Annotated in this window: 52 protein-coding genes, 5 tRNA genes and 1 riboswitch (1 of these 58 cut by a window edge); of the genes, 20 read left to right on the plus strand and 37 right to left on the minus strand. The window is 63.0% G+C overall.

Features of this window, described 5'->3' with window-relative positions:
• Positions 1-160 precede the first annotated feature (160 nt).
• From pyk to hisI, 11 genes are all read right to left on the minus strand, one after another.
• Complete coding sequence (gene pyk / locus LN996_RS04175; protein ID WP_231338917.1) at positions 161-1,651, minus strand: pyruvate kinase; 1,491 nt, start codon at positions 1,649-1,651, stop codon at positions 161-163.
• A gap of 54 nt (positions 1,652-1,705) precedes the next feature.
• Entirely contained in the window at positions 1,706-3,163 is a 1,458-nt protein-coding gene (locus LN996_RS04180) for a glutamate synthase subunit beta (RefSeq protein WP_231338918.1), read from the minus strand.
• Positions 3,156-7,769: a glutamate synthase large subunit gene (gene gltB / locus LN996_RS04185; RefSeq protein WP_231338919.1), complete on the minus strand. Its 4,614-nt coding sequence runs from the start codon at positions 7,767-7,769 to the stop codon at positions 3,156-3,158. The genes LN996_RS04180 and gltB overlap by 8 nt, the downstream gene beginning before the upstream one ends.
• A 259-nt stretch (positions 7,770-8,028) precedes the next feature.
• On the minus strand, positions 8,029-9,183 hold the full coding sequence (lgt, locus tag LN996_RS04190; protein ID WP_231338920.1) for a prolipoprotein diacylglyceryl transferase: 1,155 nt from the start codon (positions 9,181-9,183) through the stop codon (positions 8,029-8,031).
• A 21-nt stretch (positions 9,184-9,204) separates the two neighbouring features.
• Complete coding sequence (gene trpA, locus LN996_RS04195; RefSeq protein WP_231338921.1) at positions 9,205-10,017, minus strand: tryptophan synthase subunit alpha; 813 nt, start codon at positions 10,015-10,017, stop codon at positions 9,205-9,207.
• Positions 10,017-11,390, minus strand: coding sequence for a tryptophan synthase subunit beta (trpB, locus tag LN996_RS04200; RefSeq protein WP_231338922.1), 1,374 nt, complete (start codon positions 11,388-11,390; stop codon positions 10,017-10,019). Before trpB ends, trpA begins: the two co-directional genes overlap by 1 nt.
• A gap of 114 nt (positions 11,391-11,504) precedes the next feature.
• Positions 11,505-12,323 carry an indole-3-glycerol phosphate synthase TrpC gene (gene trpC / locus LN996_RS04205; RefSeq protein ID WP_231338923.1) on the minus strand — a complete coding sequence of 273 codons (819 nt, stop codon included), beginning with the start codon at positions 12,321-12,323 and terminating at the stop codon, positions 11,505-11,507.
• Between the two features lie 2 nt (positions 12,324-12,325).
• Complete coding sequence (locus LN996_RS04210) at positions 12,326-12,598, minus strand: HGxxPAAW family protein (RefSeq protein ID WP_159706651.1); 273 nt, start codon at positions 12,596-12,598, stop codon at positions 12,326-12,328.
• Positions 12,599-12,730: 132 nt separating this feature from the next.
• Positions 12,731-13,336 (minus strand): Trp biosynthesis-associated membrane protein, encoded by a 606-nt coding sequence (locus tag LN996_RS04215; protein WP_231338924.1) that lies wholly within the window; start codon positions 13,334-13,336, stop codon positions 12,731-12,733.
• A complete protein-coding gene (locus tag LN996_RS04220; RefSeq protein WP_231338925.1) occupies positions 13,333-14,916 on the minus strand; it encodes an anthranilate synthase component I in 1,584 nt (527 codons plus the stop codon). Before LN996_RS04220 ends, LN996_RS04215 begins: the two co-directional genes overlap by 4 nt.
• 58 nt (positions 14,917-14,974) lie before the next feature.
• Entirely contained in the window at positions 14,975-15,391 is a 417-nt protein-coding gene (hisI, locus tag LN996_RS04225) for a phosphoribosyl-AMP cyclohydrolase (protein ID WP_231338926.1), read from the minus strand.
• A gap of 89 nt (positions 15,392-15,480) precedes the next feature.
• On the opposite strand from hisI, the gene LN996_RS04230 reads away from it, so the two are divergent.
• Complete coding sequence (locus LN996_RS04230; protein ID WP_172323894.1) at positions 15,481-16,125, plus strand: TIGR03085 family metal-binding protein; 645 nt, start codon at positions 15,481-15,483, stop codon at positions 16,123-16,125.
• 58 nt (positions 16,126-16,183) lie between these two features.
• On the opposite strand, the gene hisF is transcribed toward LN996_RS04230, so the two are convergent.
• From hisF to LN996_RS04310, 16 genes are all read right to left on the minus strand, one after another.
• Positions 16,184-16,960 (minus strand): imidazole glycerol phosphate synthase subunit HisF, encoded by a 777-nt coding sequence (gene hisF, locus LN996_RS04235; RefSeq protein ID WP_231338927.1) that lies wholly within the window; start codon positions 16,958-16,960, stop codon positions 16,184-16,186.
• A gap of 31 nt (positions 16,961-16,991) precedes the next feature.
• On the minus strand, positions 16,992-17,852 hold the full coding sequence (gene hisG / locus LN996_RS04240) for an ATP phosphoribosyltransferase (RefSeq protein ID WP_231338928.1): 861 nt from the start codon (positions 17,850-17,852) through the stop codon (positions 16,992-16,994).
• An 84-nt stretch (positions 17,853-17,936) separates the two neighbouring features.
• Entirely contained in the window at positions 17,937-18,200 is a 264-nt protein-coding gene (locus LN996_RS04245; RefSeq protein ID WP_018778638.1) for a phosphoribosyl-ATP diphosphatase, read from the minus strand.
• Between the two features lie 114 nt (positions 18,201-18,314).
• Positions 18,315-18,800: a 6,7-dimethyl-8-ribityllumazine synthase gene (ribH, locus tag LN996_RS04250; protein ID WP_231338929.1), complete on the minus strand. Its 486-nt coding sequence runs from the start codon at positions 18,798-18,800 to the stop codon at positions 18,315-18,317.
• Between the two features lie 17 nt (positions 18,801-18,817).
• Positions 18,818-19,522: a GTP cyclohydrolase II gene (gene ribA / locus LN996_RS04255; protein WP_231338930.1), complete on the minus strand. Its 705-nt coding sequence runs from the start codon at positions 19,520-19,522 to the stop codon at positions 18,818-18,820.
• Positions 19,519-20,214 carry a 3,4-dihydroxy-2-butanone-4-phosphate synthase gene (ribB, locus tag LN996_RS04260; protein WP_231338931.1) on the minus strand — a complete coding sequence of 232 codons (696 nt, stop codon included), beginning with the start codon at positions 20,212-20,214 and terminating at the stop codon, positions 19,519-19,521. The genes ribA and ribB overlap by 4 nt, the downstream gene beginning before the upstream one ends.
• On the minus strand, positions 20,211-20,840 hold the full coding sequence (locus LN996_RS04265; RefSeq protein ID WP_231338932.1) for a riboflavin synthase: 630 nt from the start codon (positions 20,838-20,840) through the stop codon (positions 20,211-20,213). The genes ribB and LN996_RS04265 overlap by 4 nt, the downstream gene beginning before the upstream one ends.
• On the minus strand, positions 20,840-21,991 hold the full coding sequence (ribD, locus tag LN996_RS04270; RefSeq protein ID WP_231338933.1) for a bifunctional diaminohydroxyphosphoribosylaminopyrimidine deaminase/5-amino-6-(5-phosphoribosylamino)uracil reductase RibD: 1,152 nt from the start codon (positions 21,989-21,991) through the stop codon (positions 20,840-20,842). Before ribD ends, LN996_RS04265 begins: the two co-directional genes overlap by 1 nt.
• On the minus strand, positions 21,988-22,692 hold the full coding sequence (gene pnuC / locus LN996_RS04275; RefSeq protein ID WP_231338934.1) for a nicotinamide riboside transporter PnuC: 705 nt from the start codon (positions 22,690-22,692) through the stop codon (positions 21,988-21,990). The genes ribD and pnuC overlap by 4 nt, the downstream gene beginning before the upstream one ends.
• An 89-nt stretch (positions 22,693-22,781) precedes the next feature.
• A riboswitch (FMN riboswitch) is annotated at positions 22,782-22,937 on the minus strand.
• Between the two features lie 77 nt (positions 22,938-23,014).
• Complete coding sequence (gene rpe, locus LN996_RS04280) at positions 23,015-23,689, minus strand: ribulose-phosphate 3-epimerase (RefSeq protein ID WP_231338935.1); 675 nt, start codon at positions 23,687-23,689, stop codon at positions 23,015-23,017.
• Positions 23,690-23,735: 46 nt separating this feature from the next.
• Complete coding sequence (locus tag LN996_RS04285) at positions 23,736-25,283, minus strand: RsmB/NOP family class I SAM-dependent RNA methyltransferase (RefSeq protein WP_231338936.1); 1,548 nt, start codon at positions 25,281-25,283, stop codon at positions 23,736-23,738.
• Complete coding sequence (gene fmt, locus LN996_RS04290) at positions 25,280-26,200, minus strand: methionyl-tRNA formyltransferase (RefSeq protein WP_231338937.1); 921 nt, start codon at positions 26,198-26,200, stop codon at positions 25,280-25,282. The genes LN996_RS04285 and fmt overlap by 4 nt, the downstream gene beginning before the upstream one ends.
• Positions 26,197-26,769 carry a peptide deformylase gene (gene def / locus LN996_RS04295; RefSeq protein WP_231338938.1) on the minus strand — a complete coding sequence of 191 codons (573 nt, stop codon included), beginning with the start codon at positions 26,767-26,769 and terminating at the stop codon, positions 26,197-26,199. The genes fmt and def overlap by 4 nt, the downstream gene beginning before the upstream one ends.
• Before the next feature lie 70 nt (positions 26,770-26,839).
• Positions 26,840-27,724, minus strand: a complete 885-nt coding sequence (locus LN996_RS04300; RefSeq protein ID WP_231338939.1) for a cytochrome — start codon at positions 27,722-27,724, stop codon at positions 26,840-26,842.
• Between the two features lie 12 nt (positions 27,725-27,736).
• Complete coding sequence (locus LN996_RS04305; protein WP_231338940.1) at positions 27,737-27,904, minus strand: hypothetical protein; 168 nt, start codon at positions 27,902-27,904, stop codon at positions 27,737-27,739.
• Positions 27,905-28,027: 123 nt separating this feature from the next.
• Positions 28,028-28,102, minus strand: a tRNA-Val gene (locus LN996_RS04310).
• 249 nt (positions 28,103-28,351) lie between these two features.
• On the opposite strand from LN996_RS04310, the gene LN996_RS04315 reads away from it, so the two are divergent.
• The 7 genes from LN996_RS04315 to LN996_RS04345 all read left to right on the plus strand — a co-directional run bounded on the left by LN996_RS04315 (position 28,352) and on the right by LN996_RS04345 (position 32,095).
• Positions 28,352-28,424 (plus strand) — tRNA-Gly (locus LN996_RS04315).
• 46 nt (positions 28,425-28,470) lie between these two features.
• Positions 28,471-28,541 (plus strand) — tRNA-Cys (locus tag LN996_RS04320).
• A 39-nt stretch (positions 28,542-28,580) separates the two neighbouring features.
• Positions 28,581-28,655, plus strand: a tRNA-Val gene (locus LN996_RS04325).
• A gap of 57 nt (positions 28,656-28,712) precedes the next feature.
• Positions 28,713-28,788: transfer RNA gene (locus LN996_RS04330), tRNA-Gly, on the plus strand.
• 178 nt (positions 28,789-28,966) lie between these two features.
• Positions 28,967-30,421, plus strand: a complete 1,455-nt coding sequence (locus LN996_RS04335; protein WP_231338941.1) for an amino acid permease — start codon at positions 28,967-28,969, stop codon at positions 30,419-30,421.
• Positions 30,422-30,516: 95 nt separating this feature from the next.
• Positions 30,517-30,750 (plus strand): antitoxin, encoded by a 234-nt coding sequence (locus LN996_RS04340; RefSeq protein ID WP_231338942.1) that lies wholly within the window; start codon positions 30,517-30,519, stop codon positions 30,748-30,750.
• Between the two features lie 127 nt (positions 30,751-30,877).
• Positions 30,878-32,095, plus strand: coding sequence for a benzoate/H(+) symporter BenE family transporter (locus tag LN996_RS04345; RefSeq protein WP_231338943.1), 1,218 nt, complete (start codon positions 30,878-30,880; stop codon positions 32,093-32,095).
• A gap of 1 nt (position 32,096) precedes the next feature.
• On the opposite strand, the gene zapE is transcribed toward LN996_RS04345, so the two are convergent.
• Positions 32,097-33,137, minus strand: coding sequence for a cell division protein ZapE (gene zapE, locus LN996_RS04350; protein WP_231338944.1), 1,041 nt, complete (start codon positions 33,135-33,137; stop codon positions 32,097-32,099).
• Positions 33,138-33,346: 209 nt separating this feature from the next.
• On the opposite strand from zapE, the gene LN996_RS04355 reads away from it, so the two are divergent.
• From LN996_RS04355 to ybaK, 3 genes are all read left to right on the plus strand, one after another.
• Complete coding sequence (locus LN996_RS04355; RefSeq protein WP_231338945.1) at positions 33,347-34,273, plus strand: sulfurtransferase; 927 nt, start codon at positions 33,347-33,349, stop codon at positions 34,271-34,273.
• Between the two features lie 72 nt (positions 34,274-34,345).
• Positions 34,346-34,804, plus strand: a complete 459-nt coding sequence (locus LN996_RS04360) for a SufE family protein (RefSeq protein ID WP_231338946.1) — start codon at positions 34,346-34,348, stop codon at positions 34,802-34,804.
• Between the two features lie 35 nt (positions 34,805-34,839).
• Positions 34,840-35,346 (plus strand): Cys-tRNA(Pro) deacylase, encoded by a 507-nt coding sequence (gene ybaK, locus LN996_RS04365; protein WP_231338947.1) that lies wholly within the window; start codon positions 34,840-34,842, stop codon positions 35,344-35,346.
• A 14-nt stretch (positions 35,347-35,360) separates the two neighbouring features.
• Here ybaK and LN996_RS04370 read toward each other — a convergent pair whose 3' ends face one another.
• A complete protein-coding gene (locus LN996_RS04370; protein WP_231338948.1) occupies positions 35,361-36,647 on the minus strand; it encodes a S9 family peptidase in 1,287 nt (428 codons plus the stop codon).
• 120 nt (positions 36,648-36,767) lie between these two features.
• On the opposite strand from LN996_RS04370, the gene LN996_RS04375 reads away from it, so the two are divergent.
• The 9 genes from LN996_RS04375 to LN996_RS04415 all read left to right on the plus strand — a co-directional run bounded on the left by LN996_RS04375 (position 36,768) and on the right by LN996_RS04415 (position 46,884).
• Complete coding sequence (locus tag LN996_RS04375; RefSeq protein WP_231338949.1) at positions 36,768-37,259, plus strand: hypothetical protein; 492 nt, start codon at positions 36,768-36,770, stop codon at positions 37,257-37,259.
• Positions 37,260-37,273: 14 nt separating this feature from the next.
• On the plus strand, positions 37,274-37,714 hold the full coding sequence (gene msrB, locus LN996_RS04380) for a peptide-methionine (R)-S-oxide reductase MsrB (protein WP_231338994.1): 441 nt from the start codon (positions 37,274-37,276) through the stop codon (positions 37,712-37,714).
• 202 nt (positions 37,715-37,916) lie between these two features.
• Positions 37,917-39,284, plus strand: a complete 1,368-nt coding sequence (locus LN996_RS04385) for a DUF6421 family protein (protein WP_231338950.1) — start codon at positions 37,917-37,919, stop codon at positions 39,282-39,284.
• The gene (locus LN996_RS04390; RefSeq protein WP_231338951.1) at positions 39,284-40,012 is read left to right on the plus strand and encodes an SDR family NAD(P)-dependent oxidoreductase; all 729 of its coding nucleotides are present in this window, start codon (positions 39,284-39,286) and stop codon (positions 40,010-40,012) included. The genes LN996_RS04385 and LN996_RS04390 overlap by 1 nt, the downstream gene beginning before the upstream one ends.
• 10 nt (positions 40,013-40,022) lie before the next feature.
• Positions 40,023-41,123 (plus strand): low specificity L-threonine aldolase, encoded by a 1,101-nt coding sequence (locus tag LN996_RS04395; protein ID WP_231338952.1) that lies wholly within the window; start codon positions 40,023-40,025, stop codon positions 41,121-41,123.
• A gap of 64 nt (positions 41,124-41,187) precedes the next feature.
• On the plus strand, positions 41,188-41,844 hold the full coding sequence (locus tag LN996_RS04400) for a DUF3000 domain-containing protein (RefSeq protein ID WP_231338953.1): 657 nt from the start codon (positions 41,188-41,190) through the stop codon (positions 41,842-41,844).
• Positions 41,845-41,924: 80 nt separating this feature from the next.
• Entirely contained in the window at positions 41,925-43,286 is a 1,362-nt protein-coding gene (locus LN996_RS04405) for an HRDC domain-containing protein (RefSeq protein ID WP_231338954.1), read from the plus strand.
• Positions 43,287-43,477: 191 nt separating this feature from the next.
• Entirely contained in the window at positions 43,478-44,746 is a 1,269-nt protein-coding gene (locus LN996_RS04410; protein WP_231338955.1) for an acetyl-CoA C-acyltransferase, read from the plus strand.
• Positions 44,743-46,884: a 3-hydroxyacyl-CoA dehydrogenase NAD-binding domain-containing protein gene (locus tag LN996_RS04415; RefSeq protein WP_231338956.1), complete on the plus strand. Its 2,142-nt coding sequence runs from the start codon at positions 44,743-44,745 to the stop codon at positions 46,882-46,884. The genes LN996_RS04410 and LN996_RS04415 overlap by 4 nt, the downstream gene beginning before the upstream one ends.
• Positions 46,885-46,956: 72 nt before the next feature.
• On the opposite strand, the gene LN996_RS04420 is transcribed toward LN996_RS04415, so the two are convergent.
• The 8 genes from LN996_RS04420 to LN996_RS04455 form a co-directional block, all read right to left on the minus strand.
• Positions 46,957-47,934 (minus strand): aldo/keto reductase, encoded by a 978-nt coding sequence (locus tag LN996_RS04420; protein ID WP_231338957.1) that lies wholly within the window; start codon positions 47,932-47,934, stop codon positions 46,957-46,959.
• Between the two features lie 9 nt (positions 47,935-47,943).
• Complete coding sequence (locus LN996_RS04425) at positions 47,944-48,162, minus strand: hypothetical protein (protein WP_231338958.1); 219 nt, start codon at positions 48,160-48,162, stop codon at positions 47,944-47,946.
• Between the two features lie 31 nt (positions 48,163-48,193).
• Positions 48,194-48,754, minus strand: coding sequence for a hypothetical protein (locus LN996_RS04430; RefSeq protein ID WP_231338959.1), 561 nt, complete (start codon positions 48,752-48,754; stop codon positions 48,194-48,196).
• The gene (locus LN996_RS04435; protein WP_231338960.1) at positions 48,751-49,320 is read right to left on the minus strand and encodes a DUF402 domain-containing protein; all 570 of its coding nucleotides are present in this window, start codon (positions 49,318-49,320) and stop codon (positions 48,751-48,753) included. The genes LN996_RS04430 and LN996_RS04435 overlap by 4 nt, the downstream gene beginning before the upstream one ends.
• On the minus strand, positions 49,317-51,290 hold the full coding sequence (gene dxs / locus LN996_RS04440) for a 1-deoxy-D-xylulose-5-phosphate synthase (protein WP_231338961.1): 1,974 nt from the start codon (positions 51,288-51,290) through the stop codon (positions 49,317-49,319). The genes LN996_RS04435 and dxs overlap by 4 nt, the downstream gene beginning before the upstream one ends.
• A 175-nt stretch (positions 51,291-51,465) precedes the next feature.
• Positions 51,466-54,273: an aconitate hydratase AcnA gene (gene acnA, locus LN996_RS04445; protein ID WP_231338962.1), complete on the minus strand. Its 2,808-nt coding sequence runs from the start codon at positions 54,271-54,273 to the stop codon at positions 51,466-51,468.
• Between the two features lie 230 nt (positions 54,274-54,503).
• Positions 54,504-55,877 (minus strand): class I SAM-dependent RNA methyltransferase, encoded by a 1,374-nt coding sequence (locus LN996_RS04450; RefSeq protein ID WP_231338963.1) that lies wholly within the window; start codon positions 55,875-55,877, stop codon positions 54,504-54,506.
• Positions 55,878-57,340, minus strand: the 3' portion of a protein-coding gene (locus LN996_RS04455; RefSeq protein WP_231338964.1) for an APC family permease. 511 nt of this gene lie beyond the right edge of the window; 1,463 of the gene's 1,974 nt are visible here — the last part of the coding sequence; the start codon falls outside the window, past its right edge; its stop codon occupies positions 55,878-55,880.

Here is a 57,340-nt window from a genome sequence, read left to right on the forward strand (position 1 = left end):
CCCCCCCCCCCCCCCCCCCCCCCCCCCCCCCCCCCCCCCCCCCCCCCCCCCCCCCCCCCCCCGCGCGCGCCCCCCCCCCCCCCGGTCGTACGTGCCAGAAAGCAAAAGAAATGCGGACCCCACCACATGGCGGGGCCCGCATTCTCTTAAGACCGGAGGACTAAGCCTTGGCCTTGGACTTCTTTTCAGGCCACGGGCCAACGGGTTCCTTGCGCGATGCGTCAACAGTGGACGTATCGGCGAGGTCGCCTACCTTGTGGACCTTCAGCGAGTTCGTGGAACCGGCCTGTCCTGGAGGGGAACCGGCGGCGATGACCACGAGGTCGCCTTCGTCCACGAGCTTCATGTCCAGGAGGCTGCGGTCAACCTGTGCGGTCATCTCGTCGGTGTGGCCCACGGTGGGGACCAGTACCGGCTGGATGCCCCAGGTGAGGGCGAGCTGGTTCCAGACGTGCTCCACCGGGGTGAAAGCGAAGACAGGCTTGACCGGGCGCAGGCGCGAGAGGCGTCGTGCGGAGTCACCGGACTGGGTGAAAGTACAGATGTACTTTGCGTCCAGCTGGTCGGCGATTTCGACGGCGGCACGCGTGATGGCGCCACCACGGGTCTTGGGCTTGGTTCCCAGCGGGGGGACGCGCTCAAGGCCGTGTACTTCGGTGGACTCGATGATCCGGGCCATGACCTTGACGGTCTCGATGGGGTACTGGCCCACGGAGGTTTCACCGGAGAGCATGACTGCGTCGGCGCCGTCGAGAACTGCGTTGGCGCAGTCGGAAGCCTCGGCGCGCGTCGGGCGCGGGTTATCGATCATGGATTCCAGGACCTGGGTTGCCACGATAACGGGCTTGGCCCAGCGGCGTGCCAGTTCAATGGCACGCTTCTGGACGATCGGCACCTCTTCGAGCGGCAGTTCGACGCCGAGGTCGCCACGGGCAACCATGATGGCGTCGAAGGCGTCGATGATCTCGTGGAGCTGCTCCACTGCCTGCGGCTTTTCGATCTTGGCAATCACCGGCACGCGGCGGCCTTCTTCATCCATGATCTCGTGGACGCGCGTGATGTCTGAGGCATCGCGCACGAACGAGAGTGCAATGAGGTCGGCGCCGCGCTTGAGGGCCCAACGGAGGTCGTCCTCGTCCTTTTCGCTCAGGGCGGGGACGTTGACGGCAACACCGGGCAGGTTGATGCCCTTGTTGTTGGACACCTTGCCGCCAACCGTCACGGTGGTGACAACTTTAACGTCGTCAACCTCGATGGCGCGCAGCGCCACCTTTCCGTCGTCGATCAACAGGGCGTCGCCTACGTTGACGTCCTCGGTGAGGCTCTTGAGCGTCGTGGAGCAGATGTCCTTGGTGCCGGGAACGTCTTCGGTGGTGATGGTGAAGGTATCGCCTACGGCCAGCTCGTGCGGTCCGTCAACAAAACGGCCAAGACGGATCTTGGGTCCCTGGAGGTCGGCCATGATCGCAACAGGCTTGCCCAACTGCGCCGCAGCCTTGCGGACGTTTTCGTACGTGATGTCATGCACGGAGTAGTCGCCGTGGCTCATGTTCATGCGAGCAACGTCGACGCCGGCCTCCAGCACCGCGAGGGTGTTGTCGAAGCTGGAGATAGCCGGGCCGAAAGTTGCCACAATTTTCGCGCGTCTCATATACCTACCCTAAGTAGTTCATGCTGATTGAGTAAAAGATTGTTCCTGCCGGCGCTATAAGACCGCTATCGCCCGGTCGGTGGGGGCGACCGGTGCCGGGAGAATGGTGCTTCCCATCAGGAACTTGTCCACTGCGGCCGCGCACGCACGGCCTTCCGCAATGGCCCACACAATCAGTGACTGGCCACGTCCGGCATCGCCGGCAACAAACACGCCCTCGGTGTTTGTCATGTAGTAGCCGTCGCGGGCAACGTTGCCCCGACCGTCGAACTCTGCACTGACCTGCTCCGTGATTCCTGCCGGTTCAGCACCGGTAAAGCCAAGGCTCAGGAAGACAAGGTCAGCTGGGATGATCCGTTCTGTACCGGCCTTGGGAAGGCGTCGGCCATCCACGAACTCGGTTTCAGCAACTTTGACGCCGGTGAGTTTGCCGTTTTCTCCAACGAACTCAACGGTTGAAGCAAGGTACGTCCGTTCGCCGCCTTCTTCGTGGGCGCTGGCGACCTCGAACAGGGTGGGGAACGTCGGCCACGGCTGGTGGGCGGCACGCTCGGCGGGCGGCTGCTTGCCGATCGCCAGCGTGGTCACCGACGCAGCCTGGTGGCGGTGGGCGGTACCGATGCAGTCCGCACCAGTGTCGCCGCCGCCGAGGATGACAACGTGCTTGCCACGGGCATCGATGTGGTTCTCGGGGTTCTCCCCCGCCACTACGCGGTTCGAAGGAACCAGGTAGTCCATGGCGAAGTGGACACCCTCAAGGTCACGGCCCGGGATGGGCAGGTCGCGCGGCACGGTAGCACCGGTGGCAACAACCACGGCGTCGTAACGGCGGCGCAGCTGTTCCCAGGTCACGTCCGTACCAACTGCGACGCCGGTGCGGAAGCGGGTACCCTCGGCCTTCATCTGCTCGAGGCGGCGGTCAACCTGTTCCTTCTCCATTTTGAAGTCGGGGATGCCGTAGCGGAGCAGGCCGCCGATCTTGTCGTCGCGTTCGTAGACAGCAACGGTGTGGCCCACACGGGTCAGCTGCTGTGCCACGGCAAGGCCGGCGGGACCGGATCCTACGACCGCCACGGTCTTGCCCGTGAGGCGCGTCGGCGGCAGGGGCTGGACCCAGTCGTTATCGAAGGCCTGGTCGATGATGGAGACCTCAACCTGCTTGATGGTCACGGCGGGCTGGTTGATACCCAGCACGCAGGACGCTTCACAGGGGGCAGGGCACAAGCGTCCAGTGAACTCCGGGAAGTTGTTCGTAGCGTGGAGCCGCTCGATGGCTTCTTCACCCTTATCCCGCCACACGAGGTCGTTCCACTCGGGAATCAGGTTGCCCAGCGGGCAGCCCTGGTGGCAGAACGGAACGCCGCAGTCCATGCAGCGGCCGGCCTGGCTCTTCAGGACGCCCTTTTCCTGTGCTTCGTACACTTCTTTCCAGTCCATGATGCGGACGGGAACAGGACGGCGTGGCTGCGTCTCGCGCTGCCGGACTTTCAGAAATCCGCGTGGATCAGCCACCGGTTACCTCCAGGATTCGAGACCATACTTCTTCGCCATCGGGGTCAAGGCCCTCTTCGATGGCGTCGAGACGGGTTTGCAGGACTGCGGCGTAGTCGCGCGGCAGTACTTTGGTGATGCGGGCGGCGGTGTCGTCGAAGTTCTCGAGCAGACGGCCGGCCAGGACGGATTCGGTTTCCTCAACGTGCTTGGTGAGCAGGCCGTGAACGATGTCGCGGTCCTCGGCGTCGAGCTCCAGGAGTTGGAGTTCACCGGTATCGAGGGCCATCTTGTTGACCCGCTCGGGCTGGAGGTCCAGCACATAGGCGGTTCCACCGGACATGCCGGCACCGAAGTTGCGGCCTGTGCGCCCGATGATGAGCGTCTGGCCACCGGTCATGTACTCGCAACCGTGATCGCCAATACCTTCGACGACGGCGGTCGCACCGGAGTTACGGACCAGGAACCGCTCGCCAACCTGGCCACGCAGGAACATTTCGCCGCTGGTGGCACCGTAGCCGATGACGTTGCCGGCAATGACATTGCGCTCAGCCTGGAACACATTGGTGCGGTCCGGACGGACGATGATGCGGCCACCGGAGAGGCCCTTGCCGACGTAGTCGTTTGAGTCGCCGAACATGCGCAGCGTGATGCCGGCGGGCAGGAACGCCCCGAGGGACTGGCCCGCGGTGCCGTGGAGCGTGACGTCGATGGTGTCCGTCGCCAGAACATCGATACCGAAGGTCTTGGTCACCACGTGGCCGAGCATCGTCCCCACGGAACGGTCGGTGTTGATGACGTCCAGGGTGATCTTGACCGGCATCCGGTCGCTGAGTGCTTCCTGCGCCATGGTGATCAGTCGCTGGTCAAAGTGCTTGTCCAGCTCGTGGTTCTGGCCGGTCATGTTACGCAGCGGCACGTCGTCGTCGAACTCCAGCCCGTGCAGGATGGGGTCCAGGTCCAGCCCTTCGGCCTTCCAGTGATCGATCGCTTCACGGGTGTCCAGAACCTCAGCGTGGCCGATGGCCTCTTCCAAGGTGCGGAAGCCAAGCTCGGCGAGGATCTCACGGACCTCTTCAGCGAGGAACTCGAAGAAGTTGACCACGAACTCGGGCTTGCCGTTGAACCGCGAACGAAGCTCAGGGTTCTGGGTGGCAACGCCGACGGGGCAGGTGTCCAGATGGCAGACGCGCATCATGATGCAGCCGGACACCACCAACGGAGCGGTTGCGAAACCGTATTCCTCGCCACCCAGCAGGGCAGCGATGACGACGTCGCGGCCGGTCTTGAGCTGGCCATCAACCTGAACCACCACGCGGTCACGGAGACCGTTGAGCATCAGGGTCTGCTGGGTCTCGGCGAGGCCGAGTTCCCACGGCACACCCGCGTGCTTGAGCGAGTTCAGCGGCGAGGCGCCGGTACCGCCGTCGTGACCTGAAACGAGTACGACGTCGGCCTTCGCCTTGGTGACGCCGGAGGCCACCGTGCCGATCCCGACTTCCGAAACCAGCTTCACGTGGACACGGGCCGAAGGGTTGGCGCGCTTGGCATCGTAGATGAGCTGCGCGAGGTCCTCGATCGAATAGATGTCGTGGTGAGGGGGCGGGGAAATGAGCCCGACGCCGGGAGTCGAGTGGCGCGTCCGGGCTACCCACGGGTAGACCTTCTGGGCCATCAACTGGCCGCCTTCACCGGGCTTGGCGCCTTGTGCCATCTTGATCTGGATGTCATCGGCGTTGGTCAGGTACAGGCTGGTCACACCAAAGCGGCCGGATGCGATCTGCTTGATGGCAGAGCGACGCTCCGGGTCCAGCAGGCGGTCAACGTCCTCGCCACCTTCACCCGTGTTGGACTTGGCGCCCAAACGGTTCATGGCGATAGCCAGGGTTTCGTGGGCTTCCTTGGAGATGGAGCCGTAACTCATGGCGCCGGTGGAGAACCGCTTGACGATGCTGGAGACGGGCTCCACTTCCTCAAGCGGAACTGCCGGACGTACTCCGTCTTTGAACTTCAAGAGCCCGCGGAGGGTCATCAGGTTCTCGGACTGGTCGTCAATGCCCTTGGTGTAGGACTTGAAGATGTCATAGCGGCGTTCGCGGGTGGCGTGCTGCAGGCGGAACACCGTCTCCGGGTTGAAGAGGTGGGGTTCGCCGTCGCGGCGCCACTGGTACTCGCCGCCGCCGAGAAGCGGCTGGTGCGGGTGCTCGATGCCGCCCTCCGGATACGCCATCTGGTGGCGCGCCGAGACTTCGGCAGCAATGACGTCCAGGCCAACGCCACCCAGCTGGGAGTGCGTGCCGGAGAAGAATTCGTCCACGAGTTCCTGGGACAGGCCCAGTGCCTCGAAGGTCTGGGCGCCGGTGTAGGAAGCCACGGTGGAGATGCCCATTTTGGACATGATCTTCAGGACACCCTTGCCGAGGCCCTTGATGAGGTTGTAGACGCCGTCTTCGGCAGTAACGCCCGTGACATCGCCGTTGGAGATCAGCTGTTCCACCGATTCCATGGCCAGGTATGGGTTCACGGCGGAAGCGCCGTAGCCAATGAGTACCGCCACGTGGTGCGTCTCGCGGACGTCGCCGGCCTCAACCACCAGCGCGGTCTTGGTGCGGTTTGCGCTGCGGAGCAGGTGGTGGTGGACTGCGCTGACAAGGAGAAGCGAAGGAATCGGCGCCCACTGGGCGTTCGAGTCACGGTCGGACAGCACAACATACTGCACGCCACGGTTGATCGCGCCCGAAACCTGCTCGCAGATCTCCGTCAAACGCGCACGGAGTGCTGCTTCACCACCCTCGGGGCGGTACAGGCCACGGACCTTCATGGCGATGCGGTCGCCGTCGGGGGTTTCAATGTTCGCGATCTTCGCCAGCTGATCGTTGTTGATCACGGGGAACGGCAGCGAGATCTGCGGCTGGCGGACCTGCTTGCCGTCCAAGAGGTTGCCATTGGGACCAATGGCGCACTTCAGGGAGGTGACCAGCTCTTCGCGGATGGCATCCAACGGCGGGTTGGTGACCTGCGCGAAGGACTGCACAAAGTAGTCGAACAACAAGCGCGGACGCTTGGAGAGAACCGCAACCGGCGTATCGGAACCCATGGCGCCCAGGGGCTCGGCACCTGTGCGGGACATCGGTCCGAGCAGGATCTTCAGTTCTTCGGTGGTGTAGCCGAACGTGCGCTGGCGGATGTTGACCGACGCAGCGGTGTGGACAACGTGCTCGCGCTCAGGCAGCTCGTTGATATCGATCAGGTTGTCCTTGAGCCATTCGGCCCACGGGTTCGCAGCAGCTACCTCGGCCTTGACCTCGGCGTCGTCGATGATGCGGCCGGCCTCGGTGTCCACCAGGAACATCTTGCCCGGGGCGACGCGGCCCTTCTTGACCACGTTGGAAGGCTCAACTTCGATCACGCCAACTTCGGATGCGAAGATGATCAGTCCGTCTTCAGTGATCCAGTAGCGTCCCGGGCGCAGGCCATTGCGGTCCAGCGTTGCGCCCACGAGGTTGCCGTCAGTGAACGAGACTGCAGCGGGACCGTCCCAGGGCTCCATGAGCAGCGAGTGGTATTCGTAGAACGCACGGCGGGCAGGATCCATGGTGGCGTGGTTCTCCCACGCTTCGGGGATCATCATCATGATCGAGTGCGTGATCGGACGCCCGGAGAGCCAGAGCAGTTCCGCTACCTCGTCGAAGGACGCGGAGTCAGAGGCGCCGGGGGTGCAGATCGGGTACAGCTCTTCGGGAACAGAGCCCAGCAGAGGGCTGGCCAGCTGCGACTGGCGGGCACGCATCCAGTTGCGGTTTCCCTTGACCGTGTTGATCTCACCGTTGTGGGCGATGGTGCGGAAAGGCTGCGCCAAAGGCCACGACGGGAACGTGTTGGTGGAAAAGCGCGAGTGGACGATCGCGAGCTTGGTCTTGAAGCGCTTGTCCGAGAGGTCCGGGTAGAAGGGCTCCAACTGAGCGGTGGTCAGCATGCCCTTGTACACGATGGTGCGGGAGGACAGCGACGGGAAGTAGACGCCGAATTTGTTCTGGGCACGCTTGCGGATTCGCCAGGCACGGGAGTCCAGCTCGTTGTGTTCGAGCTGCTCGCCGGTGGCGGAGGCAAAGAACGGCTGGGAGAAGTAGGGCATACACGCCCGGGCCATGGCACCCACGAGGTCAGCGACCACGGGAACCTCACGCCAGCCAAGGACAGTCAGTCCCTCGTCAGCTGCAAGGGCTTCAATGCCGGCCTTGGCGTTTTCTGCTTCGCGGGACTCGGCAGGAAGGAAGGCGGTGCCCACCACGTACTGGCCGGGAGCAGGCAGTTCGAATTCTGTGACGGCCCTGAAGAACTCGTCCGGAACCTGCATCAGCAGGCCCGCACCGTCGCCAGTACCTTCATCGGCGCCCACGGCGCCGCGGTGTTCGAGATTGCGGAGGGCGGTCAGTGCCGCTTCCACGATGTCGTATCCCGGTTCCCCGCGGAGCGTGGCAATAATAGCCAGGCCGCAGGCGTCCTTCTCCTTATCAGGGTTGTAAAGACCCTGGGCCTCCGGGAGCGCAGCAAAGCGCTTGAACGGAGACATGGCACCCTGAGGTTCGATATTTTCGGACCAACCGGGGTTATGAAGATGGGTCATGGGAGACGTCCTTCCTCGAGATCGTGCGTATGGAAGGGACAACGTTGGCCCCACCTTGCCTGCCCTGTGACGGGCACAACAAAGCGCTAGTAATTGGAATTGTAGGCCAGCCGATCCAGCGCAACGAACAGTTACGCAGACCTCTGGCCCCGGCTTGACCAGTGAACATCGGTATGCTGCGGTCCGGTTTCCGGGGTGCCACGACGCTGTGGACTGGGCCCTACGAGCGGTGACTCTGTTGCCCCTTTACCGGATGCGGCTACTTGGTGTCGCCTTCATCCGGTGTGGATCCGGGGGCCTTCCTTGCGGCAGTTGCAGCAGGTGTGGAATCCGTGGTGGACGCAGTGTCCTTCTCCGGTTTCCCTGCTGTTTCCTGCGGCTCGTCAACGTGGCCCGAATCGCTTTGGTTATCAGGGAGATTACCACGCGAACCAGTATCTGAGACAGATGCGTCCACATCATGACTGGTGACGCTCGTCACCGGAACAGGCTCATTTTCCTTCTTCTCTTCCGGCTCCCGCCCCGCCAAATAAGGGGTATCGGGGACAGGCCGGCCTCGCCGACCCAGGATAAAGAAGATGGCCAGGGCCGCAATGAAGACAAAGATGCTTGTCCACACATTGAGCCGGGTGGTAATGCCAAGCAGGTTGATCTGTTCGGCATCGTCGATGCGCAGGGCCTCAATCCATACGCGGCCCAGGGTGTAGTACACGGCGTACAGCCAGAAGAGCCGTCCCCAGCGGAAGTGGAACTTCTTGTCCAGCAACAGCAGAATGGCCACGCCTGCGAGGTTCCACAACATCTCGTAAAGGAACGTCGGGTGGAAGAGCGTATCCGCAGCCATGTCCGCCGGGAAATTCGCGTTGGCGGGATCAATTTCAAGTCCCCACGGCAGGGTGGTCGGCGCCCCGAAGAGTTCCTGGTTGAACCAGTTCCCCAGGCGTCCGATTGCCTGGGCCAGCAGGAGCCCCGGCGCTGCTGCATCCAGGAAGGCCGTCAGCTTGACGCCGGCACGCCGGCAACCAATCCAGGCACCTACCGCACCGAGGACAACGGCACCCCAAATGCCCAGACCGCCGCGTTGGATCTGTGGAATCAGCGAGAGGTCGCCAGTGCCATCAAAGCCAGGACCAAAGTACGCGTCAGGCGAGGAGAACACGTGGTAGAGGCGACCACCGATGATGCCGAAGGGAATAGCCCAGATGGCGATATCCCACAGGCTTCCTTCGGGAGCGCCGCGGCGCTTCCACCTGGCCGATGTCAGCCACAGGCCAACGATGATGCCCGCCAGGATGCAGAGGGCGTAGGCGTGGATACGCAACGTCCCCCACGGGAGCGGAATGTCGAAACCGGACCACGAAGGGCTCGGGATACTCATGGGGACCATTGCCGCTGCGTGGAGGACGGTCTGCATTCGCTTCGCTGTTTCCTTTTCCTAGGCTTCTGCAGCGGCGCGGCCCAGGCCGGCGCTGAGGTTCTTGGTGAGTTGCCCGACGGCGTCCACGCCGCCATCGCGGAGGGCCGCCACCAGGGCGGTTCCGACGATCACGCCGTCAGCGTAGGCGGCAATTTCGCGCACATGATCCGGGTTGGAGACACCCAGGCCCACGCACACGCGCTCGGCACCGGCAGCATGTGCACGGGCGACCACGTCTTCGGCGCTGCTGCTGACTGAGGTACGGGTCCCTGTGACACCCATAATCGAGACGGCGTACACAAACCCTCGGCTGGCTTTCACCGTCATGTCGAGGCGTTCGGGCGTGGACGACGGCGCCACGAGGAACACCCGGTCCAATCCGTACTTGTCCGAGGCTTCGAACCACTCGGATGCCTCGTCGGGGATGAGGTCCGGAGTAATGAGGCCTGCTCCCCCGGCTTCAGCGAGGCGACGGGAAAACTCGTCGACGCCCATACGCATTACCGGGTTCCAGTACGTCATGACCAAGACAGCCGCGTCCGTGGCTGCGGTGATGCCGGCAACGACATCGAAAACATCGGCGACACGGAATCCATTGGCGATCGCTTCGGTAGTAGCGGCCTGGATGACCGGGCCGTCCATCACGGGATCGGAGTACGGGATTCCAATTTCGATGAGGTCCGCCCCGTTGCGGGCCAAGGCGATTCCCGCGTCGATGCTCTCCTTGACCGTGGGGTAGCCCGCGGGAAGGTAGCCCACCAAGGCGGAACGGCCTTCTGCCTTGGCACGGTCAATGGCGGCAGCGGATTTGCTGGCGAATTCTTCAGTCATCAGTTCTGGTCCTCGTTGACATCCACGGCGGCTTCGGCAGTGCGCTCTGGCCCCTTGGGCTTTCGCGTGGACAGCGTTGTGCCCTTGACGTGCCCTTCCTCGTCCAACATGTTGAACCAGGCCGCGGCAGTCTCCACGTCCTTGTCTCCACGACCGGAAAGGTTGACGATCACGGTGACGTCGGAAGGGTTTTCCTTGCCTTCGGTGAGCCGCTTACCGATCTTGATGGCACCTGCCAAGGCGTGCGAGGACTCGATGGCGGGGATGATGCCTTCTGTCCGGCACAACAGGCTGAAGGCGTCCATCGCTTCGGTATCGGTGACGGCCTCGTACGTGACGCGCCCGATGTCGGCCAGATACGAGTGCTCCGGACCAACGCTGGGGTAGTCCAGGCCAGCCGAAATGGAGTGGGACTCGACGGTCTGGCCGTCTTCGTCCTGCATGAGGTAGGACCGGGCACCATGCAGCACGCCCGGACGGCCCAGGGAGATCGCTGCAGCGTGGCGGCCGGTTTCGACACCGTCTCCGCCGGCCTCGAAACCATAGATCTTCACGGAGGCATCATCGAGGAAGGCGTGGAACAAACCGATGGCGTTCGAGCCACCACCGATGCATGCAGCAATGGCGTCGGGGAGTTTGCCGGTCTGCTCCAGGATCTGGCTGCGGGCTTCTTCGCCGATGACTTCGTGGAAGTAGCGCACCATCGCGGGGAACGGGTGTGCTCCTGCTGCGGTTCCCAGGAGGTAGTGGGTGTGCTCCACGTTCGACACCCAGTCGCGAAGGGCATCATTGATGGCGTCCTTGAGTGTCTGGGATCCGTTGGTCACCGGTACCACAGTGGCACCGAGCAGCTGCATGCGGGCCACGTTCAACGCCTGGCGCCGGCAATCCTCTGCGCCCATGTACACCACGCACTCGAGTCCCAACAGGGCTGCGGCCGTGGCACTGGCAACGCCGTGCTGTCCGGCTCCGGTTTCTGCGATCACGCGGGTCTTGCCCATGCGCTTGGCGAGGAGGGCCTGGCCAAGGACGTTGTTGATCTTGTGGGACCCGGTGTGGTTCAAGTCTTCGCGCTTGAGGAAGATGCGTGCTCCGCCGGCGCGCTCGGAGAAGCGCTTCGCTTCGGTGAGCAAAGAAGGCCGGCCGGAGTAATTCTTGTTGAGGTCCTTCAGCTGCGCGATGAACTCGGGGTCGGCTTTGGCCTTCTCAAACGTGTCCTGGACTTCGTCGAGGGCGGCGATCAGAGACTCGGGCATCCAACGACCGCCGTAGTTGCCGAAGTAGGGCCCGGAGGCGTTGCGCAGCGAAGGGCCACCTTGCAGGAATGCGTCGGCCGCATTCTCTTCTGAGCCGGCTGTTGGCGCGTCGACCATCAGTCTCACCGTCCTGTTCCAGTTAGTTCATTGGGTAGTTCCACGTGCCACAAGGCAGCCGCAGGCTCAAGCCCGGGCTGCCTTGCGGCTGTTCGCCGTGATTCAGTGACTTCCTCAGTTCCTGACGGCGATGGCGGCAGCTCCAGCTGCCTTGAATTCGGTGATGCGTTCGCGCGGCGTGGAGTCGCTGACCAGCGCCTCCCCCACCAGGATGGCGTTGGCGCCACCCGCGGCGTAGTGCGATACGTCGTCGGCGCCCCGGACGCCCGATTCGGCAACGATGACGGCCTCGGCCGGAATCAATCCTGCCAGGGACCCGAAAACCGAGCGGTCGACGTCGAGCGTCTTGAGGTTGCGGACATTGATGCCAATGATCTTGGCCTGCGCCGCGACGGCGCGCTCAATCTCATCTTCCGTGTGGGTTTCCACCAGCACGTTCATGCCGAGTTCGTGACTGAGGGCGCTGAACTCCGCAAGTTCCGCGTCGGACAGTGCCGCGACGATGAGCAGGATGAGGTCGGCGCCATGGGCCCGGGCTTCCCAGATCTGGTACTCGTCAACCGTGAAGTCCTTGCGCAGCAAGGGCGTCTCGACGGCGGCGCGTACAGCATCTAGGTCCGCCAACGAACCGCCGAAGCGGCGCTGTTCGGTCAGGACACTGATAACGGAAGCTCCACCGTCGGCGTACTGTACGGCGAGGGACGCAGGATCAGCGATCGGCGCCAGGTCGCCTTTGGAAGGGCTGCGACGCTTGATTTCGGCGATGACTTTGAGGTCGTTGCGGACGGATGAGGGACCGCCCAAAGCTGCCCACGCATCGCGGGCCGGGGCGGCACTTGCGGCCCTGTCCTTCAGCTCCGCGAGGGATACGAGGCGGCTGCGCGCCTCCATCTCCTCCTTGACGCCAACAATGATGTCATCAAGAACGGTCACGATTAGTGGCCGTTGTTCTGCAGCTTGCTGCCACCAACTCCGTAGCCCGCCTTGCGCATGACGCCGCCCACAATGAGGCCAATGACCATGACAACCAGGCCCCCCACGAAGATCGGGGTGCTGGCGATAACGAAAGCGATGGAGGAAATCAGCGCACCGACCAGCATCACAAGTACGCAGGTCCAGGCAGCCGGGCTGTTTCCGTGGCCGATGGCGTCAGCGTGGCTGGCCATGGTGGATTCAGCTTGGTTTGCGGACACTGTGGTTTTGCTCATGTGAAATCTCCTCAGGATGAATACTGCTTACATTCTGCCATTTATTGACGGCGTCCGGGACATCGTCCGACGTCAGGACAGGCGTGTGGGCTTTTGTTGCGCCACTCCTGCCCGAAAGCCAGTTTTGGCTGCCTACGTGGGATCTTCACCGCGCGACAGGCTGTCCCAGCTGTCAATCTCGTCCACCGGCCCGTTGTTGCTCTTCCGCCCCCCGGTGCCGGCGTCGTATTTGGTCCGAGTGGTCCAATGGCGCCCGGCCAGCGGCAGGACAATGGCGCAGACGGCCAGGAGGGATCCGGCAACGATGGCCACGATCGGGAACGCAGTGGCTGCCGCGTCGGCCTGTCCGCCCGAGACACCCGTGGCGGCCGCAATGGCCCCTTGTGCGGCACCCAGCGGATCAAGAAGTACGGTCACAGCGGCCAGAATGATTCCGGCCGCCGACAAGACGATGAGGACTGCGATGATCCAGCGGGCAATCTTTCCCGCGATGGAAGCGGCGAGTCCGCCCGCCAAGGCAACAACGGCCAGCGCCGTGACCGCAGTGGCGGCCTTGCTCCCTTGGACGTGGAGGTCACTGTTGGACGCTCCCGTGGGGTCGAGTCGCACCTCGATCCAGGTCTGCGTCGTGGCCCCAAAAACTGCCAAGGCCAGAATTGTGGTGGCAAGGACCAGCGTTGATTTGCGAGCCCAGCGCGGCGGCTGCCTGACCGGAGCCGCTGAAGATGCCGTGCTCATGGTGTGGAAGTCCCGTCATCGAGGGCGTCGGTGATCCCCACCGTTTCGGCGGAAATGTTCTGCAGCGATCCCGCGGTGTGGACGGCGCGCAGCGGCGCAGCTGCCTTGTTCACCGTCTCCAGCGCTTCAGAAGGCTTGTGTGAATCGGCAACAATTCCACCACCGGCCTGTACATAGGCGCGGCCTTCCCGGAGCAGTGCAGACCGGATGGCAATCGCCATATCCATATCGCCCGCAAAATCCAGGTAGCCAACCACGCCACCGTAGATACCGCGCCGGTGGGGTTCGAGCTCGTCAAGCAGGCGGAGTGCACGCGGCTTTGGAGCCCCGGACAGGGTGCCTGCCGGGAACGTTGCCTTCAGGACGTCGTAGGCCTTGGCGTTGGGGGCCAGCTCACCCACCACTGTGGAGACGAGGTGCATGATGTGGCTGAACCGCTCCACTTCCATGAACTGCGTGACGTCCACAGTACCGGCGACGCAGACCTTGGAGAGATCGTTGCGCGAGAGGTCCACCAACATCAGGTGCTCGGCCCGCTCCTTCTGATCGGCCAGCAACTCCGTGGCGAGGGCTTTATCGGCCTCCACTGTCTTTCCACGGGGACGTGAGCCGGCGATGGGGTGGGTGATGACTTCCTCACCGGTCACCGTGACCAAAGCCTCCGGCGATGAGCCCACAATCGAGTACTCGCGGCCGTCCGCATCCTCCAGGCTGAAGAGGTACATATAAGGGCTGGGGTTCGTATTGCGCAGGACACGGTAAACATCCAGCGGGTCCGCGGCGCACTCCATCTCGAAGCGGCGGGAGATCACCACCTGGAACACCTCGCCGTCAACAATGGCTTCCTTGCCGCGGTCAATCGCCTCAAGGTATTTGGCTTCATCCCATCGTTCCTGCACGCTGGAGGCGAAGTCCAGGGCGGCAGTTTCCAGGATAGAGACCGGCTGGGCAACAGGAGTGCTGATCTGCTCCAGCAGGCCCTTCACGCGGGCCACGGCGTCATGCCAGGCGTCATCGACACGCTCGGAGCTGTCATCGAAGTTAATGGCGTTGGCGATCAGGAGGACGGTACCGTCCATGTTGTCATGCACAGCCATGTCAGTGACCAGGTTCAGCGCCATTTCCGGCAGCTGCAAGTCGTCCTCAGGCGGGGATGTCAGCCGCTCCCAGTGACGGACGGCTTCCCATCCGAGAAAGCCGACCAAGCCGGAGGTGAAGGGCGGCAGTCCCTCAAACCGGTCTGTCTGCAAGGCAGCAATGGTGTCCCGCACCGCGTCAACGGGATTACCTGAGACGGGAACCCCCACGGGCGGCTCACCGATCCAATGGGCCTGGCCGTCTTTCGTGGTCAGGGTGGCCCTGGATTTTGACCCAATGAAGGAGTAGCGCGACCACGCGCCGCCAACTGCCGCGGATTCCAGGAGGAACGTTCCGGGTTGGCCCTTGGCCAGCTTCCGATACAGGCCGATGGGGGTCTCGGCGTCAGCCAGGACCTTGAGTCGAACGGGAATAACACGGCTGTGGACGGCGAGTTCGCGGAACTCTTCCAGGCCCGGGCTGATGATTCCAAGGTCCTGCATGGCTATTTCTCCGCCTTTTGTCTGAGGTGGTGCGTCAGTGGAAAAGTTAGTGGGTGCCTTAGTCGCGGTGGCCCGTTACGACGGTGAAGTCGCGACCATCAAAGCAGGTCCGGGTACCGGTGTGGCAGGCTGCGCCGATCTGGTCCACGCGGATCAGGAGGGCGTCGCCGTCGCAGTCAAGGGCGACAGACTTCACGAACTGTACGTGTCCGGAGGTGTCGCCCTTGCGCCAGTACTCTTGGCGGGAGCGCGAGTAGAACGTCACGCGACCCGTGGTCATGGTGCGGTGGAGAGCCTCGTCATCCATCCAGCCAAGCATGAGGACCTCGTTGGTGTCGTGCTGCTGCACAATGGCGGCTACGAGCCCGGACGAATCACGTTTGAGGGCGCTGGCGATCTCCTGCGGCAACGGGCTCGCGGGGTCGCTGGAAAGCTCCGTGGCGGGAGAGGGGCTGGGGGCGGACTGCTCTGACATCAGATCAAGTCTAGTGCCTTTGCAGGGAGCTGGATTCTGCGGCGGTTCCACTGCGCAAGTGCGCTCCGATCGTGCTAGTTTCACAAGTGATGCATTTCGTCGATCCTTCCCGAGAAGTCCTGGCCGAAACCCTGCTGGCGGCCGGACCTGACTCCCCCACGCTCTGCGAAGGGTGGCAAACCCGGGATCTTGCTGCGCATTTGTATCTGCGCGAACGGAAGATCGCAGTGGGCCTTGGGCTCCTGATCCCAAGCCTGGGCAAGGCCTCCGAAAAAGCCACCTCCAAGCTTGCCGCCAAGCTCAAGAGCCCTGACGCCTACGCGGACCTCATCAAGACGTTCCGCGCCGGCCCTCCGGCCCTCTCCCCCTTGAAGATCAAAGCCCTGGATGAGACGTCCAACCTCATTGAGTACTTTGTTCACACCGAGGACATTCGCCGTGCCGGCGACCGTTGGGCGCCCCGGGCACTCGATGAAGCATATTCGGACGCCCTCTGGGACGACCTCATCAAACGGGCTGCCTTCTTGTACCGCGGCGTGGATCTCGGCATCGTACTGGTACGCCCCACCGGGCCGCGGCATGTCGCCAAGCGGGCTCCCGTTTCCGTTGCGATCGTTGGCGAACCGGGCGAGCTGCTGATGCATGCGCACGGTCGCACCAGCCAGGCCTTGGTCACCTTCGAAGGCCAGCCGGACGCCGTCGCGCTTCTGCAGTCCGCAGACATCGGCCTTTAAGCCACCAATGGAGGGTCACCTGCACGGTGACCCTCCATTGCTTTTTAAGCCATGAAAGCTAGCGGACCTCGAAGCCGGCCTCGCGGATAGCGGTCTTGACCTGGGCGATCATGTCGTCCGGCCCAAAATGGAACACCGAAGCGGCCAGTACGGCATCAGCTCCCGCTTCTACGGCGGGCGGGAAGTGTGCCGGTTCCCCGGCGCCGCCCGAGGCAATGATCGGAATGTTCACCGCAGCGCGGACCAGGCGGATCAATTCGAGATCGAAGCCGTCCTTGGTGCCGTCGGCGTCGATCGAGTTGAGCAGGATTTCCCCCACACCCCGGTCTGCCGCTTCTTTGGCCCAGGCAATGGCGTCGATCCCGGTTCCGGTACGGCCGCCGTGGGTGGTCACTTCAAAACCGGACGACGTCGGGATGTCGCCTGCGCGGGTACGGCGCGCATCGACCGAGAGCACCAGGACCTGTGAGCCGAAGTGGCGCGTGATCTCGTCGATGACCTCGGGCCTGGCCACGGCTGCAGTGTTGATGGACGCCTTGTCCGCACCGAAGCGCAGGAGCTTGTCCACCTCTGCCACACCACGAACACCACCACCCACGGTCAGGGGAATGAACACTTCCTCAGCCGTGCGGCGGACGACGTCGAACGTGGTTTCGCGATTCCCGGAGGAGGCAGTGACGTCCAGGAACGTCAGTTCATCGGCCCCGCCGTTGTCGTAACGGTGCGCAAGTTCCACGGGATCACCAGCGTCGCGGAGGCCTTCAAAGTTGACGCCTTTGACGACGCGGCCAGCGTCGACATCCAGGCAGGGGATGACGCGTACGGCTACAGCCATGTGCTGCTCCTAGATTCTGTTGTGGCGCGGGTCAGATACGGCAGGCGTGAATGCTGCTGACCAGGATGGCGCGTGCTCCGAGGTCGTAGAGCTCGTCCATGATGCGGTTGGTTTCCTTCTTCGGAACCATGGACCGCACCGCAACCCACTCGGAGTCACGCAGGGGCGAAACCGTGGGCGACTCAAGGCCCGGGGTCAGCGCAGCGGCGTCCTCCACCAGGTCCTTGCGGATGTCGTAGTCCATGAGGACGTACTGGCGGGCCACGAGGACGCCCTGGAGGCGCCGGATGAGGATGTCGATTTCCTTGGCAGTTCCATTTGCGGCCCCACCAGAGCCGGAACGGCGGATGAGCACGGCCTCGGACTTCAGGATGGGGTCGCCAAAGATTTCCATGCCGGCGGCCTTGAGGGTGTTTCCGGTTTCAACGACGTCGGCAATGGCGTCCGCGACGCCGAGACGCACCGACGATTCCACGGCGCCATCCAGACGGACCACCTTGGCGTTAACGCCCCGCTCGGCGAGGTAGTCGCGCAGCAGGCCGTCGTAGCTGGTGGCCAGGCGCTTGCCTTCAAGTTGTTCGACGCCGGCGAAGTCACCGACCGGACCAGCGAAACGGAAGGTTGACGGGGCGAAGCCCAGGGGAAGAATTTCCTCGGCTTCGACCTTCGCGTCGAGCAGGAGATCCCTGCCCGTGATGCCGACATCCAGGGTTCCCTGGCCTACGTAGACAGCAATGTCGCGGGGACGGAGGAAGAAGAATTCAATGTCATTGTCGGGATCAACCATGACCAGCTCGCGGGTGTCGCGGCGCTGGCGGTAACCCGCCTCGGACAGCATTGCCGAGGCGGCTTCGGACAGGGATCCCTTATTGGGGACTGCTACACGGAGCATTGGGAGACTTTCTTTTTGGAATGGAGGTTTTCAGGCACCTTGGCCACGCAGGGGGCTCCGCAGCAAGCAAGCGGAGTGGCGTGGCTAGAGATGCTTGTAAACGTCTTCCAGGCTGAGGCCCTTGGCGAGCATGAGGACCTGCAAGTGGTACAGCAACTGGGAGATTTCCTCAGCAGCGGCTTCGTCCGATTCGTACTCCGCGGCCATCCAGACTTCGGCGGCCTCTTCGACCACCTTCTTGCCGATACCGTGGATTCCAGAGTCCAGTTCGGCAACCGTGCGCGAGCCTGCCGGGCGGGTCGCTGCTTTCTCACTCAGTTCTGCGAACAGCGTCTCGAAATTCTTCACGCCCTCCAGACTACTTGCTCCGGGGCGGCCACCGCTTGTTGGGGCGTTGCATGACGAAGGAGATGTGAGTGAAGACACACTCACATCCCCTTCGTCGTCTGCGGGCAAAGGGCGTTAGCTGAACTGCTTCAGCGTCACTGCCGTGGCCAGGGCGGCAGTAACCGCTTCGTGGCCCTTGTCTTCCTGTGAGCCGGGAAGGCCGGCCCGGTCCAGGCCCTGCTGTTCGGTATCGCAGGTGAGGACGCCGAAGCCCACCGGCACGCCGGTGTTGACACTGACGTCGGTGAGTCCCGACGTCGCAGCCTGGCAAACGTAGTCGAAGTGCGGCGTCCCGCCGCGGATGACCACGCCGAGTGCCACGACGGCGTCGAAGTGCGGTGCGAGCCTGGCTGCGGCAACGGGAAGCTCAAAGCTGCCCGGAACACGCAGGAGCGTAGGCTCGGCGATGCCGGCTTCCTTGGCGGCACGAAGCGCACCGTCCACCAGGCCGTCCATGATCTGCGTGTGCCAGCTTGCCGCCACAATGGCGAGCTTGAGCTGCGAGGTTTCCTCAGGGTTGAGGGTAGTGAGGTCGATGCTGGGCGCGCCGTGTCCGCTCATAATTGCTGTGGGTCCGTTCAGTCTTGAGTGTTATCAAAGGTGTGGGTTGAAGGCGTCTTGCCATTGCTGACGGGCTCGACATCGAGCGTCAGCCGGTGGTCCATCCGGTCCTTCTTGGTCTGCAGGTAGCGCAGGTTCTGTTCGCGTGATGGCACCTCGGTGGGCACCATTTCCACTACTGTTACTCCGGCCTTGTCCAGGCGGTGCTGCTTGTCGGGGTTGTTGCTCAGCAAGCGGACCTCGTGCAGCCCCATTTCAGCCAGGATCTGTCCGGCCGCAGTGTAGGAGCGCGCATCGACAGGCAGGCCCAACTGTTCGTTGGCCTCAACGGTGTCGAAGCCGGCTTCCTGCAAGGCATAGGCCTTGATCTTGTTGGCCAGCCCGATCCCGCGGCCCTCCTGTCCACGCAGGTAGAGCAACGTTCCACCTTCCGCATGGATGAGTTCCAACGCAAAGGCGAGCTGCTCTCCGCAATCGCAGCGGTACGAACCGAACACATCGCCGGTGAGGCACTCGGAGTGCAGCCTGACCAGCGGGGCACGGCCGTCCTTGGGCGGATTGGGCGAACTCACGGCGAGGTGTTCAACGCCCGTGACATGGTCCGTCCATGCCTGTGCCACAAAGCCGCCGAAAGCCGTGGGCAACTGCACGATCGGCCCACCACTGACGGGGTGGGGCGCGGGGCCCGTGTGGTCACTGCTGCGTGTGGTCGATGCGGTCATCGCTTCTCCTCGTCTCCCCGTGAAACATGTGCCGCCTGGGACTCTACCGCCTCCACATACGACACCAGGTCCTCAATGGAGATGAGGGGGCATCCGTGGTCGGCGGCGAAGTCGCGCAAACTGTCCAAGCGCATCATTTCACCATCGTCATGTACCAACTCTGCGATCACACCCACCGGAGCGAGCCCGGCAAGACGGCACAAGTCCACGGCAGCCTCCGTGTGACCTGGTCGTTCACGCACTCCCCCGTTAACCGCGCGCAACGGGAAAATATGCCCGGGACGGGTAATCGATGCCGGAGAACTGCTCGGATCTGCCAGGATCCGGGCCGTCAGGGCCCGGTCCGTGGCCGAGATGCCCGTGCTGACCCCAATAGCTGCGTCGCAGGAAACGGTGTATGCAGTTCCCTTGGCGTCTTCGTTGATCTCCACCATGGGAGGAAGAACCAGTGCATCCGCGTGTTCGCCATCCAGGGGTACGCAGATGACGCCGGATGAGTACCGGATGGTCCATCCCATGAGGGCCGGTGTGGCGTGCTCGGCGGCGAAGATGATGTCGCCTTCGTTCTCGCGGTCCTCGTTGTCCACCACGATCACCGCCTGGCCCGCGGCGATTGCCGCGATGGCTGCTTCGACGGGATCCAGCCCGGTTCGGGCCGAGCCCGTAGGCGATGTCTTGGCGGGGGCGCTCATCGTGTGCTCCCTTGCTGCGGCGCGAAGGACAAAAGGCGTTCGGTGTACTTGGCCAGAACATCAACTTCGAGGTTGACGCGGCCACCTACGGGCTTGGCGCCCAAGCCGGTTTCTTCCAACGTGGTGGGGATCAGTCCCACCTCAAACCACGGAGCCGTTTCGGCCGCCGCACTGACGGCTGTGACCGTCAGCGAGACACCGTCGACGGCGATCGAACCCTTCTCGGCGATGTATCGTGCCAGCGGGGCCGGCACACCGAAGCGCAGGCGGTCCCAGTTGCCCAAGGGCTCGCGCTCCAGCAGCTCACCCACGCCGTCGACGTGCCCTTGCACCACATGGCCGTCCAGGCGCCCGCCCGCAGGAACACAGCGTTCGAGGTTCACGGTGTCCCCTGGGGCCAGTCCGCCGATGGTTGTTCGGACCAAGGTCTCCCCCATCACATCGACGCTGAAGTCCTGACCCTCGATCTGCGTAGCTGTCAGGCACACCCCGTTGACAGCGATGGATCCACCCAAAGCCAGGCCATCGGTCGTCGTGGGCGCTTTCAACCTCAGTGTGGCGCTGACGTCGCCGTCATGCTCAATGCCCAGCACGGTGCCCTGCTCAGCGACTATTCCCGTAAACATCAGTGTCCTCCTGTGACATATTCCGCAGCTTCACTGCGTGAAACCACATTCTTCTGCGGAATCGAATTCTTGATCGTGGTGGCGGCGCCCCGTGGGCACCGCAGGTGCAGCCTAAGGTCGTTGCCCAGCGTCCGGACCGCTCCGCCCCCGGCTTCGTCCCAGGACCAATGCTGTGCGTCGGCCAGCGTAGTGATCCCAAGGTCGTTCAGTGCCGGGGTACCGGAGCCCAGCAGCGTCGGAGCCAGGTAGACAATCAGTTCATCCACCAGGTCGGCGGCAAGAAAGGTACTCAATATGGACGAGCCCCCTTCCACCATGACGTGCCGGATTCCTTGATCGAACAGCGTCCTCAAAGCCTCTGCCGGATCCCGGGTTGGCAAGTGCACGAAACGCCCGTCGGTTCCCCGGACAGCGGCATCTTCGGGGACGTCACGCAAGCCCATCACAGCGCGGATTGGCTGCCGGCTGGAAAGTTCACCGTCCGCCGTCCTGGCCGTGAGCCGCGGGTTGTCGATCAGGACCGTCCCGGTTCCCACCAGAATGGCGTCGATGAGTTCCCTCAGCCCGTGGTTGTCGGCGAGCGACTCCGGGCTGGAAATCCACTGGCTGGTGCCGTCCGCGGCAGCGATACGGCTGTCCAGTGTCTGGGCGATATGCAAGGTGACAAACGGACGCTTGGCGGCAACGGCGTCGAACCATTCGCGGTTGAGGTCCAGGGCCCTCCCGAGGGCCAGGCCGGACCGCACCTCAACACCGGCCGCACGGAGCGTCCGCGCACCGCCCGCGGCGGGGTCGTGCGGATCGTCGACGGCGTAAATCACCTTCGCGATTCCAGCGGCAATGATCGCTTGGGCGCAGGGTCCGGTACGACCCTCGTGGTTACAGGGCTCGAGCGTGACAACCATGGTGGTCCCGGTGATGTCCGTTCCCTGCCGGCGGGCTACGGAAATCGCGTCGGCCTCGGCGTGGGCCGTGCCTGCGCCCCGGTGGAACCCCGTTGCCAGTTGTTCGCCCTCGGGGCTGAGGATCACTGCACCAACCAACGGATTGGCCCCGCGCGGTCCTGCAAGGGCTGCGGTCAGCGCGGCATCCATGGCCGTACTTTCCGCCGGAGTGTAAGCCGGGGCGTAAAAAGTCGAGTCGGTGGTCATTGGGCAGCTCCCGTGGAAACTGCAACGGCCGGGCTGCCGCCATCACGGCTTTCCCGCTCGCGCTTTTCGGCCCGCCACCAAACGAAGAAGCCAGTGAGGGTGAAGAAACCGTAGAAGAGATACATCACCGCGCTGGCGTAGTAGCCTGCGCTGAACAGCAGAGGTACACCCACGATGTCCACGGCCACCCAGATCAGCCAAAACTCTGTCCAGCCGCGGGCCATCCCGTACGTTGCCAGCAGGGATCCCATGAAGGTCCAGGCGTCGGCCCAGACCGGCGGGTAGGAGCCCAGGGCGTCAAACAAGGGCGTCAGTGCCGCTGTGCCCGCCACCATGGCACCAATCAGAGCGATGCGGACCTTGTTGCTGGCCCAGCCGGGCACAACGGCGCGCCCTTGTGTGCTCGATTGCCGGCCTTGCTGCCACCGATACCAGCCGTAAACGGCGACGGCGATGAACATCACCTGCCGTGCTGCTTGCCCCCACAGGGTAGCCGGCGCTGCTGCACCAAAGACGTTGCCCAGGAAGACCGTAAGCAGGAGGATGTTGCCGACTATGCCGATCGGCCAAGCCCAGACTTTGCGGCGCATACCGCCGAGGGCGCTGAGGAGCCCAAAGATGTTTCCAAGCACTTCGCGTAAGACAAGAGCAGATCCTCCAACGGGGATCTGTGCTTCGAAGAGCCATCGCAGAAAGTCCATGCCGTTCCTTCCCAGTAAGCCGCGATGACTCCGGGGGTGTACGACAGCGCAATGCCGGACGTCGCTAAAGGAACGCCCACGGCATGACTGTACGTGCTTCTCCCATCCAGACTTTAACTGTCGGTACCGGAATTTCACCAGTTCAACCGTCTGCCATCGAAGATCCAATCACTTGGAATCCGATGGCTCGCGGGTCGCGGACTATAACCGCCGGTTCGGACTTACACCGACCCCGGAGCACGTATGTGTGTTGTTATTCTGCCACAACTACCAAGATGGCCGGGCTATTCCCGGCCATCTTCGTAACATGTGGTGACGATCGTCAGGCGAACGTCGCCGTCACAGCCTGACCCGCCGCACGGAGTCGATCGATGGCCGCTGCGGGGTCCTGGTGCCCGTAGACCGCCGAGCCTGCCACGAACACATTGGCACCGGCTTCGGCTGCCCTGATGATCGTCTCCTCAGTGATGCCCCCGTCCACTTGGATGGCCACGCCAATGCCGGAACCTTCGATTGCCGCCCGCGCACGTCGGATCTTGGGCAGGGTGATGTCCAGGAAGGACTGTCCACCGAATCCGGGCTCCACCGTCATGATCAACAGCATGTCCAACTCGCTGAGCATGTCCAGGTAGGGCTCAACCGGTGTAGCCGGACGAAGGGCCATTCCCGCTTTGGATCCCCGCGCACGCAGTTCGCGTGCCAGCTTGACGGGGGCCATGGCGGCTTCCGCGTGGAATGTCACTGACGCCACGCCTGCATCCGCGTAGGCAGGTGCCCAGCGGTCGGCGTCGGAAATCATCAAATGCGCGTCCAATGGAACCGGACTGACTGCTTGAATCCTCTGAACCACCGGCAGGCCGAGCGTCAGGTTGGGCACAAAGTGGTTGTCCATGACATCAACGTGGACGGCATCGGCATTGCTGATCCGTTGAAGTTCCGCCTCAAGGTTGACGAAATCCGCAGACAGGATGCTCGGGTTGATACAGCACTGAGACAAGGCAGCCCCTTCGGGTCGGTGGGAATGGCAAGCCGGGTTCCGGCACTTACGGCTTTTTACGGATGATGGCCATGAACATGGCATCGGTCTGGTGGACGTGCGGCCACAACTGGGCTGTTTGTTCGTGACCGGCGCCCAAGTTCCCGGTGAGGCTGACATCGTCAAGCGCCTGACCGGCGTCGAGCAGTTCCAGGTCCTCACGTTTGGACATGACGTCGCTGACAACCGCGGTGGTCTCGGCCGGGTGCGGCGAGCATGTCACGTAAGCAACCACGCCGCCGGGCTTCACGGCATCAATTGCAGACTTCAGGAGATCACGCTGCAACGGGCCGAGGTCACCAATGTCCTTGGGTGAGCGCCGCCACCGCGATTCGGGTCGCCTACGCAACGCTCCCAGCCCACTGCAGGGAACATCAACCAGCACGCGGTCGAAAGCTTCTGCCTGTTCCGAACCCACGTCGCGTCCATCACCAGTCCGTACCGACCAGGTGTCCTCCGGAACAGCTGAAAGGGCCTGCTGTACGAGCTTCGCCCTGTGTGGCGCGGGCTCATTGGCCAACAAGGTAGCGCCGTCCCGGTGCGCCAGGGCAGCCAGAAGGGCGGCCTTGCCTCCCGGACCGGCGCACAAGTCCAGCCAGCGTTCGCTTCCGGAAGGGGCATCAAGGTCCACGCCGGCCAAAGCACGGGCAACCAGCTGGGATCCGACATCCTGGACACGGGTGGTTCCGCGACGGACCGTCTCCAGGCGACCGAGGTCTCCACCGGCGGACAATGCCGAATCTTCCACCAGTTCCCCTGCCGTGGCCCCATTCTCGAAAGCCTCGTCCAGGCTTCCCAAGCCCGGCAGCGCCACAAGATTGACCACCGGCGCGGCGTTGTCCGCCTCCAGCAGGTCATCAATCTCCGACTTCGGACGGCCATGGTTGACCAGTGACTGGCGCAGTGCGCGCACGATCCATTCGGGGTGGGCATGCCGGAGCGAGGCGATCCGGGTCTCATCGGTTTCATTGGCCAGCAGGATGTCCAGCCACTCGCCCATGCTGTGGGCAGTGACCTTGCGAAGGACTGCATTGATCAAGGCCGACGGACCTGCGCCGATGACGGCTCGTGCCAGGCCAACGGTCTGGTCCAACGCCGCATGCGCAGGAACTCGCATTGAAAGCAACTGATGGGCGCCAATCCGGAGGGCATCCAGGATTGCCGGATCCAACTGATCAAGGGGGCGGTCCACACAGCGGGCAAGAATGGCGTCGTAGGTGCCTTGACCGCGCAAGGCGCCATAGCTCAGCTCTGTGGCGAAGCCGGCGTCCCGGCGATCCAAGCGGTGTTCGCGGATGCGGGCTGGAAGCACGAGGTTGGCGTAGGCATCCTCGGAAGCAACGGCACGGAGGACTTCGAAGGCCACAAGGCGGGCCGGATCAGCGCGGCGCGTCCGTTGGGAGGGCGCGTTGTTGGTGAAGCCCCGCTGGGGTCCCCTGTTCCGCTCCCTGCCCTGGGCGTTGCGTTTGCTCTCGCCGCGTGGTCCGCGATTTCCTTGCCCGCCGCCATCCCGGCTCCCGCTGTTGTTGGGGCCTCGGCGGCCGGACTCGCTCATTCGAATACCACTCTCTCGGGTGCTGCCAAGCCGCGGGCCCAATCAGCCGACGACATCATTTTCTTGCCTGCCGGCTGGATCCGGCCCAACGCTAGTGCATGGGAACCGGTTCCCACCAGGACGGATTTGCCATCCGCACGGATGGACCCAGGCGCCAGGTCCTTGACTTCGGGCCTCAACTCGACAGATTCCAGCTTGACTCTCTGGCCGTCCAAGGTGGTCCATGCCCCGGGCTCGGGAGTAACCCCGCGTGCCCGGCGGTTCAAGGCCAGTGCGGGCTGTTGCCAGTCCAGACGCCCGTCGTCGAGCGTCAGCTTGGGAGCCAAGGACACGTCCCCGATTTGAGGCTGAGGTGACGCTTGACCGGCGTCGATCGCGGAGAGGGTCTGGCTGAGCAGTACTGCACCGCTGATGGAGAGCCGCTCCAGCAGCTCACCGGCAGTATCCTCGGGACCAACTGTCTCAGTAAGAGTTCCGAACACAGGCCCGGTGTCAAGGCCTTCTTCGAGCTGGAATGTCACAGCGCCGGTGACATCGTCTCCAGCGATGATGGATCGCTGGACCGGCGCTGCGCCGCGCCACGCAGGGAGGAGGGAGAAGTGCAGATTGACCCAGCCGTGCTTCGGGACACCCAAGGCAGCTTTGGGAACGATGCCTCCATAGGCAACAATGGCGGCGACGTCGGGAGTGAACTCCGCGATTCTGGCCGTGGTACCGGCATCGACCTTTGCAGCACGAATGACCTCGATACCCAGTTCCATCGCCCGTGCAGCCACAGGCGATGGAGTCAGGATGCGTTTCCGCCCAACTGGTGCGTCCGGGCGCGTCAGGACAGCAACGACGTCGAACCCGGCTTCGACCAAAGCATCCAACGAAGGGACAGCGACGGCGGGAGTTCCGGCGAAGAGGACCCTCACTCCGGCGCTCCGAAGCTGCCGCCACCGAAGCTTGATCCCACGGTGTTGGCACGCTTGGACGTGGTCTGCTCGGTAATGGCGTGGTAATTGGCGTTCCGGATGGCACGGAGAGCTGCCTTGCGGTCCTCCCCTTCCAACCTGTCCGTGTACAAAATGCCGTCAAGGTGGTCCGTCTCGTGCTGGAAACACCGGGCCAGCATGCCCTCGGCTTCCACCGAGACCGGGTTGCCGTTGATATCAACACCGGTGGCCCTGGTTGTCCGGAAACGGCGGACCGGGAAGCCCAGGCCGGGGATCGAGAGGCAACCCTCTACTTCGTCCGGCTGGAAGTCATCGCTGTTCTCCAGGACCGGGTTGATGATGTGGCCTTCCACTCCCCCAATGCGGTAGGTAAAAACGCGCTGGCTGACACCGATCTGAGGAGCGGCGAGTCCTGCACCCTCCACGTCTTCCATGGTTTCGGTCATGTCAGCTACCAGCTTGGCGAGCTCCGGACCGAAATCGGTGACGGGGTCCGCTACGGTGCGCAACACCGGATCCCCGATGATTCGGATACTCAAAATTGCCATGTGCTGTCAGTCCTCACTATCGTCAAACCCGGCTCCGGGTGTTGCGGAGCCTAAGCCAGTTTAGTTGAGGTCATTCGCCGCTGCCGCTGCTTGCCGCCCCGGCCCCAACCGATGCAAACACAGGTGGAGCAATGGGCAACAGTGCTTGTCCCGCTGCAGAGACGTCTGCCGACATTTCCCAGACGCGCCGAAGGGCGCAGAACTTCCACCAGTGGTGCTTGAGGATTTCCGGGTTGGCCCGCATCGGCCTGACTTCGGTCTCTCCGATGGCTACAGCGAGCAGCATGGGATTGTCGCCGTATTTCCATGGCTCCCATTCCCCGGCAACGGGATCAACCAGGCTCTCCTCAGCCTTCATCCCAGCGGCAAGCTGCATGACCACTTTGTCATCCAGCGCCTTGACCGTTCCGTCCCGGGTAGTGCCTTTGGTCTTGTAGTCGATCAGGCAGATACGTCCGTTGATCCGGGCCACAAGGTCAAGTGTCCCGGCGTAGCCCACAGTCTTGTTCCACACGGTGATCTCGGGGGCCAACGGCTCCACCCGGTACAGCTCCCACCATTCATCAAAACGGGCGGCAAACGCCTCCTCACCATGGGCTGCGAGGTCGTCCCGGCATTCCTGCATGCGGTGCGGGCGCCCCAGAGCACGCAAGGCAACCTGCTCGCAGTAGGTGTGCACGCGGTCGCCGCGTGCTGCCGCTGCATCCCGGTACACCTCCGCCGCTTTGGCGGCTTTGTTGATGGCCTGGCGGGTCTTGGCTGGACTCCCCAGGATCGCGGGAAGCTCCGGATCCGCAGCGAGACTGCTCGCACCCATGTAACTGAACCAGCCATCCAATGAGTGCGCCTGTTGTCCGATTACCGTGGTGATCGAGGGCACCGAAAATTGCTCCGTGGTGGAGCGGGCATACATCCGGCCGTAGTCAGTAGCGTGGGCAAGCAGTGGAGCAGTCATATAAAGACTGTGTCATACAGGGCCGACAGAATTCTCCGGCGGGAAGACCATTGCGAGCTGCTCCGGGGGCAGCCGGGCGAGCTTTCCAGCGAGGATAGGGGCCGTCAAGGCAAGATCCTCGAACAGCAGGGCGGGTTCCGCGGCAGCCGGGGACAATTCTGGTTCTTTTTGTTCGCGCATGTTGATGGGTATCGCGTCCGCCCGGTTCGTGACGCAGAAACGCACAATCCCCAGACAAACAAGGCGCAAGCAAAAAGAAACCCCGTTCGGACCGAAACAATCAGTCCAAACGGGGCTTCCCGGTGGTGGGCGATACTGGGTTCGAACCAGTGACCTCTTCGGTGTGAACGAAGCGCGCTACCACTGCGCCAATCGCCCGGGTGCATAGAAAACACTAACGGACCATCGCTGGAATGCAAAACCCATCGGAGCGCTGCATTTGCGGTCGAACTACAACCATGGAATTACAGCCATGAAACTCCGCGGGTTTCCCGGAAAATCAAGGATCCAGGGGCCATCGCGCACCAATGCAAGCTACCGATTTGGAGATTGCAGGAACCTCCTATAGAGTTTTTACTCGTCGGAAAGCGACGGAAAGCCTGCAGGGCTGCCCGCCGAAACGACACTGCGGACGTAGCTCAGCTGGTAGAGCACCACCTTGCCAAGGTGGATGTCGCGAGTTCGAATCTCGTCGTCCGCTCGCAAGGCACTGTCAAAGCAGGAATTCCCCGGAATTCGGCTTACACGGTGGGTTGGCCGAGAGGCGAGGCAGCGGCCTGCAAAGCCGTATACACGGGTTCGAATCCCGTACCCACCTCGGTGAAAACCATGTCTTCCAGCAGTTGGCTGGATGCATGGGCGATTGGCGCAGCGGTAGCGCGCTTCCCTGACACGGAAGAGGTCACTGGTTCGATCCCAGTATCGCCCACCAGAACAAGGCAACTTGTTTGTTGTTGACGGCCAGGCATCAGCCCGGAAGACAACATGTGCGGACGTAGCTCAGCTGGTAGAGCACCACCTTGCCAAGGTGGATGTCGCGAGTTCGAATCTCGTCGTCCGCTCCAGAAAAGAAAAGCAGCTCCCCGGAGCTGCTTTTTTTGTGCCCAATTTTGGCTTATCGCCGACTCATTACGTGAAGTAACTGATACCCCTCAGAAGAATTCGCTTTATCTAATGTGATTCGGCTCGCATAATGTACTGCGAGCTCATCACCGTTCCACGCCAACTGGCAGGAGTACCCCCATGAATCAACAGACGACTTCCAAGTCCGTCCTGAGACGCAAGCCGATCGACGACATTGAGGAAGAAAACAAGCACAGCGGACTATTCAAGAGTCTTGGCCTCTGGCAACTGACGGCCATCGGCGTCGGGGGAATTATCGGCGTCGGGATTTTCTCCCTTGCCGGACTTGTAGCCCATGGCAGCGAGGGAACTCCGGGCGTTGGCCCTGCCGTGCTGTTTTCCTTCCTGATCGCCGGCCTGGCGTCCGGCGCAGCCGCGCTTTCCTACGCCGAATTCGCTGGGATGATCCCCCGTGCCGGCTCGGCTTACACCTACGGCTATGTGGCCCTTGGCGAGATCATTGGCTGGTTCATCGGTTGGGACCTCCTGCTGGAATACATCGCCATCGTGGCAGTGGTGGCCATCGGCATCTCCGGCTACTTTGACGCGTTCCTCTCCGGCATCGGAATCCACATGCCAACCTGGATGACGTCCACTGCCGACGAGGGCAAGGGCGGCATCATCAACCTCCCCGCGATCCTCGTCTGCCTCTTGGTAACGTGGATCCTGAGCCGTGGAACCAAGGCGTTCGGCCGGTTCGAACTTGTCGCGGTAGCCATCAAGGTCATCCTGATCCTCTTCATCATCGGCCTTGGCATTTTCTACGTGAACGCTGAGAACTACAACCCGTTCATGCCCAGTGGCTTCGGTCCGGTCATTGCCGGCGCCGCGACCGTCTTCTTCGCAGTCTTCGGTTATGACGCCATGAGTACAGCGGCGGAAGAGGCCAAGGACGGCAAGAAGCACATGCCCAAGGCCATCATCCTGTCCTTGATCATTGCCATGCTGTTGTACGTCGCTGCCACGCTGGTCCTCACGGGGATGCAGAACTACAAGGACATCAATCCCACCGCCGGCTTCGCATCGGCGTTCCAAGGGGTCGGACTCCCGGTCATTGCCACCATCATCTCGGTCTTCGCTGTCCTGTCCATCCTGACCGTCATGCTCACGTTCCTGTTGGGCGTCACCCGCGTGTGGTTCTCCATGAGCCGCGACGGCCTGCTGCCAGGCTGGTTCGCCAAAACGGACCGGCACGGCACGCCACAGCGCGTCACATGGATCGCCGGCGTCGCCTCGGCGTTCCTTGCCGGCGTCTTCCCCATCAAGGAAGTGGCCGACCTGACCAACATCGGTATCCTGGCCGCTTTCGTGGTGGTTTGTGTTTCCGTGATTGTCTTCCGCTACACCAAGCCCAACGCTCCGCGTACCTTCCGCCTGCCGCTCATGCCGGTGGTTCCCGCCTTCGGCGTCCTTGCTTCGGCATTCCTCATGTTCCAACTGCACTGGGAAACCTGGTTGCGTTTCGGAGTGTGGCTGGTCATCGGGCTGGTGATCTACTTCGCCTACGGCCGAAGGCACTCGCTGATGAACCCGGATAGTCCCCGCCATAAGGTGTCCAGTACGCCGTCGGCATAGTTTGACCACAGCACCGCCCCGAACCCTTGGCACCCATACCATCTGGTGTTAGGGTCGGACGCGGAGGAGCGAACTGGCTCCGCGATGGAAGGGAGGTGCCCGTGGGTTTAATTGACGACCTGAAGGGTAAGGCTCAGGGTCTCATTCAAGGCAACGAAGAAGCCATCAAGAATGGCATCGAAAAGGCCGGGGATTTTGTGGACGAGAAGACGGGCGGCAAGTACGCCGGTCACGTCGACAAGGTCCAGAATGCCGCTTCCGACTTCGTGGCCAAGAATGACGGAGAGCCTCAGCAGGCTCCCGTCGCGGATGAGCCGAAGCAGCCATAGCTGCCTGAGCCGCCGTACCAGATACGTCAAGGGGGCACCGGTCCCGCCGAGAGGCGCCACCGGTGCCCTTGGCGTTTAACGGCCAACTTCTACGGTCGCCTTTGGCCGGTCAGGTACTTTGGTCTCTATGCCTTCAGTCTCCCCGTCAACCACGCAACCCCGGACCAACCGGGAGCCACTGGGCCCACCGATCACTGCCGGCATCGTCACGGCGCTTGTCGGTTTCACCTCGTCATTCGCTGTTGTCCTTGCGGGTTTGCAGTCTGTCGGGGCCAATCAGTCCCAGGCATCCAGCGGCTTGCTGGTTCTGACCCTTACTTTTGGCCTGGGCATTCTCTGGCTGTCCTGGCGATCCCGGATGCCGGTGACGCTCGCATGGTCCACGCCTGGCGCGGCGCTGCTCGCCTCTGCTGGAATGGTCGACGGCGGTTGGCCGGCCGCCGTTGGTGCCTTTTTGATCGTCGGGGTACTGATCGTCCTCACAGGTTTGCTTCCCGTCCTGGGCCGGCTCATGGCTAAAATCCCCACGGCATTGGCGCAAGCCATGCTCGCCGGGGTCTTACTCCCCCTGTGCCTGGCGCCTTTCAAGTCGTTGGGCTCGGCGCCGCTCTTCATTGCTCCAGTGGTCCTGTGCTGGGTTGTCCTGATGAAATTCGCACCGCGGTGGTCGGTCCCGGCGTCGTTGCTGGTTGCCCTTGCCGTCATCGGAATCCACATCGCTTCCAATGGTGTCCAGTTACCTGTGGACAGTCTCCTGCCCAGGCTGGAATGGACCACCCCTGCTTTTTCCCTGGAGGCTGCTGTGGGGCTGGCGTTGCCTTTGTTCATCGTCACGATGGCGTCGCAGAACATTCCCGGTGTCGCGGTGCTGAAGTCATTTGGGTACGCCACGCCATGGCGTTCATCCATGCTGGTCACTGGAGCTGGAACCATGGTCGGTGCACCCTTCGGAGGCCATGCCATCAACCTGGCTGCTCTCAGCGCGGCACTGGCCGCGGGTGAGGAGGCGGGCAAAGACCATGGCAGGCGCTGGATCGCCGCGTTCGTCTCCGGCTTCGCCTATCTGGTCCTCGCAGCCGCATCCGCAGCACTGGTTACCTTGGTGGCTGCTGCCCCGCCAGGACTTCTTGAGGCCGTGGCCGGTCTCGCACTCCTGGGGACCTTGGCCGCGTCAATATCCTCCGCCCTGGCCGTCACCGAGGAACGCATTCCGGCGTGCATCACTTTCCTACTGGCAGCATCGGGCCTCAGCTTCGCCGGTGTGGGCGCTGCTTTCTGGGCTTTGGCTGGAGGTATCCTGGTCCGCTGGATGCTGAAGAGCAGGGAGCCTCTTCAGAAGGCCTGAATCAGGCAGGCTCGTGGTTTTGGGCCTCACGGGCAAGTGCGGTCAGCCTGGAAACAGCGCGGAAGTACTTCTTCGTGTAGCCGCCGGTCATCATTTCTTCGGTAAAGAGCTTATCGAAGGGGACGCCGCTGGCAAGGATGGGCACATCTTTGTCGTACAGCCGGTCGGCCAGCACCACAAAGCGCAGGGCGACCGCCTGTTCGGTAACGGTTTCGACGTCACTCCACACCACTGCCTCCACACCCGAGATGAGCTGCCGGTAACGGCTGGGGTGGACGGCGGCCAGGTGGTTGACGAGGGTGCGGAAGTCGTCCACGGCCACAGTCTTGCCGTCGAATTCGGCTTTCATGCGGTGCTTGAGTTCTTCTGTCTTGAGCGGCGCAGGAGCAGCCGGCAAGCCGCGATGGCGGAAGTCCTCGCCGTCGATCCTGACGACGTCGAATTGGTCGGCGAGGACCTGGATCTCACGCTGGAAGTCGACGGCGGCAAAGCGCCCTTCGCCCAGCGAACCGGGCAGTGTGTTGGACGTGGCAGCGAGCTTGACGCCGGCGTCGGCCAGTTCACGCATGAGGCGGGACATCAGCACGGTGTCCCCGGGATCGTCGAGTTCGAATTCGTCGATGCAGACCAGCTTGTAGCTGCTGAGGGCTTCAACAGTCTTTCGGAAGGAGAGTGCCCCCACGAGGTTGGTGTATTCCACGAAGGTGCCGAAGGCCTTCGGACCCGGAGACCTGTGCCACAGAGACGCCAAGAGGTGGGTCTTACCGACACCGAAGCCACCGTCCAGGTAGATTCCCGCCCTGGTGGCCGGCGCCTTTTTGGCGAACAGTTTCTTGAAGAGCCCGCTGCCTTCGTCGGAGCCCACACCATCTGCAAAGGCCGAGAGGAGCTTTACAGCGTTTGCTTGACTCGGTTGCGACGGGTCGGGCCGGTAGCTGTCGAACGACACCTCTCCGAATCGCGGAGAGGGGTAGAAACCCTTGAGGAGTTCCTCCACGGAGACTGCCGGCGTGCGGGCAGCCAGTTGTTCGATCTGTACCACGGTGGTCCGTTCCTTCGGTATTAGGTCCCCAGCAAGAATACCGGCTTCGGAGCGCTCGGAACGGACACGTGACCAAGCCCATGTTTCACCGTATGACCACAGGGAAGCATTCCTGGCGACCCGTGGTTAGTGTTGGGAGCACGCCGGGCTGGCGCTTGCACCATCCTCCCCGGCCTGGCTCCGTCCGTTGTCAGTGAAAGGCCATCACCATGTCCTACCCCGTTGAACAGAACGAAAAGTTCGCGTCGTACGCGAACCCTGAACGCCTTGTCTCCACCGAATGGCTCGCGGCAGCACTTGCAGACGGCGCTATTGCCGACGGCAAGCTGGTTGTCGTGGAGTCCGATGAAGACGTCCTCCTGTACGAGACCGGCCACATCCCGGGCGCCGTCAAGATCGACTGGCACACCGACCTGAATGACGAAGTCACCCGTGACTACGTGGATGGTGCCGCATTCGCCGCCCTCGCCGCGTCCAAGGGCATCTCCCGTGACAGCACCGTGGTCATCTACGGCGACAAGTCCAACTGGTGGGCCGCCTACGCCCTCTGGGTTTTCACCCTTTTCGGCCACCAGGATGTCCGTCTCCTGGACGGCGGCCGGGACAAGTGGATCGCTGAAGGCCGCGAGCTGACCACCGAAGCTTCTCAGCCCGCCGTCGGCGAATACCCGGAGGTAGAGCGCAATGACGCTCCCATCCGCGCGTTCAAGGAAGACGTCCTGGCGCACCTGGGCAACCCCCTGATCGATGTCCGCTCCCCCGAGGAATACACGGGCCAGCGCACCCACATGCCGGCCTACCCCGAGGAAGGCGCCCTCCGTGGCGGCCACATCCCCACGGCCGCATCGATTCCGTGGGCCCGTGCCGCTGCGGAAGACGGCACCTACCGCAGCCGTGAAGAACTCGAAGCCCTGTACCTCGGCGAGGCCGGGCTCAAGGCGGGCGACGACGTGGTGGCGTACTGCCGCATCGGCGAACGTTCAAGCCACACGTGGTTCGCCCTGAAATACCTCCTCGGCTTCGATACCGTACGCAACTACGACGGCTCCTGGACGGAGTGGGGCAACGCGGTTCGGGTTCCCATCGTCAAGGGCGCCGACCGGGGTGCTGTCCCTGCCGCTTTCGCAAGCAACTAGCAAAGCAGCGGGGGCCCGTAGTGTTGCGGCACACAAAGTGCATTCGCCGCTGTAGTGCGTAAGCTGGAAGAGATGAGTACATACACTTTGCCCGCCGCATTGGCGGAGATCGTCGATGACTTCCAGGCACTGACGGAGCCTGACCGCCTGCAGCTTCTGCTTGAGTTCTCCCGGGGCCTGCCGGAGCTTCCTGAGCGTTTGAAGGACCACCCCGAGCTGCTGGAGCAGGTCGTGGAATGCCAGTCGCCTTTGTTCCTCACCATCGAATCCGAGAAGAATCCAGACGGTGCCCGTAAGTACCGGCTCTTCTTCAAGGCTCCGCAGGAGGCGCCGACCACCCGTGGCTTCGCAGGTGTCCTGCACGAGGGCCTGGACGGACTGACAGCCGAAGAAATCCTGGCTGTTCCGGACGACATGCCCGAACTGCTGGGCCTGACCCGGGCCATCACTCCCCTGCGCATGCGGGGAATGACCGCCATGCTCGGCCGTATCAAGCGCAAGGTTGCAGCCGCGGGCCGGCTGGAACACTGAACCGGCTGGAACACTGAAAGGCACGCCCACACGGTATGGCCAAGAAGATGGCTTCACAGGGAACGCCGGCCACTGCAGCGCTTGCTGCGGCCGGCGTTCCCTTTGTGCTGCACCCCTATGCCCATGATCCGGCGGCTGCCAGTTACGGCCTGGAAGCCGCCGAAGTCCTGGGCATCGAGACCGCGCGGGTATTCAAGACGCTGATGGTGGAAGTTGAAGGCCGGCTGGCGGTGGCCATTGTCCCAGTGTCCGGCAACCTCGACCTCAAGTCCGTGGCTGCCGCCCTGGGGGCAAAGAAAGCGGCCATGGCAGATCCCAAAGCCGCTGAACGTCGCTCCGGATATGTGCTTGGCGGCATATCGCCGCTGGGACAGCGCCAGTCCTCTCCAACGGTTCTGGACGAATCAGCGCTGACCTTTGCCACCATCCTGGTATCCGGCGGACGCCGGGGGCTGGACATCGAACTTGCTCCGAGGGACCTTATCAAGCTGACCAAGGCCGCCGTTGCACCCATCGGTACCTCTCCGACGGCGAAGGTCTGAAGCCAGGCACGACCCTATCCGACAGGTCCTGACACAGCTGCTGGGCCCGCACTGCCGCCCTGTCCCGGATTGCTCCTCGGAGCCAACTGGCGTTGCAGCCAGGCGTGAACCACGCGCTGCCACCGTTCCGGATCGACGTTCCATTCCTTGGTGTGCCGCGCGCCGTTGAACGGCTCAAAGGTGACCATTTCCGGGTTCTTTTCAGCGAGGCTTGCAGATGGCCCGAAGGGAACGTAATCGTCATCTACGCTGTGGATCAACAGCGTAGGAGTGCGCAGCTCAATGGCGCGGGCTTCCCAGTCCATCGCCTTCAAGTCAACAGGAGCCGCGAGGCCGGTAAGCCTGCGCCCCAGCGGGTGTCCCAGCATCAGCTGTCCATAGCGCCCCACAGTGTAGGGAATCCTGTTCATTTCGGCGTGGTGCGCCATGACGTTGACCCAGTTGATAACAGGGGCGTCCAGCACCAGGGCGCGGATCAGGTGCCTGTATTTGGAGAGATCGGCCGTCTGCAGGCTGATGGCCCCGCCCATGGACCACCCAAAAAGGACGATCTCCCGTGCCCCATGCTCCAGCGCGTATTCGATCGCAGCCTCAACATCGCGCCATTCAGTGGATCCCAGTCCATAGCGACCGTCGAGTGCCGACGGAGCCAATCCGTCGTTGCGGTAGGAGATCAGCAGGCTGTCCAAGCCCAGGTCGTGCGCGGTACGTACTGCCCGGAGCCCTTCGAGCCGGGTGGCGCCTCGGCCGTGCACCATGATTGCCCACACGGGGGCGGGCGCCGAAGCGTCGGCGCGGATCAGCCACGCCGGTGCCTTCCCGCCGTCGACCTCTATGTCCACGTCTTCAGCCGCAAGGCCGATCGCGGCCGGGTCCGGGTAGGTAGCACCGCTCCACCACCCGCGGCGGGCCTCCTGCAGGTTGCCGCTGTAGACTTCCTCGACCTCTCGAAGGACCGTCTGTTCCGCAGGAGAATACGACACGATCCGGCCAATCCTGGCGTGGCCCTGGCCGCCAGAGAAAAAGAGGCTGAACACGCCGTCGATGGTCGTATCAGGGGTGGCGGCGAGGATGACCTGCAGCCCTTGGTCACTTCGGATGACTGCCAGGACTTCCTGGTCCTCGTGGCGGGCGGCCGGGGTGATGACCCGGCGGGCAAAGTAGACTGCGAGCGCCGAGGACCCGGCTCCCACCAGTCCGGCGAGGGTGCCACCCGCGATGAAGCCGGCAATGGCCCATTTGGTGCGGAGGGACAGTGTGTTCTCTGCAGCGTCGCTCGCTGACCGGTTAGTCGATGCCATGGTTCCATTGTTGCCGTTCCTGACGCCGCCCGGTGCACTTACGGACCGCGCGGCGCAGCGGCCCGCGGATTCGGGACCAAAAGCCTGCGGACACCGGTTCCCCGGGACTACGCTGTAGCCATGAGTGATCCCATAGTCATCCTGACTGAAGAACCCCTTGGCCCCGACGACCGCGTTAACATCGCCAAACTTGTGGATGGTGGAGACGCACCCCTTGTTGTCCTGGTGCCTTCCAATACCGAGCGACACCTCTTGGTGGACTTCCTGGAGAATCTTTCCTTGCTTGATATTGCCAAGGCTTTCCGCGAACTCACTGCGCAGTCGCCGGACCCCGAGGCCGAGCGTGCAGAAGCTTCCGAGACGTTGGCGGCTTCGCTGTCGGCCTTGGCCGGCTTGGGTGGCGGCGTCACAGGAGAGGTTTTCGACGGCGGTGCCGTGGCCGGCTTGGTTGCGAAGGTTCGGGCGCTCGATGCTGCCCAGGCTGTCGTGGTGACGCGTCCCCATGCCATCGCCGATACTTTCCACACCGACTGGGCCAACAAGGCGCAGGATCAACTGGGCCTTCCTGTCCTGCACCTGTACGCGGGTTCGGGATTTATCGGCGACTCGTGAGCGTTGCAGAAGGCATGAACACTCCTGAGAACACCAGCAAGACACCTTCTGCTCCTGTGGAGAAGAGCGATGCCCAGTGGCGCGAGGAGTTGACCCCGGAAGAATACCGGGTCCTGCGGCAGGCGGGCACCGAGAGGCCATACACCGGCGAATACTGGGACACCCACACTGAAGGTGTGTATCAGTGCCGTGCGTGTGGCAGCCAGTTGTTCACGAGCAGGGAGAAATTTGATTCCCATTGTGGCTGGCCTTCCTTCTGGGCGCCGTTGGCTGAAGGCACCGTCCGGTACCTTCATGACCGCACTATGGGGATGGATCGTGTTGAAGTCCGCTGCGCCAACTGTGATTCCCATCTAGGGCATGTGTTCGAGGGCGAGGGCTACGGCACCCCTACGGACCAGCGATTCTGCATCAACTCCGTTTCACTCCGACTGGTCAACCCCGAAGAGAGTTAGCACTTCCGGACGGATCGCCCAGATGCGGTCCGTCCGGGAGCATCTCCAGCGGTAAAACAGGTGCGGCGCTGGATCTCGAACCACGTAGAAACCCCACTTGAACAAGAGTTTCTTATGCTCAAGCCATTCTTGGATTAGCGATGCTTTTTGCTTGCTACGCTCGGCCCAGAAGAACTCACCAACTTGGAAAGGGCCGAGCTCCATGACAATCACCGCCACCTCCAGCCTCCCGCGTGTCACCGCCGACAACGCCGAGTGGGCTTCGCTTAAGGCTGCGGCCACGGCCCTGCAGGCATACCAGGAGCAGGACGGCTCCATCGCCGATTCCGGCGCCCACGGCGAGGCAGCCAGCCTCGTTGCGACAATCACAGATGCCATCACCGCATTGGCCCCGCTCTTCCCCCACGACGCCCGGTATCTGGAACTGCTGGTGGAAGACTTTGGCCACTGGGCACAGGGGGGTTTCGGAGTCCCGGACTTCCTGGATTCACTGCAGGCATTCCAGCCCCAGGAACAGCGCATCGACGGCCTCCAACACTTGGTGGTCTTCCCGATGTACACACAGAATGGCAGCAACAACAGGCTGGTTGAAGCCGTGCTGATCGAAGTCATCTGGCCGGAGTTCATCGGCGGCCTGGAGGCCGGCGAGTACTCCAACAAGCTCTTCGTCCCCATCCGTTTTGTCGATTTCACCCCCGGATACAACACCAACTCTGCGGTGTTGTTCCCGGAGACCGTCGCCGTCCGTGAGACCCCCACTTTCACGTGGGGAGCCATCTTCGCCGACCGCGAGGCCGCCCGTTTCAGGCGAGTCCTGAAGGCGGCCGCAGCAACGACGTCCCTTCAACTTCCCATGGACGCAGCCCAGCTGATCGAGGACCAGGAACTTACCCAGCGCACGTTCGTCATGTGGGACCTCATCCACGACCGCACGCACATGCGGGGCGACCTTCCCTTCGATCCCTTCATGATCAAGCAGCGGATGCCCTTCTTCCTGTACTCACTGGAGGAACTGCGCTGTGACCTGACGGCGTTCCGTGAATCCGTCCGCATTGAAAAGGACGAAGAAGCGGATCCCGATGCCCGAAAGCACGCCAAGCTCGTCCAGTATGCAGTGATCTTCGACCGGATTTTCCGTTTCGCCATCACAGGCAACCGGGTCCGCAACTACGACGGCCTCGGCGGCCAACTCCTGTTTGCGTGGATGCACCAGCACCATGTGCTTCACTGGACGGACAGCAAGCTCTCCATCGACTGGGACGAAGCCGCGTCGGTTGTGGTGGAACTCGGCGCCAAAATCGAAGAGCTCTACTGGCGCTCCATCGACCGCCCCAAGGCCGCCCACTGGTTGGCTGCCTACGAGCTTATTTCAAGTACGGTAACTCCCCACCCTGCATCGGTTTGGGCCAAGGGGCCAGATGCCCTGCCCCTGGACGGCCCGCCCCGTGGACTGACCGACCAAGTCCTCGACGACGAATTCCCGCTGTCCATGTTCTACGAAGCACTGGAGAAGAAGATGCGCCCCATCATCGAGTCCACCACCGGCATTACCGGCGCGACAGTAGCCTGATGAGCACACTGACCATCCTTGTGACCGGCGGTAGCAGCGCGTCCGGCATCGCTGCGGCGCGCGCATTGGGGGCAGCCGGTCACAAGGTGTTCACCGTGGGTTCGGACGAGCTTCGCATCACGGCGGCGGCTGTGGAAGCCGGCAACGGAGTGACGCCACTGGTGTGCGATCTCGCTGACCTTGGGTCCGTGCGTGAACTGGCGGACGATCTTGGCGGCCGAGGGGTTCAAGGCATCGACGGCATCGTCCATCTGGTAGGTGGGTGGCGCGGCGCCAAGGGCATCGAGGACCAGTCTGATGAAGACTGGGACTCCATGGAACGGAGCGCGGTCACTACCCTGCGGAACGTCTCCCGGGTTTTCTACAGCCAGCTTGAAGCATCTCCCTACGGCCGGCTGGCCATGGTGTCCTCAACCACTGCATCCGCTCCTACGGCCGCGGCCGCAAGCTATGCGGCGGCAAAGGCTGCTGCTGAAGCGTGGACGCTGGCGGTGGCCGACGGTTTCCGGCGGACGCAGTCGGCCGGCACGATCGCTCCCAGCGTGCAGCACAGCGCCGCAGTAATTTTTGTGGTCAAAGCCCTCGTGGATTCAGCACTGCGGGAAGCCCACCCCGAAAGGCGATTCCCCGGTTACACAGATGTCGAAGAACTCGCGGCTGCCGCCGTCGGGCTGTTCGAAGAACCGGCAGAACATTTGAACGGCCAGCGCATCCTGCTGGCCAAATAGACTTGAAAGCGTGAATGAACAAGTGACGAGCACAGCAGAGGCAATCCACAGCGCCGTACCAGGCCAACTCCATGACCCTTCGGTTCGTGGCTTTGCCTCGGACAACTACTCCGGCGTGCACCCGGAAATTCTTTCAGCACTGGCCTCAGCCAACGGTGGCCACCAGGTTTCCTACGGCGAGGACGTTTACACGGCACGCCTCCAGGACGTCATGGAGCAGCAGTTCGGCCCTGGCATCGAGTGCTTCCCGGTCTTCAACGGAACGGGCGCCAACGTCCTGTCCCTGCAGTCACTCCTGCCGCGTTGGGGAGCTGTCATCTGCGCATCCACCGCGCATATCAACATGGATGAGAACGGCGCTCCTGAGCGCATCGGCGGGATCAAGCTCCTCCAGGTACCTACCGAGGACGGCAAGCTGACACCTGGGCTGATCGACCGGGAAGCCTGGGGATGGGGCGATGAACACCGCGCCCAGCCCCTCGCAGTCTCCATTACCCAGACCACCGAACTTGGCACGTGCTACACGCCAGAAGAAGTACGCGCCATTGCCGACCACGCCCACGCCAAGGGCATGAAGCTGCACATGGATGGTGCCCGCCTGGCTAATGCCGCCGCCTACCTAGGCGTTCCCCTGCGTGCCTTTACCCGCGACGCCGGCGTGGACATCCTGTCCTTTGGCGGGACCAAGAATGGGCTGCTCTTCGGCGAAGTCGTGGTCGCACTGAACCCGGCAGCCGCCGATGGGCTGAAGTTCCTACGCAAGATGAACATGCAGCTCGCTTCAAAGATGCGCTTCATTTCGGCCCAATTCATCGCATTACTGGAGGACGGCCTGTGGTTGCGATCGGCCGCCCACGCCAACGCCATGGCAGCCCGCCTTCGCGCCGCCGTTGAGGCGATCGACGGCGTGGAGCCCACCCAGGCAACGCAGTCCAACGGCGTCTTTGCCATCCTTCCGACGGGCGTTGCCGACCGCCTGCGCCAGAGCTTCGCTTTCTACGACTGGGACGCTGCCCGCGGCGAGGTCCGTTGGATGTGCTCCTTCGATACCACCGAGGACGACATCGACGCCTTTGTCGCAGGGATTAAGCAGGAGCTCGGATCCGCATAACCCCATGCAAACCGGGGCGGCGAGCCTGCACGGATTCGCCGCCCCGGCCGCATAATCTGCGAGGGTGAACGCCCTCGCACAGGTTCCCTCGGACTTTCTCGTCGCCCTGGGAACGCTACGAAAAGCTCAATGCCGCAGTGAACTGCGCCTTGATGAAATTCCTGCACCTGCGAGGCTCGCCCCGTACGCAGTGGCCTTGGGCGCGGAAGTTTTCAGTCCCACCGCAGCCACCCGCCAGGTTCCAGTGCATGGACCGGCCGCCAAGGCCTTCGCAGCGAGCCAGGCCACCACACCGGCAAGCGAAGAAGACGACGAACTCGCCACCGGCCGCTTCATCCTCCTCTATGATCCCGACGGATCGGCAGTGTGGGAGGGTGAGTTCCGGATTGTCACCTATATCCGCGCCCAGATGGACGCCGAAATGGGCAACGACAGCATGCTGGGCTCTGTTGCCTGGACGTGGCTGGTGGACGCCCTCGAGAACCACGCAGCCCCCTACCGCGCTGCTGGTGGCACGGCAACGAGAATCCTCTCGGAGAGCTTCGGCACCCTGGCCGAACGCCCGGACACCATAGACATTGAACTTCGCGCTTCCTGGACTCCTGCCAGTGCGGACGTCCAGGCCCACCTGGAGGCCTGGTCCGACATGGTCTGTACATTTGCCGGGCTGCCGCCGCTTCCGCCGGGCGTCACGGGACTTCCCAACAGGAGGCTGAATTGACCGTCCGCCACATGCCGTCAACCGCATCCAAACTGCCGCCAGCAACCTGCCTCGGCGTGAATCGGTAAGCTTAAGCCACCATGACCCCTGAAAATCTGGATAAAACCACAGCCGGCGATCCGGTTGCTGATCCCACCACCCACATCAAGGTTGACGGCTTCGACAGCCACGTCCCTGAAGTCATCGACCTCGACACTCCCCGCGAAGGCGTGCCACTTGTCATCGATAGTCCCGCCGGACTTGAGCGGTGTGCTGCTGCCATAGCGGCAGGAACAGGACCGGCCGGAGTGGACGCAGAGCGCGCTTCGGGTTTCCGCTACGGCCAGCGCGCCTTCCTGGTGCAGATCCGCCGTGAGGGTGCCGGTACCTGGCTGATCGATCCCGAACCGTTCGACAACCTGGACATCGTCAACGACGCCCTGCGCGGCGTCGAATGGATCCTGCACGCGGCCACGCAGGACCTGCCTTGCCTGTCCGAGCTTGGCATGTGGCCGGACAAACTGTTTGACACGGAACTTGCCGCACGCCTCGCCGGACTCCCCCGGGTCGGCCTGGCGGCCGTCATCGAGCAACTCCTCGGATTCGGACTCGCCAAAGAACACTCCGCGGCAGACTGGTCCACCCGCCCACTGCCCGAACCGTGGCTCCGTTACGCGGCCCTCGACGTCGAGGTCCTGGCGGAACTACGCGAAGAACTCATCGAACTGCTCGAGGCGGACGGCAAACTGGAGTATGCCGAGCAGGAATTTGCCGGGATCCTCGCCGCAGGAATTTCCCCGCCCCGCGTCGATCCGTGGCGGAAGACATCAGGGCTGCACCAAATCCGCGATCGGCGCCAATTGGCCGCTGTCCGTGAACTGTGGAATGAACGCGATCAGTTGGCACGCAAACGGGATGTGGCACCGGGCAGGCTCATTCCCGACTCCGCCCTCGTTGCCGCCGCCAAAGCCATGCCCACCACCGTCCCCCAACTCCTGGCGACGAAGGGATTCCACGGCCGCTCAGCCCAACGTGAGGCCCCGCGCTGGCTGCGTTGCATCACCAACGCCCGCACGTTGACCGACTTGCCACCCCTGCATTTGCCCACCAACGCCCCGCCGCCGCCACGGGTCTGGGTGGACCGGGACCCCGAGGCCGCGGCACGATTGGCGACTGCACGGCCTGCCCTGCAGGCAAAGGCCGACGAACTCAATCTGCCCGTGGAGAACCTGCTGACCCCGGACTACCTGCGACGCGTTACGTGGCGGCCACCGGCTGACATTTCACTGGAATCCGTGGCCGCTGAATTGCGGACCCTCGGTGCGCGCGAGTGGCAGGTCTCCTTCGCTGCTCCCATCCTCACCGAAGCATGCTTGAACCCGAAGCCACTTCCGACCAAAGAGGCCAAGGCGAAGGACAGCCACCAGGCAAAGGAACCACAGCAACCCAAGGAAGCCGGCTGAGCAAGTGTCGACTCCTGGCCCGTCACCCGAACCACGGTTCGCGGTGGCGGGCCTTTTGCGTCCCCGTAACCGGGCCAACAGGGACAGCATGCGCCTTGCAAGCTAAGTTACCCACGAGTAACATTGCATCAATGCCAGCCGGAGTACCCGCGATGCGGGATCCGGCACCATGTCTCAACGAGGAGTTAAACATGAGTCCATCACGCAGTGCTCAGAGGAACGTTCGCGACGTCGTCTTCGTGGACGGTGTACGCACCCCCTTCGGCAAGGCCGGGGAAAAAGGCATCTATGCGGGCACCAGGGCCGATGACCTCGTTGTGAAGTGCATCCGCGAACTCATGCGGCGGAACCCGTCACTGCCTGCGGACCGCGTCGACGAAGTGGCTATCGCCGCTACCACCCAGACCGGCGACCAAGGCCTCACCATCGGCCGGACGGCCGCATTGCTTGCCGGACTCCCCCGTACGGTTCCCGGATTCGCGATCGACCGCATGTGCGCAGGCGCCATGACGGCAGTGACAACGACGGCGAGCGGCATCGGCTTCGGCGCCTACGATGTGGTCATTGCAGGCGGCGTTGAACACATGGGAAACCATCCCATGGGAGCTGGGGCAGACCCGAACCCGCGTTTCATGTCAGAGCGCCTCGTTGACCCGGCAGCCTTGAACATGGGCAACACGGCCGAGAACCTGCACGACCGTTTCCCTGCGATCACCAAGGACCGCACGGACGCCTACGCTGCCGCTTCCCAGGCAAAACTGGCCGCCGCCTACAGCAACCAGCAAATCCAACATGACCTGGTGCCCGTAGCCACCATGAAGCCCGGCCAGGGCTGGGCCCTCCACACCACGGACGAGCCCCCTCGCCCTGGAACCACCGTGGCCGACCTCGCCGAACTGCGCACGCCTTTCCGGGCCCACGGCCGGGTCACCGCAGGCAACGCAGCAGGTCTCAACGATGGAGCCACCGCCGCCGTCCTGGCTTCGGCTGAAGCCGCCCAAGAACTGGGCCTGTCGGTCAAAATGCGCCTCGTCTCCTATGCCTTCGCCGGTGTCGAGCCGGAGGTCATGGGCATCGGACCCGTTCCGGCAACCGAGAAGGCCCTCAAGTCCGCCGGCCTGGGAATAGAGGACATCGGGCTCTTCGAGATCAACGAGGCCTTTGCGGTCCAGGTCCTCAGCTTCCTGGACCACTTCGGCATCGCCGACGACGACTCCCGGGTCAACCGCTACGGCGGGGCGATCGCCGTCGGGCATCCGCTCGCTTCCTCCGGCGTTCGCCTCATGAATCAACTCGCGCGACAATTCGAGGAAGATCCTTCAGTGCGGTACGGCATCACGACCATGTGCATTGGACTGGGCATGGGTGCCACTGTGATTTGGGAGAACCCACAACACGCCGACTACGCATCCTCCACCGCTGATACCACCACCGCCACCACCGAAGGAGCCGCAGCATGAGCGCCGCCGAATTCCACAAGCTCGCCGCCCTCTTCCCCGACGAAGTCGTTACCCATTCCTACGTCCAGGACATCCAGCTTCCCGGGGCAGGCACTTTCGCTCTGATCACGCTGGACAACGGGCTGGACCACTCCAAACCCACGACCCTGGGCCCCAACACCCTGGTTGAACTGGGCGGCGTCCTGGAGAACCTCAAGGGACGCGCGTCACGTGGTGAAATCGTGGGCGTCGGCGTCACCGGCAAGCCGTACTTCCTGGTGGCAGGCGCCGACCTTTCAGCCGTGAAAACGCTCAAGGAACGTGAGCACGGCCTCTGGATGGCACAGCTTGGCCATGCCGTTTACAGCACACTGGCAGATCTGGGAGTTCCAAGCTTCGCCTTCATCAACGGCCTTGCCCTGGGCGGCGGCCTTGAGATCGCCCTGCAGTCCACCTACCGGACCGTTTCCACCGGCGCCGGTGCGCTGGCCCTGCCGGAGGCTTTCATCGGCCTCGTTCCGGGATGGGGCGGCGTCTACATCCTTCCTCGCCTGATCGGTCCCGAAAATGCGGTCAAGGTCATGATCGAGAACCCGCTGAGCAACAACCGAACCCTTACCGGACCGCAGGCCTTTGAGCTCGGCGTTGCCGACGCCATCTTTGAACCCGCTGACTTCGTTGAGCAGTCGCTGGCATGGGCGGCCCGCGTCATCACCGGCGACGTAACGCCAGAACGCAAGAACGCAGTGGATGCCTCGGACGACGCTGTTGCCACGCGATGGGCGGCCGCCGTGTCAGCAGGTCGCGGAGTGGTTGAGGCGAAGACGTCGAACGCCTCCCCCGCCCCGGCCAAGGTCCTGGATGTCATGGAAGCCAACCGCACCATGACACAAGCGGAATCAGCCGAACTTGAATGCGAGACCCTCGCCGGCCTGATGCAGACTGACGAATTCCGTTCGACTGTGTACGCGTTCCTGGACCTCGTCCAGAAACGCTCCAAGCGTCCCGCAGGCGCCCCTGACCGCAAGCTGGCCCGCCCGGTGACCAAAATCGGCGTCGTGGGTGCAGGACTCATGGCAAGCCAGCTCGCATTGCTTTTTGCAAGGCAACTCAAGGTCCCCGTCGTCATGACGGACATCGACCAGGCCCGGGTGGACAAGGGCGTGGCCTACGTCCATGCCGAGGTGGACAAGATGCTGGGGAAGAGGCGGATCAAGCCCGACGCCGCCAACAGGACAAAGGCGCTCATCACAGGTTCCGTCTCCAAGGAAGCATTTGCCGATGCCGACTTCGTCATCGAGGCCGTCTTCGAAGAGCTCCACATCAAGAAGCAGGTTTTTGCCGAAGTTGAGGCGATCGTCTCCCCCGAGTGCATCCTGGCCACCAACACGTCCTCACTGTCCGTCACGGCCATGGCCGAAGACTTGAAACACCCTGAACGCCTGGTGGGCTTCCACTTCTTCAACCCGGTGGCCGTCATGCCCCTCCTGGAGATCGTCAGGGCGCCCAAGACCGACGACGCCGTCCTGGCTACCGCTTTCGAACTCGCCAAGGGCCTCAAGAAGACGGCCGTGCTGGTGAAGGATGCCGCCGCCTTTGTGGTGAACCGTATCCTGCTCCGCCTCATGGGCGAGGTCATCGCAGCCTTCGACGAAGGAACACCGGCGGACGTCGCTGACAGTGCGCTACGCCCCATGGGCCTGCCCATGTCGCCTTTCACGCTCAGCGCCATGGTTGGCTTGCCGGTTGCGCAGCATGTCCAGGAATCGCTCCACGCAGCGTTCGGGGACCGGTTCCCCGTATCGCAGAACCTGCAAAAACTCATCGACAACGGCGTGAAGTCCCTATGGGTCCCGGGCCCCGATGGAGCACCTGTGATCCCGGCTGAAACCATGGCCATCCTGTCCTTCGGCGACACCCCATCCACGGGCGGGGAAGTCCTTCGCCGCACACAGGATGCCTTGGCAGAGGAAATCGGGCTCATGCTTGAAGAGGGCGTCGTAGCCGGACCTGAGGACATCGACCTTTGCGTCATCATGGGCGCCGGCTGGCCGATGTTCCTCGGTGGCATCACACCGTACCTTGATCGCGTGGGCGCATCGGAGCGCGTCAACGGCAAGAGGTTCCTGGCACCCGGAATCGCATCCGCACCGGCCTAAGCCACCGGACACATGACGGAAGAGGGCCGTGACTGGAGCACCTGCTCCGGCCACGGCCCTCTTCCCCTTCGTCTAGAAAAGCGCCACCTTGGGCGCGCGGGGGAAGATCTCGTCCATTTCGTCCCGGTCTTCCTGCGTCGGGACCCAGCACACTGCCTGAGCGTTCTCGCGGATCTGCTCCGGACGGGTGGCACCGGCGATGACGCTGCTGACGCCGGGCTGCGCGGCCAACCAGGAGAAGGCCAGTTGCAGCTCGGTGATGTCCCGTTCTTTGGCGAACTGGCCGAAGCGGCCCAGCTGTTCCCAATCGGCGTCGTGCACCAAGTTGGTGCGCGTGTGGCTCAGCCGGGTCCCTTCCGGTGCCTTGCCGGCAGAATACTTGCCCGTGAGCAGTCCGTTGGCGAGCGGGAAATACGGGAGCACTCCCAAGGAGAAGGCCCCCGCCGCGGGCAGGACTTCGAGCTCGGCACGGCGGTCCAGCAGGTTGTAGTGGTTCTGCGTCGAGATGAAGCGGACACCCCCTGCCTGGCGGCCGACATACTCAGCCTCGGCGATCTGCCAGCCGGCAAAGTTGGAGTGCCCGACATAGCGGACCTTGCCACTGGTCACCAGGTCATCCAAGGCCGCCAAGGTCTCTTCGATGGGCGTCAGAGGATCCGGGGTATGGAACTGGTAGAGGTCGATCCACTCAGTATCCAAGCGGCGGAGCGACGCCTCTACGGCTTTCACGACGTAGCGGCGTGAACCCCGGGCACCGAAATCGTTGCCGTTGACGCCGCCCATGTCCATGCCGAATTTGGTACCGATGACCACGTCATCACGGCGACCTTTCAGGGCTTTGCCCAACATGGACTCGCTCAGGCCCGGCTCGCGTCCATAGACATCCGCAACGTCGAAGAACGTTACTCCGGCATCAAGTGCGGCGTGGATAACGGCGTCCGTGCCGTCCTGGGACTCGGTGGGTGTATTGGCGCGCCCCAGATTGTTGCAGCCCAGCCCAACAGCTGAGACGGTCAATCCGGAATGGCCAAGGCGTCGGTATTCAGTCATGAATTCAGCCTAGCCGCCGCTGTAGGAGATTCCCGATTCCTCCATGGCGTCCTCAAGTTGTGCAATGGCCACAGGTCCCATGCCGTGGAGCTTGGCGATTTTCGCCTCGCCAAACTCCGCCAGCTGCTCCAGCGTCTCAATTCCCTCGTGCGCCAAGGCCCGTCTCGCAGGGGCAGCGAGGCCCTTGGGCAGCGGTGTATGTCCGGGCCAGTTGCTCTTGGACGACATGGGTGGTCCCTCCTGGTGCGTTGGGTGCTACTTAGAGAGTAAAGCCCACGCCTTGCTTGGGCGAGTGCTTCACCCGGAAGGCACCGGGCTCGCTGTGGGGTGCCGCGGCAATGGTGAGTTTGGTGAAGTCCAGATCCTCACCACGAACACAGATCTTGATCGCGTTCACTGCCTTATTCACATCAGGGCAGAGGCAGAAAATGTTCAGGTGGCCGTTGCCGATTTCCGATCGGTCCACTATGCCGAGCCCACGCCAGGCAAGTTCACCGGTAAGTGCTGCCTTCGCTTTCCGTTCAAGGTGCCGGTCGCGTTCGGTGCCGTCCTTGGTCTTCAACGCAATCTGGGCAACCACCCAAAACTGATCGGACTCGGGAATTTCAGCGTATCCGTCTTCTTCGCATTGCGCGGCAAAAGCCGCCATTAGGCCTTCCACCGAGGAGTCGTCGTCGACGTCTGTCTCATCCGTCTTGCTCTGGTGGCCCACAACGCCGTGATTGATCACGAACTGCTGGTCCTCGTCGTCGTACCAGGCTTCCCGGAAGTGAAGGACTCCCTCGTCGTCCCGCTTGTACGTGCGAATAATGCCGCTCATGCTCGTCCTTTCCTGAACCACTCGGCACTGGTGCTGTTGGCTCCGGTGACGTCGAATGGTGCTTTCATGGCCACTACTGCCTCAAAAAGGGCTGCGCATTCTGCGCGCATAGCGTCCACTGTGTCGTCCGGATAGCCCATGGCTGCCCGGTGCTGCTCAAATTCGTCCTCGTCGTCCACGAACACGCCGTGCTTGGTGGAGCGGATCACGTCCAGGTCCATGTCGATCATATGGAACTCCGTGACGCCCGGCTTGATGGGGTTCCAACCGTGGGCGGTGGCAACGTCAACGTAGATCCGGAAGTCGCCTGGGTACGTATCGTCGTAGAACGTGGCCACGAACTCTCCGGTACGTGGGACCAACAGTACTGCGTCCGACGCCGCGTAGAAGGCTGCCCCGGGACGTGAACAGAACTCCCCCGCACCCTGAAAAATCCACCAGCCGTGGATGTCTTCGCCGAGGTAGCGGCCGGGCACCACCCAGTGGGCCTTGCCATTCCATTTCCTGTTCCTCGACACAACGAGGTCACCGGGCTGCAGCGAGCCCGGACTACGGTGGTCCATCACAACGTGGGCAGGCTTCCGGTGGTGGGGTGCTCCTGGCCCGGGAGGGGCCTTGCAAAGGGGACTTTTGTCCCCAGAACCTGCGCTACGACGTCGTGGGCTATTTTTTGGGCGGTCAGTCCCACGCGCTCCAGCACCTGGCTTCGGGAACCATGTACCAGGAACTCGACCGGCAAACCGACTTCGTTGAGGGCTGTATCCACGCCCGCAGCACGCATTTCCTGCCGGATGCGCGATCCGACGCCGCCTGCACGCACGCCGTCTTCAATGCAGATGACCAGGCGATGGCGGGCAGCAAGGGCGATAATCGACTTCCGCACAGGAAGGACCCAGCGCGGATCCACCACCGTGGAGCTGATGCCTTGCGCGCCGAGGCGGCTGGCAACATCGAGGGCGAGTTCGGACATGGCGCCGACGCTGACAATGAGGACATCGTTTTCAGTGGAACCCTCAGGTCGCCGCGCGAGGATGTCCACGCCGTCGTGAAGCCTGTCGATGGCTTCAACTTCCGAACCGACACTGCCCTTGGAGAACCGCACCACTGTGGGGGCGTCATCGACGGCGACGGCCTCCCTCAGTTCCTCACGGAGCCTTGTGGCATCGCGGGGAGCCGCCAAATGGAGTCCCGGCACGATCTGAACCATGGCCATGTCCCACATGCCGTGGTGGCTGGGGCCATCCGGGCCGGTCACGCCTGCCCTGTCCAGGACGATCGTGACCCCGGCCTTGTGCAGCGCCACATCCATGAGGAGCTGGTCGAAGGCGCGGTTCAGGAAAGTTGCGTAAACCGCCACCACGGGGTGGAGGCCGCCGAAGGCCATACCGGCAGCGGATGTGAGGGCGTGCTGCTCGGCAATCCCGACGTCGATAACGCGCTCAGGGTGGCGCTCGGCAAACTTGTGAAGACCGACCGGGATGAGCATGGCGCCGGTGATGCCAACGATATCCTGGCGCTCGTCGGCGATGTCCGCGATCTCCTCGGCAAACACCGAGGTCCACGATCTGGCACCCGGCATTTCCGTGGACTCACCGGTTTCGGGGTCGATAATTCCCACGGCATGGAATTGGTCTGCCTCGTTCGCCAGGGCCGGGGCGTAACCGTGGCCCTTCTCGGTCATGGCGTGGACGATCACAGGTCCGCCGTAGGCCTTGGCGGTATTCAAGGCGTTTTCCATGGCCTGGAGGCTGTGCCCGTCCACCGGACCGATGTACTTCATTCCAAGGTCCTCGAACATACCTTGAGGTGCCCACCAGTCCTTGATGCCCTTCTTCATGGCGTGCAGGCTCTTGTAGGTGAACTGCCCGGCGGGGCCGCCGTTCTGCAGTTTCTTCTTCCACCAGTCCAGCATGCGCTCATAGGCCGGAGTAGTGCGCAGGGAGTCGATGGTGGGGCGCAACGAAGCGAGGTAATCGGCAAATCCGCCGACGGTGGGTGCGTATGATCGTCCGTTGTCATTGACAACGATGACCACGCGACGACGCTTGTCGGCCGCGATGTTGTTGATCGCCTCCCACGTCATACCGCCGGTCAGGGCTCCATCGCCAACAACGGCGACGACGAAACGGTCGCCTTCGCCAGTCAACTGGCGGGCGCGTGAAATACCGTCTGCCCAGGACAAAGATGATGACGCGTGCGAGCTCTCCACTATGTCGTGCTCGGATTCGGCACGGTCCGGATAGCCGGAAAGTCCGCCTTGCTGGCGAAGGGTGCTGAAGTCCTGGCGGCCAGTGAGCAGCTTGTGCACATAGGACTGGTGCCCGGTATCGAAGACGATACTGTCCCGCGGCGACTCGAAGATCCGGTGGACAGCCAGTGTGAGTTCGACGACGCCCAGGTTCGGGCCAAGGTGTCCACCCGTCGCGGCTACGTTGGTGATCAGGAATTCCCTGATTTCGCCGGCCAGTTGTTCCAGCTCCGTGCCGGACAGTTTGGCCAGGTCCTGTGGATCCTTGACGGTTTCCAAAAGTCCCAACGGCCCTCCTTAGGGTGAATGACGTGCTTGTTAACTTTAGCGCGTGCCCGGCGCCCGCGTTTCCGCACACACGTGATCCGGGGTGTGGCGTTCAGTGGACGCCAACAGCCCCGGCTGGTCAGATGACCGGCCGGGGCTGTCTGGCACAGGAATCAGCTGGAAACCAGCTGGTCCACTATGCGGAGATCTGGCGCAGTACGTACTGCAGGATGCCACCGTTGCGGTAGTAGTCCGCTTCGCCCGGGGTATCGATGCGCAGAACGGCGTCGAAGGACTTGACGGTGCCGTCCTCAGCCGTAGCCGTGACCTTGAGCGTCTTCGGCGTAGTGCCGTTGTTCAGCTCGGTCACTCCCTCAACTGCGAACGTTTCCGTACCGGTCAGGCCCAGTGTTGCTGCCGACTCGCCGGCGGGGTACTGCAGCGGAAGGACGCCCATGCCGATCAGGTTGGAGCGGTGGATGCGCTCGTAGCTTTCGGCGACGACGGCCTTGACACCCAGAAGTGCAGTTCCCTTTGCTGCCCAGTCACGGGATGAACCGGAACCGTATTCCTTGCCTGCCAGGACCACCAGCGGCGTTCCCGCGGCCTGGTAGTTCTGCGCGGCGTCGTAAACGTAGGCCTGCGGTGCACCTTCCTGGCTGAAGTCGCGGGTGAAGCCACCTTCGACGCCGTCCAGGAGCTGGTTCTTGATGCGGATGTTGGCAAAGGTACCGCGGATCATGACTTCGTGGTTTCCACGGCGTGAACCGTAGGAGTTGAAGTCTTTGCGCTCCACGCCGTTGGCCAACAGGTACTGGCCGGCCGGGGTGTCCGACTTGAACGAGCCTGCCGGGGAGATGTGGTCCGTGGTGACGGAGTCGCCAAGCTTCAGGAGCACGCGGGCACCTGAAATGTCCTTGACGGGATCCGGCTGCGCCTTCATGCCCTCGAAGTATGGGGGCTTCCGCACGTAGGTGGAGTCCTCAGCCCAGGCGAAGGTGTCACCGGCGGGCGTGTCGAGTGCCTTCCAGCGGTCGTCGCCGTCGAAGACGCCCTCGTAGCCCTTGGCGAACATGGCCTCGTCGATGGAGGAGTCGATGACTTCCTGCACCTCGATGGGGTTCGGCCAGATGTCCTTCAGGAAGACCTCGTTGCCTTCGGAGTCGGTGCCCAGGGCATCGGTGTCGAAGTCGAAGTCCATGGAACCGGCCAGGGCGTAGGCGATGACCAGCGGCGGCGACGCCAGGTAGTTCATCTTCACGTCCGGGTTGATACGGCCTTCGAAGTTGCGGTTGCCCGAGAGGACTGCCGTCACGGAGAGGTCGTTGGCCTGGATTGCCTCGGAGATTTCCGGTTCAAGCGGGCCGGAGTTGCCGATGCAGGTGGCGCAACCGTAACCCACGATGTAGAAACCGAGCTTCTCCAGGTACGGGGTCAGGCCGGACTTCTCGTAGTAGTCGGTGACGACCTTGGAGCCGGGGGCTACGGACGTCTTGACCCACGGTTTGGACGTCAGGCCCTTGTCCACGGCGTTACGTGCCAGGAGGGCAGCAGCGAGCATGACGGACGGGTTGGATGTGTTGGTGCAGGACGTGATCGAGGCGATCGACACTGCGCCGTGGTCCAACTCAAATTCGCGGCCATCGGCGGTCTTGACGTGCACCGGCGAGGACGGGCGTCCGTGCGCACCGTTGGCGGCCGACGCAACGCGTGCGGTCTCCGTGGTGTGCGAGTCGGCGTGCGTGAAGGACGGCGAATCGGATGCGGGGAAGGACTCGTCCAGGGACTCGTCCACGCTGCCGTCTTCGATGGAGACGTAGTTGTGGATGTCCTTGCGGAACTGCTCCTTGGCATCGGTGAGCTCGATGCGGTCCTGGGGACGCTTCGGGCCGGAGATGGACGGAACAACAGTGGACAGGTCCAACTCGAGGAACTCGGAGAAGCGCAGTTCGCGGGAAGGATCGTGCCAGAGGCCCTGTTCCTTGCTGTACGCCTCGACCAGCGCGACGTTCTCCTGTGAGCGGCCGGTGAGGCGCAGGTAGTCCAGGGTGACGTCGTCGATCGGGAACATGGCTGCCGTGGAACCGAATTCCGGGCTCATGTTGCCGATGGTGGCGCGGTTGGCCAGCGGCACAGCCGCAACGCCCTCACCGTAGAACTCGACGAACTTGCCAACGACACCGTGCTTGCGCAGCATTTCGGTGATGGTGAGCACGACGTCGGTAGCGGTGGCGCCGGCAGGGATGCTGCCGTTGAGCTTGAAGCCAACAACGCGGGGAATCAGCATGGAGACGGGCTGGCCAAGCATTGCTGCCTCGGCTTCGATGCCGCCGACGCCCCAGCCCAGGATGCCCAGGCCGTTGACCATGGTGGTGTGCGAGTCGGTACCAACGCAGGTGTCGGGGTAGGCGCGGACTACACCGTCTACCTCGCGGGTCATGACAGTGCGTGCCAGGTACTCGATGTTGACCTGGTGGACGATGCCGGTTCCCGGGGGGACAACCTTGAAGTCGTCAAATGCGGTCTGGCCCCAACGAAGGAACTGGTAGCGCTCACCATTGCGCTGGTATTCGATCTCCATGTTGCGCTCCAGTGCGCCGGAGTTACCGAAGGCGTCAATCTGGACGGAGTGGTCGATGACCATTTCTGCAGGTGCCAAGGGATTGACGCGCTTGGGATCGCCGCCGAGCTCCTTGACTGCTTCACGCATGGTGGCAAGGTCAACAACGCAGGGAACGCCGGTGAAGTCCTGCATGATGACGCGGGCGGGGGTGAACTGGATTTCCGTGTCGGGCTCCGCATTGGGATCCCAACCGGCCAGGGCGCGGACATGGTCCGCCGTAATATTGGCGCCATCCTCAGTCCGCAGGAGGTTTTCAAGCAATACCTTAAGGCTGAACGGAAGGCTGTCTGCGCCCTCTACGGAGTTCAACCGGAAAATTTCATAATCGGTGCCGGCTACATTCAGTACGCCTTTGGAACCGAAGCTGTCCACAGTGCTCATGGCAGGACTCCTCTCGCAACAGTTTCATCTTTGTCGCGTGGTTGGCCGCTAGCCAGTTAGGCGCACCTTACTTAGCCGGGCGGCATCTCTCTTGGTCACCCCGGCCCGCGGCGTTGATTCCTGCGGAGCGGGACTACTACGCCCATCGTAGTGGCATCCATCCAAAGAGTGGCATGCAGCCGCCAAAGCCGGTGCCGCCCCCCGCCCACCGCGGGCGGGCGACACCCGGGCTACGAGGAGGGAACGATCAGCGCCACGGTTTCAAGGTGGTGGGTGTTCGGATAGAGATCGAACGCGCGCAGGGCCTCGAGCCTCCAACCACCCTGGTGGAAGTAACCCAGATCACGCGCAAAGGATGCGGGATCACAGGACACATAGGCGATTGCCCGGGGGCCGGTTGCCATCAATTGCTTGACCACGGCTTTGCCGGCTCCGGCCCGCGGTGGATCAAGCACCAGGGAGTCGAAGTTCCGGGCGCGCTGGTGGAGGACACGCTCCACGCGTCCTTGAACGATTTCCACCTGTGGTTCACCGTGCAGGTTTTTGCGGGCGTCCCTGCTGGTGCCAGGGGCACCCTCCACCGAAAGCACCGAGCCGGTGACACCGACGGCGTCCGCCAGCGGTGCCGTAAACAGCCCGGCACCGGCATAGAGGTCCGCTACTGCTGCGCCGGGCTGCAAGTACCCACCGCTGGAAAGATAGTCCGTCACAGCGCCCACCAGCGTATCCGGCGCATCCTTGTGGATCTGCCAGAACCCTTCCCCCGTGACACGGTATTCGTGGCCGGCTGCGGTCTCCTGCACCCAGGTCCTCCCGCGCAACTGCAGGACTTCCCCCTTGCTGGGGTCGAAGCTTGCCACCGACACGTCATGCGGCAGCTGCGACAAAATGCTGTGAATCCTCTTGGGGCTTGTGCCCTCCTCCGGCGCCAGCAGAATCAGGGGCCGCGAACCATTGGCAGGGACAGCAACCTCAATGCGGGCGATGCCTGACAGGTCAAGATCCCACAGCTTCAGTCCGTTGAGTCCCGGGAGTGCCAAGGGCATCTCCTTGATGGGAAGCACAACGTCCGAGCGGTGCGCGTGCATGCCCAACCGGCCCTTGGGAGTGACAGCAAAGCTGGCCCGCGTACGCCAGCCGAGGCCGCCGTCGTGATTGTCCCCCACGGCTTCCACCTCGGTGGCGAGGTCCAAACCGGCGAGCCGCTTGAGCTGTTCGGCCAAAACTTCCGCCTTCAGCGCCCGTTGCCGCTGCAGCGAAATGTGCCCAAGCTCGGCACCGCCAACCGGCGGCGCGCCCCGGTTCCACGCGGCCAGTGAGTCCGCGGGCTTCCAGAAATGCGGGACCCGGTCCGGTGAAGGCTCAAGGACCTCGACGACGTCGGCGCGCCAGAAGCTTGATGAGTCGCCGGAGTCGGTCAAGCGGATGCGGACCTTCTCCCCCGGGATGGCGTGCCGGACGAAGATGACGCGCCCTTCGTGGCGTGCGACGAAGTGCCCGCCGTGTGCAATGGGACCAATGTCGACGACAAGTTCAGTACCTGGCCCACTGTGGTTTTCGTTGGCGGGCGTTCCGGCGTGGGGGGAAGTGCGATGGGAGGTCATTTAGGTATCCTGCAGTGCCTTTGCTTCTTCGGACGACTTCAGCTGCCACGGAACGCTGGCAACCATGACTCCAGGTTCAAAGTGGAGCCTCGTCTTGATTCTGAGTGCTGTTTGGTTGTGGACCAGTTGTTCCCACCACTTGCCCACGACATATTCGGGGATGTAGACCACGATCAAGTCCCGCGGTGAGTCGCGGCGCATGTTCTTGACGTAATCCATGATGGGGGTCACGGTCTCGCGGTAAGGGCTGGCCAGGACGGTCAGGGGAACCGGAATCTCCAGTTTCTCCCAGTCCCGGACGGTGTGCTCCGTCTCCTCGGTATTGATGTCGACTGTTATCGCGTCAAGGCGCGAGGGCCGTGACGCCCTGGCGTAAGCCAACGCCCTGAGGACCGGCTTGCGGACGTGTGAAACAAGCAAGACCGCGTGGACACGCGTGGGCAACGCACGCGGCGACGAGTCCTCGTCCACCGCCAATTCCCTGGCCACGTTGTCATAGTGGGCACGGATGCTCCACATGATGAGGAACAGAATAAACATGGCGAGCAAAGCGATCCAGGCGCCCTGCTCGAATTTGGTGATCAGGACGATCACCAGGACCAGTGCAGTCATGCCAAAGCCGACCATGTTGATGGTGCGCGACTTGAAAATCCTCCGGCGCACGGCCTTGTCCCTGGCCAGTTTCAATTCGCGGCCCCAGTGCCGGACCATGCCGAGCTGACTGGCCGTGAACGAAATAAAGACGCCCACGATGTAGAGCTGGATCAGCTTGGTCACATCTGCGTTGAACGCGAGGATCAGGACCAGCGCACCTGCGGCCAAGGCCAGGACGCCGTTGCTGAACGCGAGCCTGTCGCCACGGGTTCTGAGTTGACGCGGGAGGTAGCCGTCCTGGGCAAGTATCGAGCCAAGTACCGGGAATCCGTTGAAGGCGGTGTTGGAGGCGAAAACCAGGATGACGCCCGTGGCAGCAACCACGACATAGAAAAGTATGGAGCCCGAACCGAAGATGGTGTCCGCGATCTGGCTGATGGCTGGAGTCTGGATGTACCCCTCTGGAAGAGGCTTGCCGTCCACCAGGAATTCCCGGGCCGGATCCAGGACGATATGCACTTTGGTGGCGTTCGCCAAGTAGAGGATTCCCGCCAGCATGGAAGCAGCAATAACCCCAAGCAACAACAACGTGGTGGCCGCGTTCTTACTCTTCGGCTTCTGAAAATTGGGGACGCCATTACTGATGGCCTCAACACCGGTCAGGGCAGCAGCGCCCGAAGAAAAGGCACGCAGAAGCAGGAAAGCCCCTGCCAGCCCCACCAGACCTTCATCGAAGCCAGGCTCGGGGACGATGGTGAAGTCGGCGGAGGGCGCCTCGCCCAAGGTGCCGGTGAGGGCCTGGAAGATGCCGACGCCGGTCATGCCGAGGATCGAGGCCATGAAGATATACGTGGGAATGGCGAAGACTG

Origin of the sequence: Arthrobacter sp. AK01, from assembly GCF_021109375.1 — a bacterium.
In the GTDB taxonomy this organism is placed as follows: Bacteria; Actinomycetota; Actinomycetes; order Actinomycetales; family Micrococcaceae; genus Arthrobacter.

What these genes read in the sequence shown, in the direction of transcription:
- pyk (WP_231338917.1), bottom strand. Translation starts at nt 1,651, where the DNA reads ATGAGACGCGCGAAAATTGTGGCAACTTTCGGCCCGGCTATCTCCAGC.
- gltB (WP_231338919.1), bottom strand. Translation starts at nt 7,769, where the DNA reads ATGACCCATCTTCATAACCCCGGTTGGTCCGAAAATATCGAACCTCAG.
- lgt (WP_231338920.1), bottom strand. Translation starts at nt 9,183, where the DNA reads ATGCAGACCGTCCTCCACGCAGCGGCAATGGTCCCCATGAGTATCCCG.
- trpA (WP_231338921.1), bottom strand. Translation starts at nt 10,017, where the DNA reads ATGACTGAAGAATTCGCCAGCAAATCCGCTGCCGCCATTGACCGTGCC.
- trpB (WP_231338922.1), bottom strand. Translation starts at nt 11,390, where the DNA reads ATGGTCGACGCGCCAACAGCCGGCTCAGAAGAGAATGCGGCCGACGCA.
- LN996_RS04210 (WP_159706651.1), bottom strand. Translation starts at nt 12,598, where the DNA reads ATGAGCAAAACCACAGTGTCCGCAAACCAAGCTGAATCCACCATGGCC.
- LN996_RS04215 (WP_231338924.1), bottom strand. Translation starts at nt 13,336, where the DNA reads ATGAGCACGGCATCTTCAGCGGCTCCGGTCAGGCAGCCGCCGCGCTGG.
- LN996_RS04220 (WP_231338925.1), bottom strand. Translation starts at nt 14,916, where the DNA reads ATGCAGGACCTTGGAATCATCAGCCCGGGCCTGGAAGAGTTCCGCGAA.
- hisI (WP_231338926.1), bottom strand. Translation starts at nt 15,391, where the DNA reads ATGTCAGAGCAGTCCGCCCCCAGCCCCTCTCCCGCCACGGAGCTTTCC.
- LN996_RS04230 (WP_172323894.1), top strand. Translation starts at nt 15,481, where the DNA reads ATGCATTTCGTCGATCCTTCCCGAGAAGTCCTGGCCGAAACCCTGCTG.
- hisF (WP_231338927.1), bottom strand. Translation starts at nt 16,960, where the DNA reads ATGGCTGTAGCCGTACGCGTCATCCCCTGCCTGGATGTCGACGCTGGC.
- hisG (WP_231338928.1), bottom strand. Translation starts at nt 17,852, where the DNA reads ATGCTCCGTGTAGCAGTCCCCAATAAGGGATCCCTGTCCGAAGCCGCC.
- ribH (WP_231338929.1), bottom strand. Translation starts at nt 18,800, where the DNA reads ATGAGCGGACACGGCGCGCCCAGCATCGACCTCACTACCCTCAACCCT.
- ribA (WP_231338930.1), bottom strand. Translation starts at nt 19,522, where the DNA reads ATGACCGCATCGACCACACGCAGCAGTGACCACACGGGCCCCGCGCCC.
- ribB (WP_231338931.1), bottom strand. Translation starts at nt 20,214, where the DNA reads ATGAGCGCCCCCGCCAAGACATCGCCTACGGGCTCGGCCCGAACCGGG.
- LN996_RS04265 (WP_231338932.1), bottom strand. Translation starts at nt 20,840, where the DNA reads ATGTTTACGGGAATAGTCGCTGAGCAGGGCACCGTGCTGGGCATTGAG.
- ribD (WP_231338933.1), bottom strand. Translation starts at nt 21,991, where the DNA reads ATGACCACCGACTCGACTTTTTACGCCCCGGCTTACACTCCGGCGGAA.
- pnuC (WP_231338934.1), bottom strand. Translation starts at nt 22,692, where the DNA reads ATGGACTTTCTGCGATGGCTCTTCGAAGCACAGATCCCCGTTGGAGGA.
- LN996_RS04285 (WP_231338936.1), bottom strand. Translation starts at nt 25,283, where the DNA reads ATGAGCGAGTCCGGCCGCCGAGGCCCCAACAACAGCGGGAGCCGGGAT.
- def (WP_231338938.1), bottom strand. Translation starts at nt 26,769, where the DNA reads ATGGCAATTTTGAGTATCCGAATCATCGGGGATCCGGTGTTGCGCACC.
- LN996_RS04300 (WP_231338939.1), bottom strand. Translation starts at nt 27,724, where the DNA reads ATGACTGCTCCACTGCTTGCCCACGCTACTGACTACGGCCGGATGTAT.
- LN996_RS04305 (WP_231338940.1), bottom strand. Translation starts at nt 27,904, where the DNA reads ATGCGCGAACAAAAAGAACCAGAATTGTCCCCGGCTGCCGCGGAACCC.
- LN996_RS04335 (WP_231338941.1), top strand. Translation starts at nt 28,967, where the DNA reads ATGAATCAACAGACGACTTCCAAGTCCGTCCTGAGACGCAAGCCGATC.
- LN996_RS04345 (WP_231338943.1), top strand. Translation starts at nt 30,878, where the DNA reads ATGCCTTCAGTCTCCCCGTCAACCACGCAACCCCGGACCAACCGGGAG.
- LN996_RS04355 (WP_231338945.1), top strand. Translation starts at nt 33,347, where the DNA reads ATGTCCTACCCCGTTGAACAGAACGAAAAGTTCGCGTCGTACGCGAAC.
- LN996_RS04360 (WP_231338946.1), top strand. Translation starts at nt 34,346, where the DNA reads ATGAGTACATACACTTTGCCCGCCGCATTGGCGGAGATCGTCGATGAC.
- ybaK (WP_231338947.1), top strand. Translation starts at nt 34,840, where the DNA reads ATGGCCAAGAAGATGGCTTCACAGGGAACGCCGGCCACTGCAGCGCTT.
- LN996_RS04370 (WP_231338948.1), bottom strand. Translation starts at nt 36,647, where the DNA reads ATGGCATCGACTAACCGGTCAGCGAGCGACGCTGCAGAGAACACACTG.
- LN996_RS04375 (WP_231338949.1), top strand. Translation starts at nt 36,768, where the DNA reads ATGAGTGATCCCATAGTCATCCTGACTGAAGAACCCCTTGGCCCCGAC.
- msrB (WP_231338994.1), top strand. Translation starts at nt 37,274, where the DNA reads ATGAACACTCCTGAGAACACCAGCAAGACACCTTCTGCTCCTGTGGAG.
- LN996_RS04385 (WP_231338950.1), top strand. Translation starts at nt 37,917, where the DNA reads ATGACAATCACCGCCACCTCCAGCCTCCCGCGTGTCACCGCCGACAAC.
- LN996_RS04390 (WP_231338951.1), top strand. Translation starts at nt 39,284, where the DNA reads ATGAGCACACTGACCATCCTTGTGACCGGCGGTAGCAGCGCGTCCGGC.
- LN996_RS04405 (WP_231338954.1), top strand. Translation starts at nt 41,925, where the DNA reads ATGACCCCTGAAAATCTGGATAAAACCACAGCCGGCGATCCGGTTGCT.
- LN996_RS04410 (WP_231338955.1), top strand. Translation starts at nt 43,478, where the DNA reads ATGAGTCCATCACGCAGTGCTCAGAGGAACGTTCGCGACGTCGTCTTC.
- LN996_RS04415 (WP_231338956.1), top strand. Translation starts at nt 44,743, where the DNA reads ATGAGCGCCGCCGAATTCCACAAGCTCGCCGCCCTCTTCCCCGACGAA.
- LN996_RS04420 (WP_231338957.1), bottom strand. Translation starts at nt 47,934, where the DNA reads ATGACTGAATACCGACGCCTTGGCCATTCCGGATTGACCGTCTCAGCT.
- LN996_RS04425 (WP_231338958.1), bottom strand. Translation starts at nt 48,162, where the DNA reads ATGTCGTCCAAGAGCAACTGGCCCGGACATACACCGCTGCCCAAGGGC.
- LN996_RS04430 (WP_231338959.1), bottom strand. Translation starts at nt 48,754, where the DNA reads ATGAGCGGCATTATTCGCACGTACAAGCGGGACGACGAGGGAGTCCTT.
- acnA (WP_231338962.1), bottom strand. Translation starts at nt 54,273, where the DNA reads ATGAGCACTGTGGACAGCTTCGGTTCCAAAGGCGTACTGAATGTAGCC.
- LN996_RS04450 (WP_231338963.1), bottom strand. Translation starts at nt 55,877, where the DNA reads ATGACCTCCCATCGCACTTCCCCCCACGCCGGAACGCCCGCCAACGAA.